The 57,671-nt window shown below is 46.5% G+C and carries 58 protein-coding genes, 4 tRNA genes and 1 pseudogene (1 of these 63 cut by a window edge); 26 read left to right on the top strand and 37 right to left on the bottom strand.

Features of this window, described 5'->3' with window-relative positions:
- The 3 genes from CGZ75_RS03450 to CGZ75_RS03440 all read left to right on the top strand — a co-directional run.
- Positions 1–369, top strand: the 3' portion of a protein-coding gene (locus CGZ75_RS03450; RefSeq protein WP_089522881.1) for a hypothetical protein. The gene continues 66 nt to the left of window position 1, outside the view; 369 of the gene's 435 nt are visible here — the last part of the coding sequence; the start codon falls outside the window, past its left edge; it ends in the stop codon at positions 367–369.
- Positions 370–479: 110 nt separating this feature from the next.
- On the top strand, positions 480–944 hold the full coding sequence (locus CGZ75_RS03445) for a hypothetical protein (RefSeq protein WP_089522880.1): 465 nt from the start codon (positions 480–482) through the stop codon (positions 942–944).
- 28 nt (positions 945–972) lie between these two features.
- Positions 973–1,443: a hypothetical protein gene (locus CGZ75_RS03440; RefSeq protein ID WP_089522879.1), complete on the top strand. Its 471-nt coding sequence runs from the start codon at positions 973–975 to the stop codon at positions 1,441–1,443.
- Positions 1,444–1,491: 48 nt separating this feature from the next.
- Here CGZ75_RS03440 and CGZ75_RS03435 read toward each other — a convergent pair whose 3' ends face one another.
- A complete protein-coding gene (locus CGZ75_RS03435) occupies positions 1,492–1,731 on the bottom strand; it encodes a hypothetical protein (RefSeq protein ID WP_089522878.1) in 240 nt (79 codons plus the stop codon).
- An 88-nt stretch (positions 1,732–1,819) separates the two neighbouring features.
- Here CGZ75_RS03435 and CGZ75_RS03430 point away from each other — a divergent pair, with 88 nt between their 5' ends.
- Both CGZ75_RS03430 and CGZ75_RS03425 read left to right on the top strand, forming a co-directional pair.
- Complete coding sequence (locus CGZ75_RS03430; protein WP_089522877.1) at positions 1,820–2,299, top strand: hypothetical protein; 480 nt, start codon at positions 1,820–1,822, stop codon at positions 2,297–2,299.
- Positions 2,300–2,372: 73 nt separating this feature from the next.
- Positions 2,373–2,891, top strand: a complete 519-nt coding sequence (locus CGZ75_RS03425) for a hypothetical protein (RefSeq protein WP_089522876.1) — start codon at positions 2,373–2,375, stop codon at positions 2,889–2,891.
- A 692-nt stretch (positions 2,892–3,583) separates the two neighbouring features.
- Here CGZ75_RS03425 and CGZ75_RS03420 read toward each other — a convergent pair.
- From CGZ75_RS03420 to CGZ75_RS03400, 4 genes and pseudogenes are all read right to left on the bottom strand, one after another.
- Complete coding sequence (locus CGZ75_RS03420) at positions 3,584–3,991, bottom strand: N-terminal phage integrase SAM-like domain-containing protein (RefSeq protein ID WP_089522875.1); 408 nt, start codon at positions 3,989–3,991, stop codon at positions 3,584–3,586.
- A gap of 420 nt (positions 3,992–4,411) precedes the next feature.
- Entirely contained in the window at positions 4,412–4,672 is a 261-nt protein-coding gene (locus CGZ75_RS03410; protein WP_089522873.1) for a WGxxGxxG family protein, read from the bottom strand.
- Positions 4,673–4,747: 75 nt separating this feature from the next.
- Positions 4,748–5,602 (bottom strand): annotated as a pseudogene (locus CGZ75_RS03405) (manganese catalase family protein).
- A 147-nt stretch (positions 5,603–5,749) separates the two neighbouring features.
- Entirely contained in the window at positions 5,750–6,262 is a 513-nt protein-coding gene (locus CGZ75_RS03400) for a DUF3231 family protein (protein ID WP_089522872.1), read from the bottom strand.
- 322 nt (positions 6,263–6,584) lie between these two features.
- Here CGZ75_RS03400 and CGZ75_RS03395 point away from each other — a divergent pair, with 322 nt between their 5' ends.
- Entirely contained in the window at positions 6,585–7,031 is a 447-nt protein-coding gene (locus tag CGZ75_RS03395; RefSeq protein ID WP_089522871.1) for a hypothetical protein, read from the top strand.
- A 590-nt stretch (positions 7,032–7,621) separates the two neighbouring features.
- Here CGZ75_RS03395 and CGZ75_RS03390 read toward each other — a convergent pair.
- Positions 7,622–7,694 (bottom strand) — tRNA-Val (locus tag CGZ75_RS03390).
- Between the two features lie 93 nt (positions 7,695–7,787).
- The gene (locus CGZ75_RS03385) at positions 7,788–9,491 is read right to left on the bottom strand and encodes a methyl-accepting chemotaxis protein (protein ID WP_245850805.1); all 1,704 of its coding nucleotides are present in this window, start codon (positions 9,489–9,491) and stop codon (positions 7,788–7,790) included.
- A 431-nt stretch (positions 9,492–9,922) separates the two neighbouring features.
- Between CGZ75_RS03385 and CGZ75_RS03380 the strand changes: the two genes are divergently transcribed.
- The 9 genes from CGZ75_RS03380 (at position 9,923) to CGZ75_RS03345 (ending at position 16,557) form a co-directional block, all read left to right on the top strand.
- The gene (locus tag CGZ75_RS03380; protein ID WP_176444662.1) at positions 9,923–10,327 is read left to right on the top strand and encodes a hypothetical protein; all 405 of its coding nucleotides are present in this window, start codon (positions 9,923–9,925) and stop codon (positions 10,325–10,327) included.
- 597 nt (positions 10,328–10,924) lie between these two features.
- Entirely contained in the window at positions 10,925–11,425 is a 501-nt protein-coding gene (locus tag CGZ75_RS03375; RefSeq protein ID WP_089522868.1) for a hypothetical protein, read from the top strand.
- Positions 11,426–11,531: 106 nt separating this feature from the next.
- Positions 11,532–12,023 (top strand): hypothetical protein, encoded by a 492-nt coding sequence (locus tag CGZ75_RS24370; RefSeq protein WP_141136653.1) that lies wholly within the window; start codon positions 11,532–11,534, stop codon positions 12,021–12,023.
- Between the two features lie 337 nt (positions 12,024–12,360).
- Entirely contained in the window at positions 12,361–13,602 is a 1,242-nt protein-coding gene (locus tag CGZ75_RS03370; RefSeq protein ID WP_089522867.1) for an ISL3 family transposase, read from the top strand.
- Between the two features lie 148 nt (positions 13,603–13,750).
- Positions 13,751–14,206, top strand: a complete 456-nt coding sequence (locus tag CGZ75_RS03365; protein ID WP_089522866.1) for a VanZ family protein — start codon at positions 13,751–13,753, stop codon at positions 14,204–14,206.
- 99 nt (positions 14,207–14,305) lie between these two features.
- Positions 14,306–14,449 carry an aspartyl-phosphate phosphatase Spo0E family protein gene (locus tag CGZ75_RS03360; RefSeq protein ID WP_089522865.1) on the top strand — a complete coding sequence of 48 codons (144 nt, stop codon included), beginning with the start codon at positions 14,306–14,308 and terminating at the stop codon, positions 14,447–14,449.
- Positions 14,450–14,633: 184 nt separating this feature from the next.
- A complete protein-coding gene (locus CGZ75_RS03355; protein WP_089522864.1) occupies positions 14,634–14,876 on the top strand; it encodes a hypothetical protein in 243 nt (80 codons plus the stop codon).
- Positions 14,877–15,097: 221 nt separating this feature from the next.
- A complete protein-coding gene (locus tag CGZ75_RS03350) occupies positions 15,098–15,436 on the top strand; it encodes a L,D-transpeptidase (RefSeq protein ID WP_089522863.1) in 339 nt (112 codons plus the stop codon).
- A gap of 122 nt (positions 15,437–15,558) precedes the next feature.
- Positions 15,559–16,557 carry an S-layer homology domain-containing protein gene (locus CGZ75_RS03345; protein WP_089522862.1) on the top strand — a complete coding sequence of 333 codons (999 nt, stop codon included), beginning with the start codon at positions 15,559–15,561 and terminating at the stop codon, positions 16,555–16,557.
- On the opposite strand, the gene CGZ75_RS03340 is transcribed toward CGZ75_RS03345, so the two are convergent.
- The gene (locus CGZ75_RS03340) at positions 16,520–17,389 is read right to left on the bottom strand and encodes an SPL family radical SAM protein (RefSeq protein ID WP_141136651.1); all 870 of its coding nucleotides are present in this window, start codon (positions 17,387–17,389) and stop codon (positions 16,520–16,522) included. The two genes, CGZ75_RS03345 and CGZ75_RS03340, sit on opposite strands and share 38 nt — an antisense overlap.
- Positions 17,386–18,177, bottom strand: a complete 792-nt coding sequence (locus CGZ75_RS03335) for a uracil-DNA glycosylase (protein WP_089522861.1) — start codon at positions 18,175–18,177, stop codon at positions 17,386–17,388. Before CGZ75_RS03335 ends, CGZ75_RS03340 begins: the two co-directional genes overlap by 4 nt.
- A gap of 139 nt (positions 18,178–18,316) precedes the next feature.
- Here CGZ75_RS03335 and CGZ75_RS03330 point away from each other — a divergent pair, with 139 nt between their 5' ends.
- Entirely contained in the window at positions 18,317–18,586 is a 270-nt protein-coding gene (locus CGZ75_RS03330) for a hypothetical protein (RefSeq protein WP_089522860.1), read from the top strand.
- A gap of 169 nt (positions 18,587–18,755) precedes the next feature.
- Positions 18,756–19,007, top strand: coding sequence for a hypothetical protein (locus tag CGZ75_RS03325; protein WP_089522859.1), 252 nt, complete (start codon positions 18,756–18,758; stop codon positions 19,005–19,007).
- A gap of 62 nt (positions 19,008–19,069) precedes the next feature.
- Here CGZ75_RS03325 and CGZ75_RS03320 read toward each other — a convergent pair.
- From CGZ75_RS03320 to CGZ75_RS03270, 12 genes are all read right to left on the bottom strand, one after another.
- Positions 19,070–19,154: transfer RNA gene (locus CGZ75_RS03320), tRNA-Leu, on the bottom strand.
- Between the two features lie 165 nt (positions 19,155–19,319).
- A tRNA-Ile gene (locus CGZ75_RS03315) sits at positions 19,320–19,396 on the bottom strand.
- A gap of 40 nt (positions 19,397–19,436) precedes the next feature.
- Positions 19,437–19,510, bottom strand: a tRNA-Met gene (locus CGZ75_RS03310).
- Between the two features lie 84 nt (positions 19,511–19,594).
- Positions 19,595–19,765, bottom strand: a complete 171-nt coding sequence (locus tag CGZ75_RS25035; protein ID WP_176444621.1) for a hypothetical protein — start codon at positions 19,763–19,765, stop codon at positions 19,595–19,597.
- A gap of 278 nt (positions 19,766–20,043) precedes the next feature.
- Positions 20,044–21,594: an ABC transporter substrate-binding protein gene (locus CGZ75_RS03305; RefSeq protein ID WP_245850684.1), complete on the bottom strand. Its 1,551-nt coding sequence runs from the start codon at positions 21,592–21,594 to the stop codon at positions 20,044–20,046.
- Positions 21,591–22,475, bottom strand: coding sequence for an ABC transporter ATP-binding protein (locus CGZ75_RS03300; protein ID WP_089522858.1), 885 nt, complete (start codon positions 22,473–22,475; stop codon positions 21,591–21,593). Before CGZ75_RS03300 ends, CGZ75_RS03305 begins: the two co-directional genes overlap by 4 nt.
- A 3-nt stretch (positions 22,476–22,478) precedes the next feature.
- Positions 22,479–25,403, bottom strand: a complete 2,925-nt coding sequence (locus CGZ75_RS03295; RefSeq protein WP_089522857.1) for an ABC transporter permease — start codon at positions 25,401–25,403, stop codon at positions 22,479–22,481.
- Positions 25,399–26,493 carry an efflux RND transporter periplasmic adaptor subunit gene (locus CGZ75_RS03290; protein WP_089522856.1) on the bottom strand — a complete coding sequence of 365 codons (1,095 nt, stop codon included), beginning with the start codon at positions 26,491–26,493 and terminating at the stop codon, positions 25,399–25,401. Before CGZ75_RS03290 ends, CGZ75_RS03295 begins: the two co-directional genes overlap by 5 nt.
- Complete coding sequence (locus tag CGZ75_RS03285; RefSeq protein ID WP_089522855.1) at positions 26,459–27,304, bottom strand: ABC transporter ATP-binding protein; 846 nt, start codon at positions 27,302–27,304, stop codon at positions 26,459–26,461. The genes CGZ75_RS03290 and CGZ75_RS03285 overlap by 35 nt, the downstream gene beginning before the upstream one ends.
- A gap of 355 nt (positions 27,305–27,659) precedes the next feature.
- Positions 27,660–28,649: a Gfo/Idh/MocA family protein gene (locus tag CGZ75_RS03280; RefSeq protein WP_089522854.1), complete on the bottom strand. Its 990-nt coding sequence runs from the start codon at positions 28,647–28,649 to the stop codon at positions 27,660–27,662.
- A 118-nt stretch (positions 28,650–28,767) separates the two neighbouring features.
- Entirely contained in the window at positions 28,768–29,262 is a 495-nt protein-coding gene (locus CGZ75_RS03275; RefSeq protein ID WP_089522853.1) for a glutathione peroxidase, read from the bottom strand.
- A 142-nt stretch (positions 29,263–29,404) separates the two neighbouring features.
- Complete coding sequence (locus CGZ75_RS03270; protein ID WP_089522852.1) at positions 29,405–30,217, bottom strand: alpha/beta hydrolase; 813 nt, start codon at positions 30,215–30,217, stop codon at positions 29,405–29,407.
- Positions 30,218–30,376: 159 nt separating this feature from the next.
- Here CGZ75_RS03270 and CGZ75_RS03265 point away from each other — a divergent pair, with 159 nt between their 5' ends.
- The 3 genes from CGZ75_RS03265 (at position 30,377) to CGZ75_RS03255 (ending at position 31,899) form a co-directional block, all read left to right on the top strand.
- A complete protein-coding gene (locus CGZ75_RS03265; protein ID WP_089522851.1) occupies positions 30,377–31,375 on the top strand; it encodes a glycosyltransferase in 999 nt (332 codons plus the stop codon).
- Between the two features lie 41 nt (positions 31,376–31,416).
- Positions 31,417–31,617: a EutP/PduV family microcompartment system protein gene (locus tag CGZ75_RS26425; RefSeq protein ID WP_089522850.1), complete on the top strand. Its 201-nt coding sequence runs from the start codon at positions 31,417–31,419 to the stop codon at positions 31,615–31,617.
- Positions 31,618–31,716: 99 nt separating this feature from the next.
- On the top strand, positions 31,717–31,899 hold the full coding sequence (locus tag CGZ75_RS03255; protein WP_089522849.1) for a hypothetical protein: 183 nt from the start codon (positions 31,717–31,719) through the stop codon (positions 31,897–31,899).
- A gap of 660 nt (positions 31,900–32,559) precedes the next feature.
- On the opposite strand, the gene CGZ75_RS26135 is transcribed toward CGZ75_RS03255, so the two are convergent.
- The gene (locus tag CGZ75_RS26135) at positions 32,560–33,354 is read right to left on the bottom strand and encodes a collagen-like protein (protein ID WP_141136650.1); all 795 of its coding nucleotides are present in this window, start codon (positions 33,352–33,354) and stop codon (positions 32,560–32,562) included.
- 198 nt (positions 33,355–33,552) lie between these two features.
- Between CGZ75_RS26135 and CGZ75_RS03245 the strand changes: the two genes are divergently transcribed.
- Entirely contained in the window at positions 33,553–34,584 is a 1,032-nt protein-coding gene (locus CGZ75_RS03245) for a YheC/YheD family endospore coat-associated protein (RefSeq protein ID WP_089522848.1), read from the top strand.
- Between the two features lie 226 nt (positions 34,585–34,810).
- On the opposite strand, the gene CGZ75_RS03240 is transcribed toward CGZ75_RS03245, so the two are convergent.
- The 6 genes from CGZ75_RS03240 to CGZ75_RS03220 all read right to left on the bottom strand — a co-directional run bounded on the left by CGZ75_RS03240 (position 34,811) and on the right by CGZ75_RS03220 (position 41,398).
- Positions 34,811–35,293 (bottom strand): NUDIX hydrolase, encoded by a 483-nt coding sequence (locus tag CGZ75_RS03240; RefSeq protein ID WP_089522847.1) that lies wholly within the window; start codon positions 35,291–35,293, stop codon positions 34,811–34,813.
- 119 nt (positions 35,294–35,412) lie between these two features.
- The gene (locus tag CGZ75_RS03235; RefSeq protein WP_176444660.1) at positions 35,413–35,820 is read right to left on the bottom strand and encodes an MFS transporter; all 408 of its coding nucleotides are present in this window, start codon (positions 35,818–35,820) and stop codon (positions 35,413–35,415) included.
- Positions 35,801–36,019: a hypothetical protein gene (locus CGZ75_RS25025; protein WP_176444659.1), complete on the bottom strand. Its 219-nt coding sequence runs from the start codon at positions 36,017–36,019 to the stop codon at positions 35,801–35,803. Before CGZ75_RS25025 ends, CGZ75_RS03235 begins: the two co-directional genes overlap by 20 nt.
- On the bottom strand, positions 36,010–36,399 hold the full coding sequence (locus tag CGZ75_RS03230) for a MerR family transcriptional regulator (protein WP_089522845.1): 390 nt from the start codon (positions 36,397–36,399) through the stop codon (positions 36,010–36,012). Before CGZ75_RS03230 ends, CGZ75_RS25025 begins: the two co-directional genes overlap by 10 nt.
- A 292-nt stretch (positions 36,400–36,691) precedes the next feature.
- Complete coding sequence (locus tag CGZ75_RS03225; protein WP_089522844.1) at positions 36,692–39,010, bottom strand: M13-type metalloendopeptidase; 2,319 nt, start codon at positions 39,008–39,010, stop codon at positions 36,692–36,694.
- A gap of 51 nt (positions 39,011–39,061) precedes the next feature.
- Positions 39,062–41,398 (bottom strand): M13-type metalloendopeptidase, encoded by a 2,337-nt coding sequence (locus tag CGZ75_RS03220; RefSeq protein ID WP_089522843.1) that lies wholly within the window; start codon positions 41,396–41,398, stop codon positions 39,062–39,064.
- A gap of 163 nt (positions 41,399–41,561) precedes the next feature.
- Between CGZ75_RS03220 and CGZ75_RS03215 the strand changes: the two genes are divergently transcribed.
- The 3 genes from CGZ75_RS03215 to CGZ75_RS03205 all read left to right on the top strand — a co-directional run bounded on the left by CGZ75_RS03215 (position 41,562) and on the right by CGZ75_RS03205 (position 45,133).
- Positions 41,562–42,293, top strand: coding sequence for a response regulator transcription factor (locus CGZ75_RS03215; protein ID WP_089524528.1), 732 nt, complete (start codon positions 41,562–41,564; stop codon positions 42,291–42,293).
- Complete coding sequence (locus CGZ75_RS03210; protein WP_089522842.1) at positions 42,293–44,032, top strand: HAMP domain-containing sensor histidine kinase; 1,740 nt, start codon at positions 42,293–42,295, stop codon at positions 44,030–44,032. The genes CGZ75_RS03215 and CGZ75_RS03210 overlap by 1 nt, the downstream gene beginning before the upstream one ends.
- A gap of 153 nt (positions 44,033–44,185) precedes the next feature.
- Positions 44,186–45,133 (top strand): hypothetical protein, encoded by a 948-nt coding sequence (locus CGZ75_RS03205; protein ID WP_089522841.1) that lies wholly within the window; start codon positions 44,186–44,188, stop codon positions 45,131–45,133.
- Between the two features lie 97 nt (positions 45,134–45,230).
- On the opposite strand, the gene CGZ75_RS03200 is transcribed toward CGZ75_RS03205, so the two are convergent.
- Positions 45,231–45,773 (bottom strand): GNAT family N-acetyltransferase, encoded by a 543-nt coding sequence (locus tag CGZ75_RS03200; protein WP_089522840.1) that lies wholly within the window; start codon positions 45,771–45,773, stop codon positions 45,231–45,233.
- A 158-nt stretch (positions 45,774–45,931) separates the two neighbouring features.
- On the bottom strand, positions 45,932–46,762 hold the full coding sequence (locus CGZ75_RS03195) for a zinc-binding dehydrogenase (protein WP_245850683.1): 831 nt from the start codon (positions 46,760–46,762) through the stop codon (positions 45,932–45,934).
- A gap of 456 nt (positions 46,763–47,218) precedes the next feature.
- Between CGZ75_RS03195 and CGZ75_RS03190 the strand changes: the two genes are divergently transcribed.
- Both CGZ75_RS03190 and CGZ75_RS03185 read left to right on the top strand, forming a co-directional pair.
- The gene (locus CGZ75_RS03190) at positions 47,219–48,550 is read left to right on the top strand and encodes a hypothetical protein (RefSeq protein ID WP_089522839.1); all 1,332 of its coding nucleotides are present in this window, start codon (positions 47,219–47,221) and stop codon (positions 48,548–48,550) included.
- 51 nt (positions 48,551–48,601) lie between these two features.
- Entirely contained in the window at positions 48,602–50,005 is a 1,404-nt protein-coding gene (locus tag CGZ75_RS03185; RefSeq protein WP_141136649.1) for a DUF455 family protein, read from the top strand.
- Between the two features lie 161 nt (positions 50,006–50,166).
- Here CGZ75_RS03185 and CGZ75_RS03180 read toward each other — a convergent pair whose 3' ends face one another.
- The 7 genes from CGZ75_RS03180 to CGZ75_RS03150 form a co-directional block, all read right to left on the bottom strand.
- Complete coding sequence (locus CGZ75_RS03180; RefSeq protein ID WP_245850682.1) at positions 50,167–51,123, bottom strand: efflux RND transporter periplasmic adaptor subunit; 957 nt, start codon at positions 51,121–51,123, stop codon at positions 50,167–50,169.
- A 245-nt stretch (positions 51,124–51,368) separates the two neighbouring features.
- Complete coding sequence (locus tag CGZ75_RS03175) at positions 51,369–52,247, bottom strand: carbohydrate ABC transporter permease (protein WP_089522836.1); 879 nt, start codon at positions 52,245–52,247, stop codon at positions 51,369–51,371.
- A 14-nt stretch (positions 52,248–52,261) separates the two neighbouring features.
- Positions 52,262–53,131 (bottom strand): carbohydrate ABC transporter permease, encoded by an 870-nt coding sequence (locus CGZ75_RS03170; RefSeq protein WP_176444658.1) that lies wholly within the window; start codon positions 53,129–53,131, stop codon positions 52,262–52,264.
- 13 nt (positions 53,132–53,144) lie between these two features.
- On the bottom strand, positions 53,145–54,491 hold the full coding sequence (locus CGZ75_RS03165) for an ABC transporter substrate-binding protein (RefSeq protein ID WP_089522834.1): 1,347 nt from the start codon (positions 54,489–54,491) through the stop codon (positions 53,145–53,147).
- 212 nt (positions 54,492–54,703) lie between these two features.
- On the bottom strand, positions 54,704–55,552 hold the full coding sequence (locus CGZ75_RS03160) for a helix-turn-helix domain-containing protein (RefSeq protein WP_089522833.1): 849 nt from the start codon (positions 55,550–55,552) through the stop codon (positions 54,704–54,706).
- Positions 55,553–55,632: 80 nt separating this feature from the next.
- Complete coding sequence (locus CGZ75_RS24365; RefSeq protein WP_245850681.1) at positions 55,633–55,896, bottom strand: DUF2785 domain-containing protein; 264 nt, start codon at positions 55,894–55,896, stop codon at positions 55,633–55,635.
- A gap of 365 nt (positions 55,897–56,261) precedes the next feature.
- Positions 56,262–57,365, bottom strand: coding sequence for an RICIN domain-containing protein (locus CGZ75_RS03150; protein ID WP_089522831.1), 1,104 nt, complete (start codon positions 57,363–57,365; stop codon positions 56,262–56,264).
- Positions 57,366–57,671 lie beyond the last annotated feature (306 nt).

Genomic DNA, 57,671 nt, shown 5'->3' with positions numbered 1-57,671 from the left:
GAAAATGATTACGATGATAACGGATCGTCTAGCATTACAGGCACTCAAACCTTCACTATTAAAAACAACACGAGTCAATACAGGCTTCGTTTTTCATCCCGCACCGGGCCCGGTAATCTCCCTGAAAACCCAAATATTTACCCCAACTCTAGTGGAGAATTCGTAGTTAGAACATCAGGTGTGAGTCCGGTCAATGTTACAGTCCGGTATAACATTTATGACTTGTCCAATATTAACGTCGGATACTTCACCTTCATAATAGAGGCATCAGACGTACTCGGATTTACCAAACTTGATCATCCTAATATCAGAACCCCTGAAGGAGTTACTGTATTTGCGTTTGCCAAAACAGTCAGTGTCACCGCTTAGCGTGAGCTAGGGCGCAATCCAGGATTTACTAATCAGGATATTTGCCGGAGACACACTTAGATGTATTTTCATATCTTGTATTCTAGGACAATATCAAGGAGGAAGTTACTATGACAGCAAAAAACGATGTTATGCCAATCCACGGCATTCAAGGCTCTAGCATCGGAATTATTTTAGTTCTGTTTATATTACTTGTTATCGTTACGAGCATGTTTAGCTTCAGTCCATATGATCCATATGAAAATGAGTCAGTCGGCATTGAATCGAATCAAACCTTCCGCGTATTTAACCAGACGACTGCCTACAAGCTCAATCTGGTCTCCTTTTCAAATATTCAAAATCCAGGAACTAGAACATTAGATCCAGGCGCATCTCAAGCTTTAGTACTCACCTCTACATCAGGTTTAGTTTATTATACGGTATTGAACAATAATAATAATGCTTATGTAGGGGCTTTTTCAGCAAATATGTCTTCAACCGCCGGGTTTTCCATAAACCAATATTCCGGCCCAATTGTGCCTGTTGTCCTTCTAGAAGACCCTTACCGTCTTGTTGTTCGATACTCTATCCCCTAATCTAGAACAATATTGAGGAGAAATTACTATGACAATGAAAAATGATATCGCGACGATTCATGGCGCCGAGGGCTCCAGCATCGGAATCGTTTTAGTTCTGTTTATTCTGCTGGTTATTATCACCAGTATGCTTGGCTGGAAGTCATACGGGGATGATTTAGATGAGGATGGGTCATCCGGCATTGAATCCGCTCAAACTTTTAGCGTTTTTAACCAGACCGTTGACTATATACTAAATCTGGTTTCATTCGCAAACGTCCAAAATCCTGGTAGTCGGATCGTCAGATCAGGCGCATCTCAATCATTAGTTCTCATAAGTGCAAATGGAAGCGTTAGTTACGATGTACTGAACAGCAGCAATCAACGGGTAGGATCATTTTCAGCAGGCATGTCCTCTACCTCAGGATTCACTATATCTGTAAATTCCGGCCCGATTATCCCTTACATCCTTCCGCAAAATCGCTTCAACCTCGTTGTTCGATCTGCACCACGAGCCTGAGCCTATCCGTTTAAAAAGCGGCATGTTCACTGGGAAGCGGAAAAAGTGCTAGTCTGTTTTGAACCGCCCGAGAAGCCCGTGCAAACCTTGCGAGGTTTGAGCGAGGTCGGTGATCATGCCGCCAATTTTGTTTATTTCTTGGCGCTGCTCGGCAGCAATAGCCTCGACGCCTTTGCCAGCCTCCTCCACATCGCGCCCAATCAGCTTAAACGCTTCATCCGTCCGATCTTCGATATCTTTAATAATTCCCGCAATATTGGAGGCATGGTGCCTAGACTGGTCAGCCATCTTGAGCTTATGTTCGGGACGGAGTACCAGGACCAGAAAGACGGGCTAGAAAACTATCTCTAAAATATTCGTAAAGAAGGGGAATACAATGATTTTCAATATGGCGCAAATCAGTCATTCTAATAATTCAAGTATAGGATTAATCTTGGTACTATTCATATTATTGTTGATCGTGACGCATTTGTTTTATAAGCCTCTAAGAGGAGGCAATGGCGAAATATTAACAGAAGGAGCATCTCGTCAATTCCATATCATTAACGCAACAGAGAATCCAGGTCTCACATTAGTATCAACGAAGTTATGGGGAGACTTCGAGTCCCCTCCTCCTCAACACGTGATTCTGCCCGGGGAAACCTATCCTTTCGAAGTAAGCACCGTTCCATTTGGAAATGTAAAAGTAGCCTATGCCATGTACAACGTAGTATTGACGAATGATGTAGTTTTAGGGAGTTTTAGAATAGATATGAAAGTAAGCACGTATATACCAAGCACTCAAATTTATTCAAAAAATGGTTCCGGTTATACCCTTAATAACGGAAATACCTACGTCTATGTTCGAAATAATTAAATTTATAACCATGTACTTTGCAAGTTAAGCCTCTATCGCGGAGCTTTCACAGAAATTTCAGGAGGAACATAGAATGAGTTTTGAAATGGCACAAATCAGTAATTATAATGGTTCAAGTCTCGGATTGATTTTAGTATTGTTTATTTTATTGGTTATCGTGACGAGTCTCTTTCGCGGTCCTCTGAGAGGAGGAAACTCTATCGAAGGAGATGGGAGAGATCTATCCATACGGGCATCTCGTAGATTTGATATTTATAACTACTCAACAGGCCCGAGATTTTCATTAGAAGCAACGAACTTATATGGAGACTTCGAATCTCCCCCTCCTCCTCTTCACACAATCCTACTTGGGCGCTCCTACTCCTTTCAGGTAAGAAGAGATCCATTTTATATTACTCAAGCCTTCGCCACTTACAACGTAGTATCAACAGCATATGGTGAAATTTTTGGATCATTTGAAATAAAAATGCAGATAGACACGAATGTTCCATCAACTCAAATTATCTCTAAAATAGGGGATCGATTTACCCTTAATAACGGTAATACCTATCTTTATGTCGAAAATAATAATTTGGGTTTTGGATCTAATTGATTTAAAGTGAACTGACCCCGAAAAGTTGGACACAGCGTCGGAACGTTGCTTCTGGAGGACGAAACCGAATTGAACTTCGACTCGATTTTAATCGCCATACAACGCCGTTTAGGTCACTACAGGTTTTCTACAGGCACGGCGTGAAAACCCGTACCTTTCTTTCAAATCCTCATACTATATTGATATACAACTTAGGAGGAATTGGTATGGATTTAGGCTTGATCTTGGTTTTGTTTATTTTATTGGTTATTGTGACAAGTGTTTTTATTGGATAGAAGCATCGGATTTTATTGCTTTCGCTTACATTCAAGGTGACAAAGGCCGCAATCTCCCTGGAGGAGTAGATGTAACTATTGCGCTTGACGGTGGCAGAACAATTATATGCTCTGAAGATTGACCGATAGCTCGTAACCCACAACACCCAATATCCCTCAAAAAAAACCAAACGAACCCCTACAAGCCCGTTTATTCATGACTCGGAAACGCAGAAATGTGTGTTCCTAAGTCCAGATGCCAAACGAGGCCATATGTGGTCGTCTGGTGAAGGATAATCGCCAATGCACCTCTACATATGGCGGCAAGGATCGAGAGGAGCTTTCACCGCACTAGAAAAGCCGAACCCTTAGGCCTTAGGGCCAGCTGGTGGTCAAGGCGTTCACGCCTCATCGGTGTCTCTCTCGATTCCTTATTCACTAACAGTTTAGCTTTTCAACTACAGCTGCCGGGCTTTTCTTAATCATGCCCCACACAAAAGCTCTTTTGATAATGTGGCACTTCCCTATGTTCTCCCATCCAAGAACTCCAACTTCATGCAGATGGTTGTAGAAGTCTTGGATATGACGTGGTGTGATATCCTTGATCCTGAGATGCCCGAGGAATGGGATGATGTGCTTAACGATAAATCGCTCGTAATTTTCTAGCGTTCTCCGTTTGAGTTTCTTTGCCCTCTTATCCTCAAGCCAATCTAAAAGAAGCTGGCTAAAGAGCATTTTCCCGGCTTCTAAATTTAATCCATCATCAAGTGCATTCAAGAGTTCGCGTTCGGCAGCTGTGGATTCTTCTTTGCATTTTTGTCCTTTATAACTGCCATTTATTTTCACCTCGCTCTCTTTTGGGTCCGGACATGATTATAGTAGGCCAGGGAGACCTTAGCAATTCTATTTTTTTGGTATTTAGGATAAAATCCGTTGGCATCCTGAAGCTTTAGGCGCTCCTGTAGAGCCTCCTCATGCATCATACAATCCATTGTGTATGAGACGTAATGGAAGCCCCTACTCAAAACGTTACGCTTACTATCGATCTGTTCACGAGTCTCGTTTATCCTCGCTGGCATAAGCTCAAGCGTTGCTACTCGCTCCATTCTTATCTGCTCATCCGAATTCGGTTTCTCAACTGGCCATTAATTTTGTATCCCCATATGATCACCTCTGGAGATTGTATACTTCGAACAGACGTTCTTAATCCATGTTATTTCAAGGGAAAAAGCCGCAACATTAGCTGCGGCTCTTCCCATTAATTCATTAATGACGTTCAGGATTGCGGTTTCTAAGTCCCGCAAGACCTACAAGACCCAAAAGACCAAGCCAACCCCAATTGGATTTCTTCTCATTGTTGTCTACAGATTGAGCATGGTAGCTATTCGCGTTCATGCTGCTTGTAGTGTTGGTATTCATGTTCTGTTCCAGATTACCGTTCATTCCTGTATTGTGTGCAAATGCAGGAGCATAACTGGAAAAGGCTAAGCCTAATGCAAGTACAAGCGTCATAACAATTTTTTTCATGAGGTAAGCCTCCTATTGGGTTTTACGTGCTCATTTAGAGTGTCCAATCCAAGGCTTATCATGACCACATCCAAATTACTGATTCAGGTCGTACAGACCAGGGCTGTGCTCATTTGGATTCTCGGGATTGTATGGCACCGGATATCCATTTGGCGGCGGAGTAACTTGAAGTTGCCCTCCATTTCGACTCGGAGACTTACCATTAAATATTTCACCCATCCGATTTTCATCCAGCCTGAAATTGAACTGGGCATTGTGAAAACCCATTTCAATATACTTTTTACATTCTGGATATTTGTAAATGTCGTAATTCGGCACAGGGAAGATATTCCCCCAGTTTACACCAAGCGTCTCAAGTGCTTTAGTGAATGCATTTTGATGCGCGTTGTCACGTACGATCAGGAAACCTAACGTTTCACTAAATGCCTTATTGTTACTCATTTCGTAGATACGGTTTTTTTGAAGAACGCCTGTCAATTCTAGAACAACGATGTTCAGAAGATCAGCCACCAAGTTTCCATGATTGTAAACGTAGCTGCCCAACCACGGATTACCAGCTGCATCGACAGGAAGCGAACCCTGGGCTCCCATAATAAAGTGGTGTGGGTTGGCGTGTTTGATTGATTCGTCAAGAGGGGCTCCGTCTACGCCCGAGTTGCCAGGCGTTTATTCACTCGTGCCCGTAAGCAATTGGTTAATGGTGTTTTGAACTAATTCAACATGAGCAATTTCTTCAAGAAATACACCGCGAATTAAGTCCTTATATTGAGTGGCCTTTCCACGAAAGTTGCTGCTCTGAAAGAAGTATTGCATCATAGTTCGCATTTCACCAAATTGCCCGCCTAATGTTTCCTGAAGTACTTTTACAGCTGCAGGATCAGGCTTATCAGGAACAATTACATTAATTAAATCCTCTTTGTAAAAGTACACCTGAAACCACCTTTATGTTTTAATTGCTTATTATTTAAAATGTCCTTAGAATCATAAGCTATTCGTGTTATGTGCAAATAACATAGGCTGGCAACCAAAACCGGAAAAAGCCGCAACAAGTTAGTTGCAGCCTAAATTAATTTTATTTTAGTTGTGATCCGGTCTTTTAATTTGCAAAGGAGGCGGAATAAGCCAGCCTTTTTCTTTATTCATTTCTAAAATCTTCAATCCATCAGAAGTCTTCGCTGTGTGATACTTCAGGAACAGTGCGCCAACATCTTCCCGAATTGACATACCCATGATTTGGCTGCAGCCTACTAAGCCAGCGGACATATCCAATGAAATTGCAGCTGCAATCTCTGGATCAGTAAACCTTGCACCAACCGGGATATCTTCAAGCGCAACTGGAGGACGTTCAGGGAGAGCTGGAGCAGGTGCAATGCCGTTTTCAGTCAGCAGAGCATCCACTTCTTTGATTTGTTTCTTCGCTTGATCAACAAGGTCACTCAGGATGTTCTTTAAATCCTTATCTCCAGCATGTGAATGGAATGCTTGGTAAGCAGAAACCATCCCTTTAACACCTGCAGAGTAGGTCCATATACTGAAAATTTCGCCGTAATGGAGTGGCTCATCCTTTGGGTTACCGCCTAAAATAGACATTTATTGATCTGCTCCTTTGACAAACAATTTTTTGACGGAATATTAGGTTGCACTCCATATTAAGTTTCTATTCACCCTCAGCCAAGCAGCCAATCTGCTCAGCAACTTGGGTAGGAGTGCGACGATTTAACGCTCGTCGCTTGCGCCCAGGAGCCAATCCTTGTCCCTTCTGGTCAAGGTTGTTCACCATTGAGCGTTGGGATAGACGCTCCACAAGATCGGCGCGTGAATAGCGAATGGGTTTCTAGCGAATGGGCGGCAGCCCGTACCTTTCTTGTAATTCCTCATACAATATTGATATACAGTATAGGAGGAATTTGATATGAAAATAGGAATGGTTCTGGTTTTGTTTATCTTACTCGTAATTTTAATCCCTATATTCTGCCCGGTAGATAACGACTTAATAACAAGTCAGGCACGTTCAATCGGGTTCAACGTTTACAATGGCATCGGAAGCTATGATTTAATAGCACAATCTCTTGGAGGAGATTTCGAACCTCCCCCACCGCCGTTGCATACTATCCCTTCACGCGAGAGCTATAACTTCGAGGTTTACGCTAATGGCAGGACCCCCACTACAGCTTTCGTAAATTACAACATCGATTTTCGCGGACAGATTGCAGGAACCGTTGCAATTAGGATGGCGGTGATATATGTGAGTGTCCTAGGAATCAGAATACCCGTTGGAAATGCGTCCGCCTCTGTAAATTCTAGTTTTGTAACTGCCTCTATTAACGGGACAAACATTGGGATCCATCGCATTTTGTAATTAGTGGGGGCCAACAGGCCGTAACCTACAGCATCCAATATCCCGCATAGTAAAAACCCACCCCAACTAGACCACGTGACACGTGAACGTTATAGCGCGGGGGCAGGCCTTGTTTTGCGCCGGGTCTCTGGCCGGATGACGCTCGAACAGCAGCGTGCCATTGTCATCATCCAGGCTCTCTCGTGCGCTATATGTGATGCAAAGCCGAATCCCTGCTTGTCACCAATATTAACTCCACAAGGCGTTATTCCGCCGAAGGTTCTCCCTTCGGCTTTATCGGTTGCCATCCGAACGAGTGGAGTAGCTAAAAATCCAGATGGCCGTCTACGAGCCGATATAAGCGTTCGCGATCCGACCCAACGAAATTTGGCGAGAAGTCTGCTCAAACGCCAAATCATGGCGGCAAGGATCGAGAGGAGCTTTCACCGCAATAGAAAAGCCGACCCCTTAGGGCCGGCTGGTGGTCAAGGCGTTCACGCCTCATCTGTGTCTCTCTCGATTCCTTATTCACTAACAGTTTAGGCTCTGAGCGCTCTGATAAAAGACCGTAAAAAAAGAAAAAACCCTGGATATACAAGGGTTTCTGGCTATGATCTGTAGTGGGCTCGAACCACTGACCCCCACCCTGTCAAGATGGTGCTCTCCCAGCTGAGCTAACAGATCAGATTATTAAGTTCTCGTGAGAACAATTAATAATATACCAGCTTGGAGAGTGGGAGTCAACAATTTTTTAAAATTAATTTTGAAATCGATATGCTAATCCGTTTTGAACCGCCCGAGCATTTCGTTTAAACCTTCCGAGGTTTCGGAGAGATTTACGATCATCCCGCCAATTTTTTCAATTTCTCTTCGCTGTTCGGAGGCCGACAAATCAACCGATTCGGAGAAGCTATAATCCCCCTCGATCCGTTTAGCCATACTTTCAAGCGTTGCCGAGATTTCTTCAATACTGGCCGTCATTTCCTCCGTCGATGCGGATATCTCCTGCGTCTGCTCCGCTACCGACTGAGCGTCCTTTTCAATCCGATGGAAGGATTGCCTAAGCGCTGAAATAGCTTCAACACCCTTGCTGGCCTCCTGAGCTCCGCGTCCGATTAATGCATACGCTTCGTCCGTCTGAGCTTCAACGTCTTTAATAATTTCTGCGATATTGGAAGCGTGATGTTTGGACTGCTCGGCCAGCTTTCGGATTTCGTCGGATACAACGGCAAACCCTTTTCCGTGCTCCCCCGAGCGGGCCGCCTCAATGGCGGCGTTCAGGGACAAAATGTTGGTTTGCGCCGCAATATTTTGCATAATGTCCGCAATTCCGGTTATCTCGCCTGTCCGCCCTTTCAGCTGAGCCATAATCTGCAGCTTTTTATTCGCAAAGTTTCGAATCAACTCTATTTGAGATGTTGCTGCCTGTACGGATTCCACCCCTTGCTCCGCCGCTTGAAGCGCCATTGCCGCGCTTGCCGCCGCTTCTTGCGTAGCGTCTGCGATTCGCTCCGCGCCGATAGCCGCCTCCTGCGAAGCCTTTGCCGCCTCGTCGCTGGCAATGCTGTTCCGTTTCGCATTCGCCCGGACGTTGCTGATCATGTCAGATACGCTAGCTGCCGAAACACTGACAGAATCGCCGCTTACCCCGATTTCCTGGGCTTTGCCGGCTGTATATGCCGCCGTCTCTTTGGAAGAGATAATGAGTGCACGCAGGTTATCCATCATAGCATTGAAAGAGCTGGCAAGCTCTTTCACCTCATGTATGCCGCGTGTTTCCATCCGCGCCGTCAAGTCACCCTCGCTGCTGGCTAGCTCTGCCATCCGGGCCGCCATATTCCGAATCGGCGCAATATTGTTGCGTATAATGAAGAGACTGATGCCAAACCATACGATTAAAATAACCATAAATACATACACCATCGCCAAGCTCAAGCTGAACGTGGCGTTTGCCGAGGTCGTGGCCGCTGCAGACAACTCGGCTGTTTTCGATTGAAACTGCTTGAAAAGCTTCGTTATTCCATCCTTCTGCTGTTCGTACTCCGCACCAAACATGAGCAATCTCGCCTTTTCCATATCGCCGGCAGCAACAGCTTCCATTGATGCTTCCTCTATTGCAATTATGTTGTCGGAACTATCCTTGGACTGCTGGATTAAAACCAGCTCTTCCGGCGGCGCGCCCAGCTCCTTAAGGCGAGCTACAACCTTGTCCCTCGTCCGGGTTTCTTTAACCTCATTCCAGTAACTGTCGTAGTGTTCTTTCTCTCCGTCGATGGTATAATGCCTGGCCTGCTCAGTTAGATAATCGGAAGCCTCCAGCAGCTCCAGGCTAAGCTGTTTATATTCGGCCTCTTGCTTCGTTGCGATTTTTACCTTCTCAAAGCTTTCATTCAGCTTATACAAGCCATACCCGGTCAAGGCTGCACAAATGATTGTTCCGTAGATAACAAGCCGAATCAATCTCCCAATGTCCATTTTCATTTTCAAGCGTTAGCCTCCCTATTCTGTCTCTTCTCATATCGGCTAAAACTTTCAAACTTATCACTGAGTAATTTCCCCAGTTTCCGGGCTTGAACCACTGACCCCCACCCTGTCAAGGTGCTAGACCTTTAAGTCTGTGTTTATCATTAGCGCTCAAATCTAGTCTGGGCGCGGGTTCTTCCAAATTAATGTTTTCTCCTAATTATCTCTTTTTCCCTATGGTTATTCCTAATCGGACACCAATTTCGGCACCAATTTTATATCGCCTTACTGCCAGCAGCAAGCTTTTCTTTCTTCGTTCTAAGTTTAATTTTGTCAATTTCTTCATTGGTTACATGGTCAACACCAATCATTCGTATTCCTTTGTTTTTCGTCTTTGTCCCCTGCTCAATCTCTTACCATTATGGTTGAGCATTTGAGTATTGGTGATCGTGACAAATGTTTTTTATAAGGAAAGTAATCCTGATGACACTGATCCACCCGTAGGAATTACAGGCACGCAAACATTTTATATTGAAAATTATGCGAGAAACTACAGACTACGCTTTTTTTCGCGTACGGGACCAGCTAATTTACCTGAAAATAGAAATCTTCCTCCTGGCACTAGCACAGAGTACGTCGTTAGAACTTCAGGGCTTTTACCTGTCTATGTTACAAACGTATATTACATTTTTGATCTTTCAGGTAACAATGTCGGATATTTCACTTTTTGGATTGATGCATCGGATTTTATTGCGTTTGCTTACTTTTATGGTGGAGAAGGTTCTAGTCTCCCTAGTGGAATACGCCTTTCAATCAGTAGTAACGGCAGAACAATTTCGTGTTATGAAGATTGATCACTAGATTGTAACCCACAGCATCTAATATCTCGCATGCAAAGAACGGTAATTTATTCATGCGCCTACCGCCAATGCGCCATCCTCGGAATGAGGCTTAATCGCCCTCGGAGTATTCTCCTCATCAGGCCTTCTCGAATGGTTTGTGCGCCGGGTCCCTGACTGAATGACGCTCGAACAGCAGCGTGCCATTGTCGTCATCCAGCTATATGGCGGCAAGAATCGAGAGGAGCTTTCACCGCAATAGAAAAGCCGACCTCATTGGGCCGGCTGGTGGTCAAGGCGTTCACGCCTCAGCGGTGTCTCTCTCGATTCTTTACACTAACAATTTACCACGGATATGAGCAAATCCATTGCTCATTATTTATCCGTTTATTCTCTTTTCCTACAGCATTTCGACATAGTTTCTACGCTTCTGTTTTTATACAAGGGTTTCTAGCAATGATCTGTTGTGGGCTCGAACCACTGGCCCTCACCCTGTCAAGATGGTGCTCACTCAACGGAACCAACAGATCAAATATTTACCGTACATAGCCCGAACTATTCTATGAATTCCTCATAAGATGTTGATATAAGCATTATAAGGAGGACTATAGAATGAATATCGAAAGGGACCAAATTAGTAGTATAAAAGGAAAAAGCTGGGGCGTTATATTAGTTTTGTTTATTTTGCTAGTGATCGTCACACGTGTCTGGGCTCCAAAATACTTGCTTGACAACAATTCTTCGGGACAAAGCTCAGATGACGATTCAGTTGGTATTACTTCAACGCAAAGCTTTACAATCGTCAATTATAGCAGTGTATCTTTGGGCTTAAACGCGCTCACAGGAGATGCAGTCCCGCCTCCATCCGGTATTCTTTCACCTTACGGAGGAGAAAACGTAATTAATCTAACTACTTTCAGCTTGAGCTCCAGTTATTCAGAGGTTATATATAGAAATTCCAGAGGACTTGGAACAGTCTCATTTAGACTTGAAAGGGTGATCGGACAAGGGCCCGCAAGAATTGTAAATATCAGTACAACAGGTCCGATTGAAGCGTATGTATCAAACATCTCTTCGTTCAGGTTAGTCATCAACGATACTATAACGCCATGAATAAAATACAGGTAGGGCTATCCTAATCCTATGGAACCACAGAACAAAGAGGAAGAACTGCGAGATGTACCAGGTAAGCAGAATAGTATAAGGAGCATGATTAAAAATGAATGGACAGTTTGAAACCATGAATGGTAAAAGAACAAGTATAGGAATTATTTTGGTTTTGTTCATCCTGCTTGTTATTGTTGCAAGTGTTTTTTGCTCACCCAAAATCCAATATCCCCCTTCAGGTCAGCCGGACGATGGTTCGTCCTCCATCACATCTTCGCAAAGATTTACCATCAATAATCTGACTTCAAACTACTGGTTTAGCCCTGTCTCGTTTACAGGCGATGGGTTTGAGAATGGACCCCCGGTCATGAGATTAATTCCTCCTGAAGGCATCTATGGCTTCGAAATATTAGTGAGTGCATCTCAAGTTTATAGCCCTTCCGTTGTTTACAATATCATTCGACGAGACGGCAGTACAGCGGGAACTTTTGAAACAACCATGTTTACGAATGGTCCTTTTTTTGTAACATTTATGAATACTAGTATTACAGGGCCATTTATCCAAAATACTGCACGTACTACATTAAGTGTAAGTTCTTCGTAACGTCTACGGACAGAAGGCCTAGGACGCAGCTTTTTCTCTTTCGCCATCACAAAAAGCAAACAAGCCAGCCTGTTAAAGCTTCTCAACAGAATGGCTTGTTTTAGATTGGATTTCTCTCAATAAGAGTCAACAATTTTGGCTCTAGCTCGAGATCAGCGGTTGACGAGGTAAATCGAGGTTGAAAATAGAAAAACATCCGTAAATCCTGTATTGTTGTNNNNTTTGGCTCTAGCTCGAGATCAGCGGTTGACGAGGTAAATCGAGGTTGAAAATAGAAAAACATCCGTAAATCCTGTATTGTTGTAAGTCCTACCCAACAACAAATGAGGATAAACAGATGCCACTCCAGTATATCAACGAAATGCTAGGATTACCAGAACTAGAGATCCATGAAATTCTATCCATAGGTGAAAACGAGGTGCACCTTCGAGCATATCCAACAGCCCGATTGCAGCCTTGTCCCATTTGCCATTCTGAACATTTCGTGAAACGAGAAGGCAAAAATACACCTCGTAAAATTAGGCATTTGTCCTTATTCGGCAAAAAGAGTTATTTACATGTGCCAGCACTCCGGTTGTCCTGTTCACGTTGTCGAATCGGCTTCGTGTGGGCCTATTATTTTGTGGGTCCTAAACAGCGCTACAGTCGACTCTTTCGTAATCAAACGGTGGAGCAAGCGCTTGGGTCCACGGCAGCGCATAGCGCAAAAATGCAAGAGACTCCAGCCAGCACGGTACAGCGGATGCATCAAGACGCTATTCCCGCAGAGAGTGAGCGACTCGTGCAACAAGCTTGGAATGAAGCCAAGCAGATGGAGGGTTTGGTGCTGGGAATCGATGATTTTGCGATCAAGAAAGGGCATACCTACAATACCGGCATTCACAATTTACGGGGCGAAACTATGCTAGATCTGCTTGCTGGCCGCAAGCTAGAAGACTTGCGTGCTTATGCTCGCCAGCACCCTGAGTTCCTTGGCCTTCAACCTAAAGCCGTTGTTATGGATTTAGCCAAGGGATATCACACGTGGATAAACGAATGCTTTCCCAAGGCTATTCGTATTGCCGACCGATTTCATGTCCATGGTTATGTCATAGAAGCTGTTCAAGCTGTGCGTAAATCGGTACAACTCCTATTGACTCCAAAAGCCAAAGAAATGCTAAAGCGACACCACAGACTACTGAATCCACAAGCGGAAACACTGCCTGAACAAGAACTCAGTATGCTTCATACGCTGCTTGGCTACTCTTCGCTTTTGCGTAGCGTCTGGGAATGGAAAGAGTCCTTCTCTCGTTGGTATGATTATTCAGCGAATGTTAGCCTTGCTCAGATTGGTTTTAATCGTTGGTGTCAGCAAGGCACTCAGATCGATCATGAGGCGGTGCGAAGCGCCTTGAAAACCATGCGTAATTGGGAAGAAGAGATCGTGAATTACCACCGTTGTCGTTGGACCAATGCGACGGTAGAAGGTCGTCATAATCGCATCAAAGCCTACCAACGACGACATTACTTTACTCGTAATCGTGATTGTTACAAAGCTGGTATATTAATCGAATGCAATCGACATAAGCTGTCTGGATAAACGGTCAACCACTGATTTTGGGTTAGAGCCACAATTTTTATAATTAATTTTAAAGTCGAATAGATTGCCTTTAATCGGTTAAACTGCAAAGCAAAAGATAGATTCAATTCGTTCGGTTAATAGAAGTCTTGAAAGGATGACAACGTAAATGGAAATGAAACATCTCAAGCTAACCGCAGTCCTGCTGTGGGCCGGGTTATTGCTTATGCTGACCGGCACCGAAAGCCTAAAGCAGCTTCTGCTGTATAAAGAGCTGGCCTTCACCTTCGACCCATCGCCGGATTTCCGAGAGTTTTTCCGATGGGCCGATATTCAGCATATCCACAGCGAATGGGTGCTCGTCAAGCTGGGACATTTCGCCGGCTTTGCCGTGCTGGACCTGCTTCTCATGTTTTGGCTGGGACGCAAGCTGCCTGCTCTCGCACTATCCTTCCTGTTCGCCTTAGGCACGGAGGTTCTTCAGCTTTTCCAAAATCGCGATGGGCGATTATACGATGTGATGATCGACACCGCAGGAGCGTTTTCCGCCGCTCTTTTATTTATTTGCCTTCATTATATACTTAGCAAAAAAAGAGTTTCATTACCTGTTTCAAACGGAAAATAGCGCTTTAATAGTAATCAACAAATCATTCCAATTTATATCTATTCCCCTAAATTACGTCGACAAGATTTTCAATCAAACTCTCAAAGGATGTGAGTGAAATTGTCGAACAAGAAAGAACTCATGAAACATATTGAAGTTTTGCGCGAGGCTCTGAACAAAGCTCCTGCAAGCTCATCTGGATACAGTTTGGAGCTTAGCCAACAGTTGGACAAGCTTATTGTTTCCTTTTACAGGGCAGGCTGAGTATCAGCTTGACGATAATTCGACAGATCCTCAAACGTGGCGAAGCTTTCCCATGGGGTCAATACCTCAGACCCGCCCCGCTCTGAATCTCGCATAAGCAGCTTCCTTCATTTTCCACTTCCATTCTCTATATCATCTATGATACACTTTGTATCGTAAAGAAAATGGTTTAGGGGTTGCTGTCATGCTGCTGCTGAAGCTGTTGAGTGAGCCAGCTCACTTTAAACAAGCCTATGAGGAAAGATGGCTCGTTGCGGTTTACAAGGATTCCTGCCTTGTCGAGGATGGATATCCCATTGAAATGTTCAATAGCAATACCGTCAAAATTGCTGGGACCTATTATTTTGTGGAGGAATGTAAGTTCGAGGGCCGCCTGGTTATCCTCCAAACCGACCATTCGACGATGGCCCAAAAAACGCTTGCTTAAAAGCTTCATCTTCAGCCCTCTCATGTCTTCACGGGTCCTATCTTCTCGTTCCCATCCCAATGTCCACGAGCAAAACCGCCCTTCCAAGGACTGCAGTCCATATCGGGAGTGACGGTTTATTTGTGCTTCATAAACTGCTCTAATTGCTGAACGAATGGACAAAAACCCATACGGGCACCCACTTGTCGGGCATAAGCTGGCTAAAAAGGGATGAAGCACATATGCCCCAATATCGTATCATCGTGGATTTATCCGATCGTGCTCTATATTTGCTCGATGGAGATCAAGTCGTCCGACAGTTCCCGATTGCCGTCGGCAAAATACTAACCAAAACACCAACAGGCGAACTCAGAATCATCAATAAACAGGAAAATCCCGACGGGCCTTTCGGAGTGCTCTGGATGGGCCTTTCCAAGCCACATTACGGCATTCATGGTACTAATGAGCCGGCCTCAATCGGCAGAGCAGTCTCTCATGGCTGCATTAGAATGTATAATGAAGATGTTCTGGCGCTGTCCGCGCTTGTTCCGATAGGAACACGGGTTACGATTCGGCCTTAACGGCCGCAACAATCGTTTGGTTCACAGCGTCTTTATAGATAAGGAAGGTTTTTCCGATATCGGCTATACTAGGATAGAAATATTCAAGAAACCTTCCCATATAGAGAGGAGATGCATGCAGGATGTTAAAAAACTTATCCGCACGAAAACTGCTCGCAGGCAGCCTTGCGGCACTCATGCTGGCAGCTGCGGCGCCGCAAGCTGCAGGAGCTTTCTCTGATGTGGGCCAGGATTCCAATGCCGTGTCCATCCGTAGCCTGGAGCAAGCTGGACTGATCAGCGGAACCGGCTCCGGCGAGTTCCAACCCAAGTCGGCCATGACCTACTCGCAGGCTGTATCATTACTCGTGAAGGCTTTCAGCCTCAAACTGGATGCCATCCAATTCATCCAAAAACCCGAGGCAAGCCATTACTTCCCGAGTATGAGCGATACGGCTTGGTATTCGGAACCTTTCCTTATTGCCGCGATTAATGGGCTCGACCTCGACAATGATGTGAAGCCATCCGCTCCAATTAGCCGTGAGCAGTTCGCCCATCTGTTGCTGCAGTCGATTTTGACAACCGGCGATTACAGCTTCAACGATCTCGGAATCGTGCTCACCGATGAGAAGCAGATAGCTGAGCCTTATCGGGGAAGCGTGCAATTGCTGCTGACGAGCAACATCGGCAAGCTCGAAGAAAGTCGACAATTCAAGCCCAAAGAGGCTGTCTCGCGTAGCGACGCGGCAGCCTGGGTAGATGGGGGAATAAAATTCATGGATAAAATCAAGCAAAATGGCAATCCAGACAAGCCCTCTTCTTCCGTAACACCTCTCCAAGGGCTTTCACTCGATACAGCGGATCAGGACGAGCATGTTCGCAAAGTAACTGTGACAGCTCAAGCGCCGAATCCCGGATACGGGCTTCGCATCAGCGGTGTCCGCTTTAGTGGCGACAAGGCATATATTTCAGTTGAAGCCATTAAGCCTGAGCCGGGTCGTATGTATCCACAGGTCATTACCGATGTCTCTGCCGTCACTTATATTGATGCATCGTACACCCCAGTATTGGAATCAACCGGCGACGAGGGCAGCAGCCAACCCTTTAAGGGAGGAATCCTCCCCGGGAAAAATGCACGTTAACGCCCGGAAAGCTCTGCAGTGTCTCATAGAACCGGTCCGCGGCGGCCGGCGCATAATCAGCCTCCAACCCGAGTGAGCGGTATTGTTCCCGCATCCCGAGCTGAGCTGAGCGCCGACCGCCGCTGCCGTCTCCACGGTGAAAGTCATCCACAACGACGCGCGATGCTTCTCTGGCCAGTCTTGCGGCAAAATCCGGCGTATGTGGAAGCAGCGGTGATACAGCGGCCTGAACGGGTACCCCGGCCTCCTGCAGCTCACGAAGCGCTCGCCATCGTGCCGCCAGCGGTGGTGCTGCCGGCGTAAAATGACGGCGCACTGCTTCATCATCCGTTTCCAGCGTAATGCTTGCCCGGATCGCATCGCCAAATGCCTTCAGCAGCTCTTTGTCTCGCACAATCAGTGCGCTTCGCGTCTGGAGCAACAGAAAAGCTGGCGGCCGCTCCAACATTAGCTCCATCAGTCGCCGGGTCGTACTATGCTCTACTTCAGACGGCTGATAAGGGTCCGTAGCCGAACCAAAAAAGAGGCTTAGCGGTCCTTTGTCCGACTCTCGCGCCCACTCCCTACGGAACGCTCTTTCATCCAGCCGCTTGACGTCTACCCAGCTCCCCCAGGGCTCAGCCCGGAACATGCCGACTGGCATTCGCCTGACATAACAGTAGCTGCAGCCGAAGCTGCAACCCGTATAAGGATTGAGCGTATGTGTAAAGCCCTCCAGATAACCACCCGCCGGATTCAACCAGCGGGTCGTCTTTCGCTTCACAGAGGCGGTTTTGCCACTGTCCTCGGCTTGTCCATCCTTTTCGCTGCGGCCGCTCCCCTCCGTATTCATGCAATTGGGGACGGGGATGCAGGTTGTGATTCCGACTCTTCAGGCTGTTTCCTCGTCGCGCCAACAGACGTTCCGGCATCGCTGCCGGCAGCTGTCTCATCCACCGCCGAAGGCTCTGCCGTGCGGCACCAGTCGATCGGCTCCATCCCATGCTTTTCTAGAAAAGCATTCGCCTTGGAAAACGGCTTGCTGCCCAAGAAGCCCCGATGAGCAGAGAACGGGCTTGGATGCGGTGTAGACAGTAGCAAATGCCGACTGCCGTCAAGGAAGGACGCCTTCTCCTGTGTATGTTTGCCCCACAGTAGAAATACCGCCGGCTGCTCCCTTTCGCCGATAAGCCTCACGATGCGGTCAGTGAATGCCTCCCAGCCGAGTCCCTGATGCGAGGCGGCCGCTCCTTTGCGTACGGTAAGCACATTGTTGAGCAGCAGCACGCCTTGACGGGCCCAGCCCCGCAAGTCCCCACTCATCGGGATCGGGCAGCCGATATCTGCATGCAACTCCTTGTAGATGTTCTGCAGCGAAGGCGGGATACGCACTCCCGGCTGCACAGAGAAGCTCAGCCCGTGCGCTTGGCCCGGCCCATGATATGGATCCTGCCCAAGAATGACGACCTTCGTGCCCCCCAGCGAGGTCAGATACAGCGCATTGAAGATGTCATGCATGTCAGGGTAAACAGCGCCGCCGCGGTATTCCTCCACCAAACGGCTACGCAGCTCCAGATAATAGGGCTGCTCCATTTCTTCTATTAGATGCTGCGCCCAATCATTGCGGAATTGTACGGTCATTTTAGCGGAAGCCTCCTCATAAAAGAACATGCGACAAGCCTGTCCGACCAGCCTATAAACAAGCCATTCATTTGACATTGACCGCCGTAGAAAGTAAGATAGATCAAGCCCATATCGAAGAAAGTTGCAGGTGATTGCAATGAGTTACCGCCCGCTCGTAACGAATAGCAGACTCGCGGAACGCAACGATGCTACCCAGCTGTTTCAGGTCGTCGTGAAGCTCAAGGACGGCGGAGAATGCCGCCTGTTCTACGGTCCGGAAGGCACGAAGATCAATCGTCTTCAGACAACGCCTTGCTCGGTGTGCCGCAGAGATTACTACTGTAACTGCATGGACAAGTTCGTTGACATGATCAGCAGCCAGGTCGACCTGGAAGAGCTGAAAGCTGCCCAACCAGCAGCAAAGTAAGAGGCCCCCGAGGCTTCTTTTTTTTGGCTAATTGGCTTAAAAGCCGTCCTTGTAGTGTAACGGATTCGCGCTTTGCTGACAAATAGAGTTCCATTTCTGGGAATTTGGATTAAGCTGGACGATTAACCTGCCGATAAAAGAATTATCTAACGGGAGGAGTGTGGACTCCATGCGCGTCACGATCATTATGGGCTGGATTATAGCTCCTTTTGTCATGCTCCCTGCCTCTTGGAATAAGCTTTCACCAGCGACCAAGACGCTGGGTGCCGTTTGGACTTCCACCATGATCTTCATGCTGGTCTTTGTCCTCTTATCTACTCCCCAGGGCAATCCGGCTCAAAAGGTGCAAGCCAAAGTCATTCCGGCCGCTGCAAGCCCGAATCCCGAAGCGGTGACGGCCAAAGAGCGTCCACATCCTTAATATTAAAAAGCTCCTCCCTGACATCCCATAAGGATGCAAGGAGGAGCTCATGAAACCAATGATGCCGAGGACCGGGCTCGAACCGGTACGGGAGTAACTCCCGACAGATTTTAAGTCTGTTGCGTCTGCCTATTCCGCCACCCCGGCATGAATCCCGCAAAGGAAAAAGATGTGAGTCGTGAACACAACGAAGTAAATCTTAGCATATATACCCAACAATCGTCAATGAAAAAGTTCTCGTTAACGATTCCACATCCAATGGAACTAAGTTGAAAATAAAAAAACCTTGCAGCGCAAGGATTGTTGAAGACTTGGTGGGCCCTGCAGGACTCGAACCTGCGACCAATCGGTTATGAGCCGACCGCTCTAACCAACTGAGCTAAGGGCCCTTTTAAAGGAATGGTTGAACTGCATAAGTACGAGAATAAGTTGCGGGGGCAGGATTTGAACCTGCGGCCTTCGGGTTATGAGCCCGACGAGCTACCGGACTGCTCCACCCCGCGTCAATTAGAAAGGTTCCGTTTGGAACACAAGGATAAATATACTATAACTTCTGCATCAAAGTCAACCTAAATCTTAAATCCGCTTCAAGGCATATATCGCACGCCATATTTCCCTCTTCTGGACTGGAAAACTTCAATCTCTCTTGGGCACTCGTAACCGTAAATCCACCAATCATTTTCCATCCGCTTCACCAGGCAGCCAGCTTGGAATTTGCTGTCATACAGCCTGCCCCAATAAATCCATCTGGACATCATCGTCATCTTTCTCTTCCCTTCCTAGAAGTGTGGCACCATTTGTCTATTTCAGTGCTACCGTCATCGTTCCCAGGATGAAAGAAATTCATTCCATAATGCGTACAAAATGGATATTTTCTATAGGCTTCCAGTATGCTGCGTATGCAAAAAAGGGCCGTTCCTAGGTCATCTAATGATGACTCTTGGGACGACCCCTTCTCGTTGTCAGGAAAGGACACGCATACTATACGTGGCGGTAGATTTCGCAAAACAGCAGCCATAGGCTGAATTTAAACTACTCAGCCCCCGCTGGCAGCCCCATCCGTCGTTCCACCACCCGTATTGCCTTGTGGGTTGGTTTTCAGCTTTTGCAGCAGGGCATTGCCCTTGACTGCCCATTCCTTTACGGCTTCTTCAGGCGTTTTCTTGCCGGTGAGCGCCTCTTGGAACGCTGCCTGGCCAATCGTGTTCACCTCATAGATACCCGGCTTTTCACGTCCAAGCTGTTCCATTGCCATGTTGGGTGGCGTTACCGGCTTGAGCGTGTAGAACGCTTTGATGTTGTACTGCATGCCGTCAATCGGCTTGATGAACTCCTGGCGGGCTGGAATTTCATAGGTGCTGCGGGACTTCAGCTTCGCCCACTCTCGGCTGTTGATGAATTTGATAAATTCCCACGCGCCCTCAGGATTTTGCGCCTTGGCGTTGATGCCCATTGGCTGGCCGAGATAAGAGCTGCCGCCAACATCCGGCTTCTCCTCGAATACCGGAACCGTCACGACATCCCAATCTACCACCTTGATGTCTTTGTTCTTCACCGCCATATCCTTGGTTCTTTTGAGCTCCGAAATAAAGTTGTAGTCCGAGACCATCATTGCTACGTTGCCAGAGCTGAAATAATCGTTGCCGCTCTGATACGGATTGAAGCTGGATTTATCCTTTTCCATCTTTTTCTGACGAGCTTCGTTCAGCTTATTAAGATCTTCCTGTGTCGCTAAGACTTTATCCTTATAAAGATCAATCATGGTTTTCCAAGCGTTAGACCAGGCCGGGCCGCTGTCCACGAGCATTTTTTCGCCCTTGTCGTCGTACATTTTCAGCTCCAGTGGTGCGATATACGTCTGAATATCACCGAACGCATCCCCGCCCCAACGATTCATCTGGAGACCGAACGTCTGTGTTTCACCTTTGCCTTTGGATACTTTGCGCGCCAGATCGAATACCTGGTTCCAAGTCATTTTATCTGTAGGTGGCTGTACACCTGCGTCGGCGAAAATTTTCTTGTTATAAAATAGAGCAGAGCTATTAAACGTCGGTGTCAGCGCGTAAATTTTGGAATCCCCAGCTGCCTTAAGACCGTCGATGACCGTCGGCACATAATCGCTGATATCAAATTTGTCCTTAGCGATCAGCGGGTCCAGCTGTTGCAGGAATCCATCCTGAGTCGTGCGCTGGAGCATAGGATAGTCAATCATGATCACGTCGATTGGATTTTTGCCCGTCATCAGCTCTTTCAGCTTGTCATACGGATCAGGCTGCTTCTCCCCTTCCTTGGGCGGCTGGTTGTAGTTCATATCGTTGTAGTTGTTGGCATAGACGATTTCGAGGGTCACATTTGGATGTGTATACTCAAACGTATCCGTAAATTGCTGGCGAATCCAGCTCTCACTGTCCGGTGATCCATACAGCATTCCGATGCGCAGCACGCTGTTCTCTGGTTGTTCGGAAGAAGAGCCGCTACAGCCTGCGATTACACCGCTGGCCATAACTAGCGACAGTCCAAGAGCGGCGCTGCGACGCGCCCGCTTACCCGTAATTCTCGTCATATTCGTTCCCCATTTAGCTGTCATTTTTGTTCCCCCTCCAAAAGCTTCGGTTTCGTAATAATAATGCGTTCTCCGTCAAACTCCATCGATGCCTTGCCGGCGATGCCCAGGGCGCTTAAATACTCCTTGGGCACTTGCAACCTGCCTGCACGATCTACTACGGCATAAGCCTCATGCACTTCTTGAAGCCCTCCCTTGCCGAAGCCCTCTGCGTCATCCAGATGTGTGTTGCGCCGCAGAAACTCCGTGCTCGTGAGGCCGTCTCGGATCGCTACAACCCGATCCACTTTACCGGCCAGCGACAAATCATGAGTAACGATGACGATTGTAAGACCAAGCTCCCGGTTGAGCGTGCGGAAAATATCCATGATCATATCGCTCGTACGGCTGTCGACAGAGCCGGTCGGCTCATCGGCGAGCAGCATCTGCGGGCGATTCGACAGCGAGATCGCAATGGCGACCCGCTGCTGCTCACCCCCAGAGAGCTGATGCAGCTTGTTGTTCATCCGCTCTTTGAGACCGACCCACTCCAGCAACTGCCGGGAGTAGGCCCGATCTACTTTGCCGCGCAGCATCATCGGCATTTCGACGTTTTCCAGAGCGGACAAATACGGTAGCAGATTGCGCGCGTTGTTCTGCCAGATGAAACCAACCGTCTCCCGTTTGTACTTGACCAACTGCTCTTCGGTGATTTTCAGCAAATCCCACGGACCAACATGTACACTCCCGGCAGAAGGATGGTCGAGGCCGCCAAGAATGTTGAGCAGCGTCGACTTGCCGCTTCCGCTGTTGCCGATTATAGCCATCAGCTCGCCGTCCTTGACGCTCAGGTTGAGCCCCTGAAGGGCGACGACTTCAAGATCGTCGGTTTTGTAAATTTTCACTAATCCTTCGCATTCAATCACAGCCTACCGCTCCTCTCCCATCTTGACAGCCTGATGCACCCGCAGCCTGCGGATATGCAACATCAGCAGCACCGCGCCAATCAGCATCATCAGTCCGACAACGACGTACAGCTGCAACGTATCCTGGCTGTTGAACACAACACGGAAAGGCGGTACATTGCCGGACAGATTGTCGGTCGTCTGCAGGAAGGGCAGGAACAGCAGGCTCGCGATCTTACCGATCATAACGCCAAGCCCGATGCTAAGCCCTGCAGTGAACAGCTGCTCCAGCAGAAGCATGCCGGTCAACTGTCGCCGCGACAAGCCCATCGCCCTCAAGACACCGAACTGCACAACACGGCCGGAAAGATTGAAGAACCAGTACAGGATGTAACCTGTCAATGTAACGATGACCGACACGAGGAAGCCAAGGCTTAGAATTCCGAACACACCGCCACGCGTCGGCAGCTTGCTTTGCGTGATCAGCTCGGTACGAACATCCTTGATGCTGGCAATCTCGATATTCTGTTTTTGCAGCTCCGTCATGAGCGGAGCGACTTTGGCGCCCGGTTTCATCTTGAGCCACACATCGTAAGGAATGAGTGGAACCTGATCATAGATATAATCCAGATTGGCGATGATGAAAGGCGACTGATCTGGATATTGGGAAGGCCAGTATGGCAAAATGCCAACGATAGAGAAATCGACCATACCGTCGCTGAGACCGATTGACACTGTATCCCCGAGCTTCAGCTGATATTTCTCCGCCATGCCAGACGGCACGAGCGCACCTGCTCCCTCGGCATAAATGCCGAGATTGTTAAGATAGTTGTTCGGATGCACGGGGAAGAGATCCTCGCGGAACCATCCGACTTTGGCAAAATCGACATTGTCGATACCCATCAGCGTACCTTGACCCACGGAGCGGCCGGAAACGACGATGCTGCCCTTGGTCTGCAGCACGCGAGCTGCAGCTTCAACGCCCTCAAGCGTGCGGAACACTTGGAAAGGCGGCTCGGAGTAGCGCATCTTGGAAGGAATTTGTTGACCGCCTCCGCCTCCCCCTCCGCCGTTGCCACCTCCACCAGCACCGCCGCCATTGCCGCCGCCTGAGCCTCCTCCGTTGTTCCCACCAGAGCCTCCCCCATTGCCACCGTTATTGCCTTGGGTTGGCTTCAGCTCGGCCGTACCGGACCAGACCGTCTGTATGACGACATCAGTACCATACTGATACAGCGTTCGTTCCGTCGAATTCAAGTCGATCGTACGAGCTGCCGAAGCATTGTAGACACCGAGGCCAAGCGTCAGGATCAACAGAATCATAAGCGGATAATAGCCTTGGGATGAGCGCGACAGCTGGGTCAGAGTCAGATATAGCGGCACCGGCAGCAGCTTGCGGCCGAGCCAGTTGAACAGACGAAGCAGCCATGGGAACAACCTTAGGAAAAACATTCCCAGCGAGAAGATCGCAAGTGCAGGAACGAAGAACAGGAATGGCTGCACATTCAGCTGATCCGTCGTCATGCCGGTTTTGATCGTCAGCAGTTGGCGTTCGTTGAACATATACCAGCCATAGCCGCTCGCTCCGAGCAGCAAAACATCCAAAAACCAGCGCTGCCAAAATGGAGCTCGATCGGAGCGAGCCAGCTGCTGCTTGTAACCGACGATGGAAGCTCTGGCATAAATGACGGCTGGAATTACCGTGGCCAGCACGGCCAGCAGCACAGCCGCGCTGCCGGCGATGATCGCATCCGTCGTGAACCCGACGGGAATCGACTTGCGGTCGACGAACTCAAGGAAGCCGTTCGCCGAGCCGATGCTCTTGGCCATGAACCAGCCGAGCAGCGGTCCGAGCACAAACGCCGCGCCGCCAAGCAGCAAGCTTTCAAGCAGGTACAGCCCGATAATCTGGCGCGTACCCGCTCCCCGGCTGCGCAGCACGGCGATATCGCTGCGCTGCTTGTCGAGTGACTGGCGGGCATTCATAGCGATGAAATAGAACACCATCGCAATCATTGGCGCCGCCAGTGTGAACAGCAGCGTCTGCAGTTGCAAGCTCGTCGTGCGGAATTCTTGCAAAATCGTTGCAAAACTAATTTCGACGCGTGTATCAGGGAGCTTCTGGTACAGCTCGATGTTCAGCCGCTCCAGCGTGCGCGTCAGCGGCGCGAGTTCGCTCGTGCGGATTTCCCGCAGATCGAAGGCATAGTACCAGCTGCCACTGTGCAACGGGATCTTTTTATCCGTCAAAATGCCGTCAGTCATCGAGGAATCGCTCGTCAGGAAGGCATTCATCAGCCCCTCCAACCCCTGGTACCAGAAGGGATCGGAAGCGTTCATCGGCTTGAATGCGCCAACGATCTTCACGCGCAGCAGCTGGTCAGAACCGCCGCCGTAAGCCGGGTAAAGGAACACGTCGCCGATATGCATATCGGCTCGGTAAAGCGCCTCTTCCAGCACAACCGCTTCGATCGTATCGCCATCTCCCTTGCCAGGGGCGAACCAGCGGCCTTGGGCGAGCTCACCTTTCTCCTCTAAACCAGAGAGCGACTGCAGCCCGAACTTGCGGCTGACGCTTGCGCTGACCTTGGTCGGATCCTCCGGCGTGATGTCCGTGCTGCGAATGGCATAGCTTCTTGTCTTCGTATCCGCCGGGAAGTCGATCAGCTTCGGCACATCTTTCTGGATATAGCTGTCTACATTTCCAAGCGAACCTAGATTGGTAGGTCCGGGGCTTGCATTGTAGCGCATGAGCAGGGAACCAGCCGGCAACCCCTCGCTCTTCTCTTGCAGCGATTGGGTGACGACCCGCTTCAGCGAGCCGTCCGCATACATCGGAATACTGACCGCGAATGCTACCGCCAAAATAAGCCCGGCTAGAGAACTGAGCGTCAGCCAGCGGGTGTTCCACATTTTGCGGAACAGGAATCGGAGGAGCAACACGTTAATTGCCCACCACTTTCATTCCGGGCTCCAGGCCCTTTAAAATTTCCACCACGGTACCTGTCTGCTCGCCAACCTCTACGTCCACCTCCCGCTTCGTCTCGCCTTCTACAACCTGCACATAGGTACGGGAACCAATGCTGCGCAGCGCCGAAGGCGGAATAACGATTGCGTTAGCCTTACTTTTCACGATGATGCTGACGGAAAGCATAGTGCCGCGAGTGACGTTTGCTGGAACTTTATCAAGCTGCACAAGCAGGAAGTCCTCCGGCCGCTCGGGCTTGTTGCTGCCGCCGTTTCCTCCGTTTCCGCCATTCCCGCCATTCCCACCGTTATTGCCTTCCTCTTCGTTCTGAGCCACCGGTAAAGCGCGGATCTTGCCCTTCACTACGCCGACACCATTAATATCAACACTTACCTTCATGCCGACCGATACCTGCTCCAATTCATCGGCATCCAGCTTAATGCCAGGCGCAAGCTGTGACGTATCGGCGATGACAGCGATGGGATCATACGCCTTGATGGCGTCGCCCTTCTGCACCGGCAGTTGCACGACTGTGCCAGAGAACGGGGCGTACAGCGTTGCATTGCTAATTTCAAGCTCCAGATCGCTGATTGCTTGGCGCTTCTCCTCGAATGCGATGACCGCAGCCTCGAAATCAACCGGCGGCATTTCATCTTTTTTGCGAAGAGTTTCTTTCATGCCAACCTCATCCTTGCGGAACTGCAATTTCTGGTCGCGCACTTGTTTCTGCAAATCCTTAACGTCCAAGGCAGCGATGGGATCGCCCGCTTTCACCTTCTGGCCGGGTTTTATGTATAATTCCTTAAGCCGTTTGCCATCAACGGTATAGTAAAGCGTCTCCTCGCGCATCGAGATCAGCTTGCCAGCAGCCTCCACGCGGGTTTCCAACGTTTGCGTCGTCACTTCGTACTCCGGTTTTTTGGAAATTTGAGGCGGAGCAATGGACGGCAGCACCTCCTCCGTCTGTTCTTCCGGCAGCAGCGAGCAGCCGCTCGACAACACCAGGGAACAGCCAAGTAGCAGGGCAGCAGCACTTTTAGATGAACGTACCGTCCACCATTTCGTAAACATGATCGGCAACCTCCAAAATCGTAGGATCGTGGGTCGTCATACAGATGGTGACACCCTCGGTTTTAATAATCGTGCGAAAAACATTCATAATCTGTGCGGACATCTGGCTGTCCAGCTCCGCTGTTGGTTCATCCGCCAGCAGTAGCTTTGGCCGATGGGCAATGGCCTTGGCGATCGCCACACGCTGCTGCTCACCGCCGGACATTTCGAACGGACGATGTTTCATCCTCCGCTCCAGCCCGACTAGCTCCAGGCAGTGCTCGACTCGCCCTTTCCACTCGCCGCGCGGCGTTCCCGCCATGCGAAGCGACAGTTCGACATTCTCCCATGCAGAGAGCAGCGGCATCAGTGCAAACGCCTGAAAAATAAAGCCCATGCGCTCACGCCTGATAATGGTGCGCTGATCATCGTTTAACTTATGGATCGGCATCCCGTCGAACCAAATCTCGCCTTTGCTCGGTGTATCCAAACCACCGATTAAATTGAGCAACGTCGTTTTGCCGGAGCCGGAGCGGCCTCTCAGCATCACAATCTGCCGCTGTGGAACGGTCATCGTGATCCCCTTGAGTACATGAATCGGCGCTCCTGATGCGGGGAAGCTGCGGTGTACACTGCTGACGCTGAGCAGCGGCTCGCCAGTTGCTTCTTCGAATGCTTCGGGAGCAAGTTCGGCAGCTGCGGCTGACTCTAACTTGGCCGCGTCATTGGCTGAAATTTCGGCTTCTTGTACATCTGCCTCAGCTCCTGATTCAGGAAGCAGTTCAGGAGGCGGCTGGGCCGATAGCTCTTTTTGCTTCTTTTTCCAGATCATGTTGAAGTTCGACCCTCACTTTTCTCATCTTTCTCATTTTTCATAATGACGGATGGGATAACTTAAAAGTTACACCTCAAATGCCTATATGTGAAAAAATTTCCTAAAAAGAGTTCCGAAGAACCAGAAATCATGGATGTCAACCAAATTTTTACATGTATTAAGTCCTGAATTTCGACATTTTTCACAGTGATACAAATACTTTGTCCCCTCCTGCTTAAGCTCCTTTACACCTCATCAATTGTGAGAATCGTTAAAATCCAGCTGGAAATAAAAGAACAAAAAAAGAGCAACTAAACCGCTACTCGCGATGTAGTTGCTCCCGTTGATTAATTTAGTTGCTCTTGTTGATTCGTTAACCACGATCGGCCGGGAACACAAGCCCGATTTGACGGCGCGCTTCGTCCATAATTTCCATGACAGCTAGCGACACTTCAAAGCTGTTGATGTCCGATTCCGTTTTGCCTTCTGCGGCCAGACGGACAAATTCCTCGATCTCGTACAGCATCGTATTGTCCGCCTGCGGCCGTGTCAGTTCCTCTTCCGGGCTTCCGTCGCGATAGCTCAGGCGCACGCTCGCCGGCTGGCTGATCCGTTCGATCAGCATAATGCCGTTTTCCCCTTGGATTTCCGCCGGCAGGTGGGAATCGGATATTTTAGAATGAGTCAGCATGGCATCCATCCCCTTGTAGCTCAGCAGCAAGCTGCCTCTACCGTCAACGCCGGATTCCAGCATCACCGCGCTTGCTTGAACCTTCTCCGGCTTACCGAACAGTGCGACGAGCGGATAGATGCAGTACGTTCCGATGTCCACCAAAGAACCGTTCGACAGTTCGGGCTTGAAGGCATTCAGCACTTCCCCCGCCTTGTAGCGATCATAACGAGAAGAATACTGACAGTAGGACGCGAAGTATTGACGAACCTCGCCCAGCTTGTGCAAGTTATCGCGGATCGCCGCAAAGTTCGGCAAAAACGTAGACTTCATCGCCTCCATCAGCAGTACCCCATGCTCCTGCGAGGCTGCGATCATCTCTCTCAGTTCGCGGCTGTTCGAAGCAATAGGCTTCTCACATAAAACATGTTTGCCCCGCTTCATAAACGCAATCGACTGCTGTGCGTGCATCGCGTTCGGGCTTGCTATATAAATCGCATCCAGCGCGTCACTCGCAGCCATCTCGTCCAAATTCGTAAAACGCAGTGGAATGCCATGCTTGTCCGCGAACTCGGCTCCCCGCTCCGCTGAGCGGGAATAATGAGCGGCGAGCTGCAGGCCCGACACCTGGCGAGCCGCATCGATGAACGTTTCCGTAATGAAGTTGGAGCCGATAATGCCCATTCTTAGCATGGTAGTTCCTCCCTATCTCGTTGTCTGTCCCCAAGTTTATCATAGATTCGCAAGCAAAAAACAGCCTGCCCCCGAAGGGACAGACTGCAATGGTCGTGTGCTGCATGACCGCTTAAGCTTAAACCTGCGCCCCGGCGTTCAACAGTTTGACGATATGACTCTCGATCTTTTCCGGTGTGTCAGTCGGCGCGAAGCGCTTCACGATTCGACCATCTTGATCGACGAGGAACTTGGTGAAATTCCACTTGATTGCCTTCGTGCCGAGGAAACCTTTGGACTTACTCGTCAAAAAATCGAACAGCGGGTGGGCATTGGCTCCGTTCACGTCCACTTTGGCATAGAGCGGGAAAGTGACACCGAAGTTAATCTTGCATGCCTCCTGAATCGAATCGTTGTCTCCCGGTTCCTGATTGGCGAATTGCCCACATGGGAAGCCCAGTACAGCAAGTCCCTTGTCCTTGTAGGTTTGATGAAGCCTTTCCAATCCGTCGAATTGCGGTGCGAGACCACACTTGGTCGCCGTGTTCACAATCAGCATCACTTTGCCCTGATAAGGCGCAAGCGAGGCTCTCTCTCCCTTGGCTGTTCCGATCTCGATATCGTAAATTGACATTCCACATCACCACTTCCAAGTTATTAACTCTATTTAAATTGTATACAATTTAAATGCTCTAGTCAACTTTCCTGCTCCATCTTTCTCCCATTAGCCAAAAAAGGCTGTTCCGCAACATCGCGAAACAGCCTTAACGATCGGGTCAGTCGGCGTCACCTAGCCAGCCCTGATCCTCCAGCCAGCTCGCCGACAGCTCGCTCCAGCCTGCGGCACGTCGGTCATCCAACGCCAGCCCGATGCCGTGTTGACCTTTTTGATAGACATGCAGGTCAAACGCAACTTCATGTTCAGCCAACGCCGCCGCAAAACGGAGACTGTTGGCGATGGGGACTGCAGCATCCTCGGCGGTATGCCAAATGAATGATGGCGGTGTATCGCGATTCACCTGCTCATCGGCGCTTAGAAGCGTCACCAGCTCCGCATCCAGCTCCTCTCCAAGGAGCAGCCTGCGCGAACCGACATGCACAACCTCATCCCTCATACTGATGACCGGGTAGCACAAAATTAGAGCGTCCGGCCGGCAGTCAAGACGGCTGATGGGATCCTCAGCGAATGGATCGCCATCGTTAAACAGCGTGCCGGCACTAGCGGCCAAATGACCTCCAGCCGAGAAGCCGAGCAGCGCAATCCGCTGCGCATCCACTCCCCACTCCTCCGCATGATGCCGCACAAGGCGGATCGCCCGCTGAGCATCCTGCAGCGCATTGGGGTACATATACGGCGCAACGCGATAATGCAGCACAAAGGCGTGAAACCCTCTAGAGCGGTACCACTGTGCCACTGGGTCCGCTTCATGCGCTGCTCGCATCGCATACCCGCCGCCCGGGCATACGATGACAGCACCACGAGGAACGCCGCTGCCTTCAGCGGGAAAGCGCAGCAGATGCGGACGGTCTTCCTCTTCGCTGCCTAGCGCCCCTGGGGCATCGTCTTGCCAAAGCTCGATTCGCTCCATGCTAATCCTCTCCTTTTACCATTCTATGGATTCATTCACCCTTACTGTATATGAATTACCCCGTCCAGACATAGCTCTAGCTGGACTCCTCCTATTTCCCCGAATGGACGGGTCGATTATAATGGCTGGAGAACAGTGAGATCATCAGGAGGAATCGTGTTGACAAAGGTCGGACTGGTCATGAGAAAAATTCAATTCGCGGAAGCGCAAGGACCACGGATTTATGCCGAGAGACTTCAGGCGCTGAGCCGCCAGCTCGGTGTTGAGATTGTGTTCATCGCTCCGGAGCGCCATGTGAGTGGATACGATCAAGCACCCGGTTACGAATACGAAAAGGGTGATCTGGTCAACTACGATCTTGTGCTGGACCAGCTTCATCAGGAACGAATCGAACATGTCATTTACACCGTGTCGGGGTTTACCTTTTTGAAGATGTTTTTTGACAAATGCGTGCTTTTCCCCCATTCCTATCCCCATCCCGATCTGACCGGATATGAGATGATGAAGCCGTTTTATTCCATTGTGGACAAAGCGGTGGTGCATACCGACTATCTCAAGGGGTTATTCCGTACCGATTACGGCGTAACGGACGTGGATGTCATTCCGATTGGATTTGAAGAAGAGCTTGCCAACAACTATTACGATCCGTCTCAGATTGTGGAGAACCGCATCCTCTGGATCGGGCGAGATGAACCGAATCGCAGGCCAGATCTGCCGCTAGAGTACGCGAGACGCAATCCGGACAAAGAAGTCATCATGGCAATGGGCGGCCTCCGCTATCGGGAAAGCATGAAACGATATGACATTCCGTCCAACGTAAAGCTGCATTTCGCCCTATCGCGCGACGAGGTATTCCAGCTGATGAACACGGCCAAAGTGTATTGGAGCTCCAGCCGCTTTGATACGTTTTCGATGCCGCTGTCGGAAGCGATGGCAATGGGCAAACTTGTCGTCAAACCGGAGCATGCCTGTTATGGCCATATTTCCTCGACGCATACTTTCGCCGGTGGGGAGAGTAACTGGTTCGAACTGCTCAACATGGCCGCCGCCCATCCTTTGCGGGTATCCGAGGCGAATCGGGATTATGCTTTTGGCCGCTTCAGCGGACGTGTTATGAAGGATGGATATGAACGATTCTACTCAGAATGGCTGAAGTAAATCTACAATTGACCTTACATGAATGAGGGGTAGGCCATCCTATGAACAAAATCCTCATCATCGGAATTGTCGCTAGCGGCAAAACAACACTCGCCAAGCGATTATCCATACAGCTCAATATTCCCTGGTATGAATTGGACTGCATCGTCCACCATCGAACTTCGGAGGCGTCTTATAAACGTACAGCGGACGAACAGGTTGAGGTTATCATGAGTATTGATGAACAAGGGACTTCGAAATGAAAAGGGAGCAGTTTGAATCCAAACTGCAACCTCATAAGCATAAATTAATTCGAATGGCTAATAGTAGATTCACATAGTGATAGGAAGGAACTGTGCTTAATGGAGGTTTTTTTATACCTTGGCTTTTATGGAATGCCGCTGCTTTGCCTCGGCTTTCTCGTCTCTCTTCTCCGAGCTGTCAAGCGGATTCAAAAAAATGAAAGATACCGCAATGAATTGTTATGGGGCTGGCTGTTTTTCAGCCTGATCTGCTGGACTTTATTTTTCGTTTCATTCACCTAATAGACTCAGATTGACCGTTCCAGTTTTATTTCAAAAACCGGGTTGGTGATGTACTCCATATAACCTGGTCTTCCTTTAAAATCCAAATAGGCTTGATATCGGATTCTTATAGCTGTAGCCATTTATAAACTTCCGTATTGGAGTAGACCCCGATTAGATCTAATACTTCAACCTCGATACCGCTCTCCTCTTTTATTTCTCTTACTAGAGCTGCAATCGAGGCGAATCGGGATTATGCTTTTGGCCGCTTCAGCGGACACGTTATGAAGGATGGGTATGAACGATTTTACTCGGAATGGCTGAAGAGGTAAGCTGACCTGGATTACGATTAAAAGGGGCTCAATGCCAGTTGGAACATTTTTCTATCAGAGAATAATGATTATTCATAAGTATCCCACTAGGCGAGCTGGATTGTACAATTAAATTGTAAATAATCATCGCTTTTATTTCGGGTAAATGAAAACATCTTCCTCATCGACGGATCGCTGTTGAAGATGTCGTATCTCAATATCAGTGCGAGAAGGCGGCGTATGCCACTTCCTCGTACTCACTATAATCCTTGCCTGTAGAAACTCCCCGTAAGCCGCAAACCCCAGTCTATCCTCTCTTTCCAGAAGAACCTTTATTCAAATTTTTTATTAGACTCTTCTCCATATCCCTCTATGCAATTTGCGAGACAACAAGATGTGCAGAGACAGGCCTTGTTCCTCCAGCGAGTGGGGTGATGGTTAAAGCCGTAGAATTTCCAGCAGGATTGCGTACGGTGAGAATTGTATTGATTACGGTCGTTTGCACCATTGCCATTCCTACGATCTGAGAAGTACCTGTTGCTCGCCCGACTACCGTATTGGCTAGGTCAACACCATTAAGAGTTAAAATTAATTGGCCTGCTTCATCCACACTCACCTGAAACAAGACCTGGTATATGCCAATCGCAGCTAAGTTAAATGAACTGGGACCCGTTCGAGTAATAGTAGTCCCACTAGTAGGTCCATCTTGCGGAAAACTCACGTCTGTACCCGGGGCAACCGTTGCTGCATTATCAGGGGGCATCAACGCAAAGAAATCTGCAAACCCTAAGACACTGCCCGCTGCACCTGTCGCACCTGTCGCACCTGTTGCTCCTGTTGCACCTGTTGCACCTGTCGCACTTGTTGCTCCTGTTGCACCTGTTGCACCTGTTGCTCCTGTTGCTCCTGTTGCTCCTGTTGCACCTGTTGCACCTGTTGCTCCTGTTGCACCTGTCGCACTTGTTGCTCCTGTTGCACCTGTTGCACCTGTTGCTCCTGTTGCTCCTGCCGCACCTGTTACACCTGTTGCACCTGTTGCACCTGCCGCACCTGTTGCTCCTGTTGCTCCCGCAAATCCTGATGCCCCTGTCGCTCCTTGAATTCCTTGAGGCCCTTCTGGACCTGGAGGTCCTGGAGGTCCTGGAGGACAATTACATCTTCCCATAATCTCATCTCCTATTACACAAAGATGATGCATCTTATTCAAATATCCAAAAAATAAAGATTATAAAAGCCTATTTGTCTAAAAAATAGGTGAAACGAACCGTGTATTCGCTTATTTTTTCACTCAGCCAAGATATTGTCCCAATCCATATGTCCACACTGGCATAAGTTAAAAAAAATATAGCGAGGAGAGATTAATTTGGGAGTTTGTCCATTAATTGCAATTCTCGTGAATAAAAACAGCAGAAAAAAGAGAATTCTGGAGCTGTATCAACGTTTCCATAATCTAGATCTGAAACTTTACGCTTTTACTCCGGCAGATATCCTTTGGAAAGAACAACGTATCATTGGGCTTAGCCTGAAGAAGGGCATCTGGAAGCAAAGTTTATTTCCGTTTCCTCATGTCGTCTATAACCGTTGTTATAACAAAAATTCAAAAACCCTTCAAAGGCTTGAAAATGTTATAGGCACTAATAAATGCTTTAATACGATCAATTTTTTTAATAAATGGGATCTCAACAATCTATTGATACAGTCAAATCTTAAATCCTATGTACCTGAGACATTCATATATAATGAAAGAAGTGTATCAGAACTATTAGAGAAATATAGACTAGTATATATTAAACCTTTTTACGGATTTCAAGGGAAGTCTGTTTATCGAGTTGAACGTACGGATAATGGAGATACTCTGATCTCTTTACACAGCTTGGCCCCAAGTCATATTTTCAGAAAAAATATGATTAACCAGGAGGAAATGGACAAACTATTCGGAATGGAGAACTTTATGATTCAGCAAGGGATTCGTACAATTCAACTTGATAATCAATTTTTTGATATTCGGGCCCTTGTTCAAAAAGATATTCTCGGTGAATGGACAGTTTCCGCTATAACATGTAGAGTGGCGTATGAAAATTACTATAATACGAGTATGTGTGAGACCATTTATGATACTGCAGACATTCTTCCACGCTTATTGTCGCCGGATAAAGTGAGTGGAATCCTGCAATCATTGTATGAAATAAGTATCATGGCTGCACAAGAAGCAGAAACTCACATGGGTTTATTGGGAGAATTGAGTGTCGACTTTGTACTAGACGAACAGAGACAGCTATGGATTATCGAACTTAACGGAAAACCTCAAAAAAATATATATAAAGATTTTAGGGATTTTAAACGCACCATTTATCGCAGACCTATGGAATATGCTTATTATCTTTCTCAATTCTAACTATGTACCCCACCCCAAAAGAATAAATTCTCTATTATTGAAAATAAATAATCCCATTTCAATTAGCTCCTTCTTCATTTTTGTCATGCAAAAAGAAACCTTTCTTTGGTGAAATGGAAGTACAATCAGCCATTTCAACAGGAAAGGTTCTTGGCATCGAAGTTAAATGATACTGGCATCAAATACTTCTGTTCAATATCTTTTTCCATTCATGATTCGTCTCGACTTAGATCGTTCGTTCCAATTTTATTTCAAAAACCGGGTTGGTGACGTACTCCATATAACCCGGTCTTTCCTTAAAATCCAAATAGGCTTGATAGCGGGTTCTTATAGCTGCAGCTGTTATTAAATCAAGCGCCCGCTCTTTTTCGATCCACCGGGTTTCTAGTGTTTCCTCGGAAGTGCATAGTTCTCCCCCCACCGATTTACACGTAAAATCAAGCATTACTTTAGTAGGAACGTCCGTTACACCATCATACCATTTATAAACTCCCGTATTGGAGTAGACACCTATTAGATCTAATACTTCAACCTCGATACCGCTCTCCTCTTTTATTTCTCTCGCTAGAGCTGTAATCAAGTTTTCGCCTGCTTCCACTTGTCCGCCAGGATATACCCAGCCGCCATGTACCGTTTTTACCAAAAGCACCTGTCCCTGTTCATTTTCGACTACACCGCCTACCGCCACAATATGAGTTGGCATTCCCATGCTTAATGACCTCCTTAAACTTTTCCATGAAGTTCTTCATGCGAGTTAAAGTTCCTTTATTTTTATGATTTTCTTGGAAAATTACAAGATCAAAAAAAGCTGCGAATACGCAGCCTCACTTAAAAATATAATGCCTGCCGCCATCTCTCAGCGGAAGGCTTTTTGTCCCGACTTATCATGCCGGCTACCAAGACAACAAGCATTAAGAGCAGAAACACGATGGAATAGCGGAATATTCCGGCATAACCGAACAGCTGCACCACGCCTCCGAGCAGAACCGAACCAAGAGCGATCCCTCCATCCATTCCGATAAAGAAGGCGCTGTTGGCGGCTCCGCTCCGGTCTGGCAAAGCCCTTCCGACCGTCCATGCCATAATGGAAGGTTGGACCGATCCGAACGAGAGACCGTACAGGACGGCCGCAGCGCCAAACCATGCCCAATTATCCGCAGTGGAGAGAACAGCTAGCGCGGCAATTCCAGCTATTACTCCCGGAACTATCGCCCAGCTAGGTCCGGTCGAGCGCATAACCCGCGAACGGCCGCACAGCGACTGCAGCAAGCGTAATAAGACCGACGAGCAACCCAGCGGATGCTCCGTCCACATTGTCCTTTAGATAAACGGGCAAGATTGGCAGCAACATTTGAAACGATATGAAAAGCAGCAGATTGCAAGTGCAGACCAGAAAGAAGGTTCTTGATCGATAGTTTGCATATGCTAAAGCCATTTGTCCTGATGCTCCTTCATGATCTTAATCTGCTTTTCCAACCGCTTCTGAACTTCATCCATTGTTTTCTTTTGCTCAATTACCTCAATTAATTTAGCTTCATAGTGTAACAGCAGTTCTTCGCAGTATTCATCCTTTTTCCCATTCTGCTCGGATTCGGCCATCTCAGGATGCTCGCAATACAAAATGGTTTTGATCTGCTCCGTTGTTAAACCTAATCCCAGGTACATCTGAATCGTATTGATTAATTCCACAATTGAATCGTCGAAATCGCGGTAGTTATTGTCTTGACGAGAAGCAGTAAGCAATCCTTTCTTTTCGTAGTAACGGACGGATCTGGCGCTGGTTCCAGTCAATTTTGCTATTTGGCTTATTTTCAAATGACTGCCGCTCCCTTCTGAACGTTGCTTAGCTTCATCATAAGGTATGACACTAGTGATAAGGTCAAGATCTTTTTTATAGTTCCTCGAAATCCTTCGATTTTACCGGAATAAGGCTTCTCAGTTCCGTTACGCATTAAGGTGCATTAAACCGTTATGGCAGATAAACGAAGACAGGAGGAAGCTGAGCTTGGCTCAGTCTCCTCCTGTCTTGCTGATGCTACTTTATTTCGTGTACATTTTAGGGCTTTTAGGACGGAACCCGTTGTTGCACTATTATATCGCTTCGTTTTTACCAAATACTAACTCTGTCCTCCGGGGCAATGTACATCGCATCACCTTTTTTGACACCAAATGTGGAGTAGAACTCGTCGGTGTTGGCAATAACGGTATTTACTCTGATCTTATGCGGTGAATGTCGAGAAGTTACAAGAAACACTTGTTCAAATTCAGGACTAGTTTTTCGTCTCCACATGGAAGCCCAGGATTGATAGAACTCTTGCAGATTGGCATCCGGCAGCTGTTTTACCGCTTCGAGAGCGCCCGTTAGTCCGCCAATGTCTCCTATATTTTCGGATACGGTCATTTTACCATTGATTTTTTGGCCGAAATACTCCACTCCATTGTATTGGTCAATAACAGTCTGCGCGACTTCTTCGAAATTCTTGTAGTCCTTTTCCGTCCACCATCTTCTCAAATTTCCAACCTCGTCATACTTGGCTCCATTTGTATCAAATCCGTGAATAATTTCATGCCCGATAATAGCGCCTATAGCACCATAATTCCGGCTTGCGCTTTGGTTTTTATCATAAATTGGCGCCTGTAGAAACGCTGCGGGAATCGTCGCCGTGTTCGTCAACGCCAGATAGGATGCGTTCACTGTATTTGGCGACAAGAACGTCCAATCATTCCGGTCAACGAGCTGATCTATTTTTGCGAAGTTGTTTTTCATAATCATCGTTTGCATGAATCGATCGTTCTCATATAACGTCTTCGTTGCATCCACCTTCAGCAACGAATAAATGTCTGCGAGCTTGTCTGGATAACCAACGAGCATATTCATATTATCCAGTTTTTTGATCGCTTCCTTCTTCGTTTGCTCCGACATCCAATTATTTTTCAACAGCTTGTTTTTGTAAACTCCAAGCATGTTTTCAATCATATTCGTAACATCCTGCTTTGCTTCCGCGCCAAGGTATTTCTTCCCATAATAGTATCCGGCAACATATTGGAAGGGTGAATTCACAATATTATAAATCGTTTCTTCCATTTTCTCTTGACCCAACAGCGCTTTTTTCAATTGAGCCGATGCCTGTACAAACTCATCGGATAACAAAGGCGCGGATCTTAATACAAAGGTCGCGTACGTCCAACTTTTCATTTTGTCCCAATTGTTTTCATTGATAACCTTGTCCAAGTTCTCAAAATACTTTACTTGTGCGATAGAAATATGCTCTGGAGCTTTGCCGACAACATCCACCAGGAATTTTTCCAAGTCCATATTATTACTGTATGCTTTTAACTCCGTGATCGTTTTCGGGTTATAAATCAATTCGAAATTGGCAAGTTCTGCCGAGCTTAGAGAGTATTGCATATAATCTTTTTCGAAAGCCACCGCTTCACCGGAAATTCGATCTGCTTCTTGTTTCGGTTCCCCGACCATTACCAATAGTTCTGACAGCATTTTTTTGTATAACCCTAAAAAGGTTTCGCTCTGAGGGTTTTCTGGCGAGTAGAAGCTCTTATCCGGCAGCGCGGGTACAGGAACATCGATATATAGAGCGTTTTTTTTCGCATTTTTCATATCAGGCAAAGGGAACATAGCAAATGGTAGGCCAAATCCTCTAAAATAAAGATCCTTTTGATTTCCTTCAAATTCTTCCAAGCTATTTATCGATTTAATTGCTGCGATGTCCGCCTTAATGGCTTCATATCCCTGTTTGTTTAAGGTTTCTCTGTCGGCGGCAAGCTTGTAAAATTTAACCATGTTGCCGATCTCATCATCGGTTTTATCACGTCCTTCAGCCGCCATTTTGGTCAGATCCGCGGATAACAGCTCCCTTACATCCGTACCGAGTTCTTCAAAGTAGCCTGTAGTCTTTTTACCTGCTGGCAATTTTGTAGACGCAAGCCATTCCGCATTTACAGCGTTATAAAAGTCGTCTTGCAGTCGAACTTTTTTATCGGTGGACTTGGAAGAAAGATTAATCCGGCGCGACGATGGGTCCCAAGCAACTTTATAACCCGCAGCCCCGGCCACAAAACGAAGCGGCGCATAAGTCACATTCCGAATTTGCTTAGGCGCCGTATTAACCTTGACTGATTTTCCATTTGCAGTAGCGTTTGTGCTGCCAATTTGCATAGATAAAGAGAAGTTTTCTTTTGTACCGCTGATCGTACGGGTCGATTCAACCCAATTCACTTTCATACCGAGCTTCTCCAAAAGCGGGCGTATTGGAACGAGTGTCACCCCTTTTTCGATGATCGGTTTATTGAACTGGATTTGCTTGCCGTTTATCCATATGGTTGAGGCATCATCGGATGCATGTACAGAAGAGACTCCAGTCGCAAGCAGGCTTAAGGATAGTAGGACGGCACTGAATTTTTTCATACATACACTCCTTCTCTTAAAATTACTAAGCAGTAACTATTCCATGAACTTTTACCAAACACTAACTCTGTCCTCTGGGGCAATGTACATCGCATCGCCTTTTTTGACACCAAATGTGGAGTAGAACTCGTCTGTGTTGGCAATAACGGTATTTACCCTTACTTTATTTGGCGAATGTCGAGAGATTATAGAAAACAATTGCTCATACTCAGGACGAGCCTTTTGTCTCCATGCAGTCGCCCAGGATTGATAGAACTCTTGCAGATTGGCATCTGGCAACTGTTTTGCCGCTTCAAGAGCACCCATTAGTCCGCCAATGTCTCCTATATTTTCGGATACGGTCATTTGTCCATTAATTTTTCGGCCCAAGTACTCTACTCCATTGTATTGCTCAATAATAGCCTTGGATTTTTTTTCAAAGTTCTTGTAATCCTCTTCCGTCCACCATCTTCTTAAATTTCCAACCTCGTCATACTTGGCTCCATTTGTATCAAAGCCATGAGAAATTTCATGCCCAATAATAGCGCCTATACTGCCATAATTCTGACTTGCGCTTTGATTTTTATCGTAAATTGGCGCCCGGAGAAACGCAGCAGGAATCGTCACCGTGTTTGTCAGCGCTAGATAGGAGGCATTCACTGTATTTGGTGACATCATCCACTCATTACGATTAACGGATTGATCTATTTTGGCAAAGCTGCTTTTCAGAATCATCGTTTGAATGACAAGATTATTCTCATATAACGTTTTATTTTCATCCACCTTTAACAACGGATAAATGTCATCTAACTTGTCTGGATAGCCAACGAGCATGTTCATATTGTCCAGTTTTTTGATCGCTTCTTTTTTGGTTTTGTCCGACATCCAATCATTTTTAAGCAACTTGTTTTTGTAAACTCCAATCAGGTTTTTAACCATATCCGTAACATCTTGCTTGGCTTCTGCTCCAAGGTATGTCTTGCCATAATAATTTCCAGCAACATACTGGAAGGGTGAATTTACGATATTGTAAACCGTCTCTTGCGTTGTTTCTATTTTTTTATGACCTAATAGTGCTCTCTTTAATTGAGATGATGCCTGTACAAAATCGTCGGATAACAAAGGAGCAGATTTTAATATAAAGGTTGCGTACGTCCAGCTTTTCATCTTCCCCCAATTCTGCTCATTGATAATCTTATCCAAGTTTTCAAAATACTTTATAGGCGCGACAGAAATATGCTTCGGGGCTTTTCCAACAACATCTACCAAAAATTTTTCCAGATCAATATTGTTGCTGTATGCTTTTAACTCAGTGATCGTTTTCGGGTTATAAAGCGACTCGAGATTGCTAAGTTCTTGTGAGCTTAATTTATATTGTATGAACTCTTTTTCGAAAGTTACCGCTTCACTAGCAATTCGATCGGCTTCTTGTTGCGTTTCCCCGACCATTACCAATAGCTCCGACAGCATTTTTTTGTATAATCCTAAAAATACTTCGCTTTGAGGATTTTTAGATTCATAGTAGCTCTTATCCAGCAACGCAGGTTCAGGCACATCGAGATATAGAGCCGTTTTTGTCGCATTTTTCATATCAGCCATATAATACAAACCAAATGGTAAGGCAAGTCCTCTAAAATAGAGATCCTTTTGGTTTTTTGCAAAGTCTGCCAAACTGTTTATCGATTTAATTGTTGCGATATCCGCCTTAATGGCTTCATATCCCTGTTCCTTCAGCTTTTCTCTGTCAGCAGCAAGCTTGTAAAATTTAATCATATTACCGATCTCGTCATCGGTTTTGTCGCGTCCTTCAGCTGCCATCTTGGCCATATCCGCGGACAACAGCTCTTTTACCTCCGTACCGAGGTCTTCTAAGACACCTGCACTCATTTTATCCGCTGGCAATTCCGTGGACGCAAGCCATTTCGCATTTACAGCTTCATAAAAGTCGTCTTGCAGTCGGCCTTTTGCCGCTTCATCGGTCGACTTTGAGGTAAGGTTAACCTGGCGCTGCGATGGGTCCCAATCAACTTTATATCCCGCAGCCCCAGCGACAAAACGGAGCGGCGCATAAGTTACATTCTGAATTTGCTTAGGCGCAGCATTGACCTTAACTAATTTCCCATTTACAGTTGCATCCGTGCTGCCAACTTGCATAGATAAAGAAAAGTTTTCTTTCGTGCCGCTGATCGTACGGGTCGATTCAACCCATTCCATTTTCATACCGAGCTTCTCCAAAAGCGGACTTATTGGAACTAACGTCACCCCATTCTCGATGATCGGATCTAATTTATTGAACTGGATTGACTCGCCATTTATCCGGACGGTTGAGGTTTTATCTGATGCATGTACAGAAGCGACGCCACTAGTAAGCAGACTTAACGAAAGTAATAGAGCACCGATTTTTTTCATACCTACACTCCTTCTATTGAAAGTAACTAAATAGCAACTATTTCCTATCCTACAAGCGTCAATGAAACAGAACCTAAACGAATAGATGAACAGAAGCTTAACTTCCCCCCCGCTGTTTAGGTTGTGTTAATGTGCGTATTCTACGATGAGATAGGGTGAAATGATGATAAATCTAGTCGATGTTAAAATCGCAATTGTTGACGACGAGCCTTCGATTGTCACAATGCTGCAAATGGTGCTTCGCAGGGAAGGTTTTCGGCAGCTATACGTGGCTTCAACCTGCGCGGAAGCGCTTGACTTAGCGGCGCGCGCTGCCCCCGATATCATTCTGCTCGACATTATGCTTCCCGACGGCAGCGGACTGGAGCTCTGCTCCAAACTCCGTGAATACGGAAATCCTCATATATTGTTTTTGACGGCTAAAGCTTCCGATCTCGATGTCCTGCGAGGCTTTGCCATGGGAGGGGATGATTATATAACGAAGCCCTTCAATCCCCTGGAGGTAGCAGCAAGAATTCAAGCGCGCATACGTCGTCTAGAGCCGGAAGCTCCTACAACCGATTCCGCGATACGACCCGATATGGGAGTTTACCGATCCCACCGCTTCACCGTCAATGAGGCAGAGGGCGAGCTGATCGTGGATGGGAATCCGGTTTCTTGTCCAGCCCAGGTCTTTCAGCTGTTGGTGCATTTCTGCAAGCATCCCGGGATCGTATTTTCCAAAACACAGCTCTACGACAAGGTTTGGGGCATTAACGGCCATGGGGACGACTCGACGGTAATCGTACATATCCGGCGCATACGAGAGCGGATCGAGATCGATCCCGGCAATCCGCAGCTGCTGCTTACCATACGCGGGATCGGCTACAAGCTAGTGAAGGAGTCGCAGGAGTGATGAAGATAAGGCAGCGTATGGCCTTCCACTTCACGTATCAATTAATCTTTTTTTCCTTGCTAATTGTGGTTGTTACTTTGGCTGCGCTCTTGATGTTTTTACAGAACATGACAAATAATGAGCTGCGCCGGGGCTTTCCAATCGGTGCCCTGCAAACAATTGCTCTAGAGGCTAAATACAAGGATGGAACGATTCGGATTCCCTCTAAATGGGGCGAGCTCTTCGAGGAAAAAGGAATGTGGCTACAGATTGTCAATGCCAAAGGGGAAGTGATCTTCGGCGTCAATACAACTACTCAGCCAGCGCTACCGGCTGTCTACTCCAGCGCTCAACTGCTCGATATTCAAAAGACACGGACATCAGGGAAATATACGGTTCACACTGAGCTGAATTTTACTTATAACGAGCCGCTCTTATACATACTGGGCTACCCTAATCCTGACCTTGACCAGCTCGTGGCTTGGTTTGATGATTACGAACAGCAGGGAATGGTGCAGAGCAAATCGCTTCTCCTTCTGGATCAGCAACTGCGTGAAAATGATAGCTATCTGCAAGTAATCAACCCCTCGGGTCATATCGTACAAGACATCGGCGATGAAAAATTTATGCAGAAGGCATATCGTCCGCTAGACATTCTGGCCATCCAGCAATCGCCCGGCAACTACGACACAAATATTGTCGCGCACCGGGACAAGCTCAGCGGGATGACCTGGGTGCTCTATACGACCAATGCAACGGGAAAACTTCTGAAACATCCTGCGCTGGATATGGCAACTCGCAACCTCTTCTGGTTTTCAGGTCTGATCCTGCTTTTGGCCTTACCTATCTCCATCTGGCATGGCTACCGCTACAGTCAACCACTGATTCTGTTTACAGGCTGGTTCGAACGTATGGGCCGCGGACAGTACGATCAAGTGCTGACCACCAAGGACAAACGCAAAATATTCCGCCGAGACGGCAAGATGCGAATCCGCTACAGACTCTATAAGGAGGTGGTTGAATCCTTCTATCAGATGACCCATAAATTGGCCCAAATGGAGAAGGAGCGCGAGAGGCTGGAAAAAGCGCAAGAGGATTGGATGTCAGGGATATCTCACGATCTGCGCACACCTCTGTCCACCATTCAAGGTTATGGTTATATGCTGGAGAGCTTGCCGGAGCAATGGAGTTCAGAGGAGATGCGGATTATGGGATCGACAATCCGTGAAAAGGGAGATTATATGCTTGAGCTGATCTCCGACTTCTCTATGATTCATCAGCTTAAACAGGGTGATTCGATCATGGAGCTGCGGGAGATGGATTTGGATGAGCTAGTACGTAATTCCGTACTAAAGTACATCAACGACAGTACCTTGTCGGAGTATCATTTCCGCTACATTGGGAATGAGCGTCCTCTGCTGATAACGGCCGATGAAACCTGGCTGCATCGTCTGATGGACAATCTGCTGTCCAACGCTGTGAAGCATAATTCGCGGGGCGTAGTTATCACCGTCTCTATCGGCAGGGTGAACAACCAGGCATTCATTCGAGTCATCGATAATGGCAAAGGGATGGATGAGGAAACGCTGCATCATTTGTTTAATCGTTATTACCGCGGAACCAATACGGATGAGTCAACGGTCGGCTCAGGACTCGGAATGAGCATCGCCAAAACGATCGTTGAAGCACATGAAGGTAAAATTCAAGTACAATCCAAGCTGCGTCAAGGCACTAAAATTGAGATCTTGCTGCCCTGTTGAGCTTGTGGCTGGGGAGCTCGTAACATCCGGGGTCAAGGGGCGTTTTGTCGCTTGTCCCGGGACAAACGACATGTTTTCCTTGCAACATTCCCGTGTAAGTACCGTCTGAAAGGGTACTTTGCACCGCCATTTTACAAAACAGGAGGATTTTAGATGATAAAAAAAGGGTTGAAGCATACCGCCGCCTCGCTGCTGGTTCTTTCGGTAGTCGCAGGCGGAGGAGGTTCTGTATTTGCGCAAGAGGGGCAGCCGGCTCCGCCTCACGACCAGGCGTCGATTACCGCGGTCCCCGCATCGCCCGCCGTTCAAAAAATAAATCAGGATTATTTGAAGCTGCTCGCTTCGGGCAAGCTGGCGCAAGCATTGACTTATTTAAACAATCATATCGCCAAAGTTGACACCTGGACCGGCTCCTTGATGGTGCTTCGTTTCGAAAACGCCCAGAAAGCCGCAAAGCTTCATGCGCGATTCAACGTCGACAAAACGCAGAAGGAAATCGATAGAGTCTTGCGCAAAAGCGGCGGGGACAGGACGTACGCATCGATGCTGAAATATGTGAAGGACGGGACGACGCGCAAGCTGCTTACTGATGCGCGGGATCAAGGCTTTCTCGTTACATCTGCGGAAGTGTTGTATTACCCGGTCATTAACTATACGCTGTATGAAAAATGGAAAGTCAGCGTCGGAGCGGACATCAAGCTGTACATCGAGATGATGGCCGTTGATACCCAGAAGCCTAGACAGCTGGATTGGGCGCTCGCCATCCCGTGGAGCGAACTGCTGAAGCGCAATCTGGATCAGGAGAAGTTTATCCTCAGTTATGGCGGCTCCAACCGCATCAAACAAGTGAAACAACAGTATGAGTGGACCAGGGAAATCGTTTTTTACGGCGACATCAAAACACTGTTCGACTACGAGACGAAAAAGATTGATCCCGAAGCGCTTGCCGCGTATAAAAAAGCGGTCGCTGCCGGTGATACGTCGCGTAGCCCGCTGCTGTTGAAGCTGTCGAACTTCCTCAAAGCGCTGGAGCGAAACGACGGGAAGCTGACGAAGGACTTGGAAAAATGGCTGGCGCAGCAGGTTCCGAAAGCGAACTAGAAAATATGGGATAAATTGAGATTTTTTTTCAACTATCTGAAAAAAGAGCCGAGTTCATGTCAGGAGGTATCCTGAATGAGCTCGACTCCATTAAACGCTAAATCTCCTCAGATGGATTAATAATCGCCAGAACCTGATGATCCTCCCACTTTTCGTTGATCTTCACGTTGCTGCGAGAAATGCCCTCTTTGTGGAAACCAGCCTTTTCAAGCACACGGATAGATCCGGCATTGTGAGGAGAGGCTTCCCCCGTAATTCGGTGGAACTTGAGCTCGTCGAAGGCGTATCGAACGACCTGCTGCACCGCTTCTGTCATATAACCCTTGCCGTTATGAGCCTGGTCCAGGTTGTACCCAATCATACAACTCTGCAGCGCTCCTCTCGCCACAAAAGACAGATCAATGCTCCCTATGATCCGCTCGTTCTCCTTCTGACAGATGACGAAGGAATATCTGCGATCCTCAGCCATGTCGATCTTGCTATTCCTGATCCTCTCGAGCTGACGCTCCTCCGTATAGAATTCCTCAGCACTGCGTGGCGAAAATTGCTCAAAAAACTCCCGATTGCTCCGATACATCGCTATCAATTGCGCGGCGTCACCCTCTTCGGGGAAGCGAACGAAAACTCGTGGCTCCGACATTTGTACCCGCCTTTCCAACTTGGATAGTTGTCCTCTTACATTTGTTTTAGATCAACAATGATTTTCCCACTGACGTGGCGTTGTGAGAACTCTACCAATTTTGCAGGAATATCCGTAAACGTAATGGTTTCTGTGATCATAGGGTCAATCTCTCCTCGCTAAACCATGTCCAACATATCTTCTCCGATTTCTACGATGACTTCTTCCGATTTCCGATCATTTTGATGATGAATCGCATTAAGCGCAATCTCATGGGAAGAGATAACCTGTGTGAACGGTTTTACTTTTGACATATCAGGCGCCCCTGCAATATGCGCAATATGGCCATTGTAGGCGATGACATCGAGCGATAACGTTGCATTTTCAGAACCGACGGCATCCAGTACAACATCTACCCCATGACCGTTCGTAATTTCCATAATCCGCTCGACCCAGTTTTCCTCCTTATAATCAAAAGCGTAGTGGGCACCTAACGAGCGAACAAGATCATGATTGTGCCGAGACGCGGTTGTGTAAACCGTCTTTCCGAGACGTTTTGCCAATTGAATGGCGAAGCCGCCGACACCGCATGCACCAGCATGAACCAAAATGGATTCAACAGCGTGCATAGGGATTTTTTGATGAAGGGCCTGATAAGCTGTAAAACCTGCAGTTGGGAGAGCTACAGCCTCCGCAAAAGAAACCTCATCCGGTATTGGGACTACCATATGAACCTTGGCAAGCGTGAATTGTGCAAAAGCTCCCCACTCGCGCCAATCGCTATGATAAACAACACGATCACTAACCTTGACCTGCGAGACGTTTGGACCAACCTCCGCAATAATTCCTGCTACATCGAGGCCGAGGACATGCGGATACGTCCAACCAGGGACTCCACTTGTACCCGTTTTGTAATCGACAGGGTTCAGGGAAGCGGTATACCCTTCGATAAGTACCTGGCCTTCACGAGGAACTGGCCTAGCTGCATCCTCTATTTGCATTCTTTCCATGTATTTTTTTCTCTTAATAACATTGCTTTCATAGTAGATCCACTCCTCTGTAAGTTTTGAGAACAATCAGTTCAGAAATATGAAAAAAATCTGTATTACTCTAGGAGCTCCAATGCCCCGTCAATGTTACGCTTCACTTGATTGGGAGCCATCTCGTTTGGACTTATTGTGAGCTATAAAAGAGTATTCAAAAATCTCGTTTATCCACTAAGTGAGCAAACTTACTAATAATAATTCCGATATTTTCTAAACCAAGTTCTAGATGACTACAAACCATTTGAAAAGGCATGTAGATCCCATTGATTCTGTTAGAAGTACCTCCGCAAGCAAGCCCTCGGAAATCAGTGGCCTCTATCGAATTTATGAAAAATAGAATTAATCAAGTTTACATAGTATAGATTATCTATAGCTTCGTCAAAAGATTGTGTGCAAAAATAACTCTGGGGGAGTACAGCAATGAGTGAAAAAGATGGTTCTGTATTTAAGAAAATTCTAATGGCTAATGCAGTTTTTATAAACAGTTGTTTATCTCTTATTTCAGATGATCATCCTCGAGTTAAATTATATCGATTTCTAATTAATTCAACTTATATAATTATCCCTTCATTTTTATTTGGACTTGTATTCTACATCTCTATTATAGTTATATTTAATTTCATTAACGAAAGAATATCAGTAAGTATATCCTCACTTTACTCGATGATCTTGTTTGTTTTTTCGTTTTTATTCAGCATTCTTTCCCTGAATTATCACAATAAAAAGTTCAACCTACCTAGAGAACTATTTATCTTAGTTACAATCTTAAAGAAATCCAAACTTATTTTGCGAACCTTTAAAGCTATGGGCTTTATTATCTTTATAAGTTTATTATTCTCATTTCTATGGATGGTTCCCATATACCAATATAAAGAAATCACTACTGATATAACCGGGATTTTAATCATTGTTATATTCATTAGTTTTTTCCTCACTTTTTCTATTTTTAGTTACTCGACTTTAAACGATGACGAACGTACTTTTAGACAACTTGTGCTTTGGTCAGTAATCCTATTGATAATGTTCGTATTCACTATATTTCAAATTAAATTATATTTAAATAGTACTATTAATGAGCAGATTGTCATTGCATTTGTTTTTACTATAATTGGATTTATATTTAGTCTTATTTCAGTTCTTGATAAGGCAGTGAGTTTGATAAGAAGTGAGTCTCAAAAGTACGAAGATTACTTTTCTGAATATATAGAGTTAGTAAGCGATAACTATATAACAATTACAAGTTTAAATAAAAAGAAGCAAGAATTAATTCTATTAATACAAAGGCAACATGAGCTATGGAACACAGGCCGTAAAATGATTGTAATAAATGCTTACCTTTATTCCGCAGTAGTATCTGTTTCTCTATTCTTTTTTTATAATTTTTTGACAGACGGAAAATTCGAAGAATTATTTCATTATCTTGTTGAATACATTATGCGGTTTACTGGTATTCCTAGTGAATCTTTTAAACGTATGGCTATACCAACATTAGCTGTTGGGTTTTGCATCTGGGTTCTAATTAAGTTGACTAAAGACTTCCAAACAGTACAGTTTATAGAGAAACTCGAACGAATTGCTATGTTCATTTCAACATTCTCCGTTTTAATAATGATATTCGCAAATCTTACAACAGTTTTCAAACATCTTGTAGAACCAATGATGCTTTTAAATGGATGGCTCGTAGGAGGTATTATATTTTCCATTATGCTCATAAAATCGGTAGTTTGGGTTTATAAAAAAGTTCATTCGTAATTGAGGCTTACTAGCTACAAAAAAATAATTTGATTATATAATCCATCATCTATGACATCCATTCCATTTCCGCACGATGTTATTGGCGGTATATTTATCTCCGAAACAGGTAAGCAAGGCAGCATCAACGCTCAAACACCTTACCTTTGGAGGGAAAATATTATGCCTGACCAATTATCAAATCGTACCGAATTAAAACTCAGGGACGTAGAATCCGCAAGTAAAATGATGCGCAGATATTACCGAACGGTAAAGGAAACGATGCGGGCAATGGCCGGTTATCTGCCTGCAATGCGTTGGTGGCCGGGCAAAAAATTGCTGGCTCGCCACATTTGGCTGGATTCGTTACACGCCGATATGCTTAGGTTAAGAACATTAGATTTGCGGTATCCACGAGTGGATGTCGAAGATAATGCTGACGTGAGTTTGCTTTTTGTATTGGAAAAGATACCGACGGCCCCCTCCGATGAGCTGTTTCTACACTGTGTTTATGATGTTATCAAGCCGGCGATGCTGGAGGCGCTTGAGGAATATTTACAAGTTTCCGATCCCCTCGACGATGCGCCAAGTCATCTCTACCTAAAGAGAATTATTGATGAACTCAATATGCAGCTTCATGAATATGAAGGGATTATGCGAGAATCATCCCGTGCCGCCGACGAAGCCAAGAACAGTGACTGGTTAAGCGCAGTTAGCGGCGCTCTTTCATCCTGTGGCGGATTTCACGGCCCAGACGCGCAAATTGATCCACGCTCGACAGCTGTTCTCGAAGGTCTCGTTTATGAGCTGCCGATGGAAGGCGGCAGAGATCTCTCTTGGGAGCCAGCCGTTACGCAGGTATCCCCAAGACCTGCAAGGAATTTTACCGAAGAACAAATTGCTGTTGCAGTTGATCATGCCAACGAAGTATGGGCGTCCGAAACTCCAGCGGCTCTAATTTGGGAATACAAAAATATGCCTTGGGAGCTCTACCTTGGCGCTGCAAGATGGTGTTATGACGAAATTCGTCACGCAACGATGGGAGTGGAAAGGCTTGCTGCATTAGGGCTTGAAGTTGGCGTTGATTACCCGATGGTGCCGGATCATTGGCGGGCGTTTCGAGCTAGAGGCGTGAGGTATTTATTGCTGTTACTCCATCGGCTGGAGCAAGGCGGGCCGCGGCATAAATCGAACTTAAAAACGAAATTTATTGAAAAGAATGACCTTGCCGCTGCTCAGGATTGCGACTACGACTGGGCGGACGAGTCCGGACATATCTCCTACGGGGTTGCCTGGTTGAAGGCTGTATTTCCGGAATGGAGCAAACAACAAACGATTGAAGAAGGAAATAAAATATCGAGCGAGTGGAGCCATTGGATAGGCAACCATCATAAAAACGGAACCCACGGGTATGAAGGTTTTCTGGAGCGGATGGATAAAAAGCTTACAGCTTCCGGTCATTCCACGGACATCTAAATACAGAAGCGGACTCCAACGATTTAAGGAGCCCGATTGTGGAGAAGTTTTCAAAGCGATTACATGCTTTTAAGGAATTTATACAAAAAGAAATGCCCGCATCGCTCGTCACACGCGGGCATTTCTTTGTCAGTACAGCCGGTTGCCTGCAAATGGGTCGATTACTGCAATCGGACCCGCTCACCCTCTTGCAGCGGTACGCTGCTCTCGACTATGACTTGATCGTACTCATACAATCCTTCGATAACAGCTGTTTCTTGATCATTGGAATCTGCGACAGTTACGTTCATTCTCTGAATGTAGAAAGCATTGCCAAGCGGGCCTTTTCTTTCTTCAAGCGTATAGACATACTTTCCGGTAATGTCCTCGTGAATGGCTTTGCTGGACACCAATACGGTTTCGCCTACCGTCTGTTTGGATAACTGCACTTGAACCCGTTCACCGCCCTTCAGCTCCTCCTCCTGCACCGCGACAAGAACGCGCTTAACCCTTTCTTTTTCTCCGCCTTCACGTCCAGCGGGCAAATTACCTTCATTAATGGGGTCCTCATTGTGAATTTCCGTGATTTTCCCTTTAATTTGTGCAGCCTTAATTTCGCTTCCCATCACTTGAACATCAAGCGTTTCACCTATTTCCAGCAAAGCAGCTATACTAGCAGGCACTTGCATTTCAAACTGCAATCCCCGGATTCGGTTGTAGATTCCCACATCAGGTCCCCCTGATGTGGAAGAAACCCCCTCCGTCGCACCAACTTTCGTGACGATGCCGTCAAACGGAGCGACGAGTTCCCGATTATTTTCCAGCACATCCTGAAGACTTTGAATTTTTCGTTGCTGAATGCCAAGATCGATTTCAGCACTCTGTATTTCTCGCTTAGCTCTCCGAATGCTGATCTCGTCTCCGCTTTGCGAAGCCTCGATATAGCTACTATGTAGCCCTTCCATTGAAATGATAAGCTTCTGAAGACTTGCTTGTTCATCCTTAATTTGCCTTTCCGCCCCTTTGCTGTCATAAGACACCAGCTTCTGGTCTTTCTTGACCGAGTCCCCTTCCTTGACATACACCTTCTTGGCTTTCCAATTTGCCTCACTTTTTAACTCCAATACTTCCCGCGGCATCAATAGTCCACTGCCTAGGTACGATTGTACAAACTCCCCCTTTTTCGGATCTTCCGTTATTACCTTTGGCAAAGTTAGGGAAAGTATTGTATTGCTAAGCAGTGTAAATGTGATTAGGATACTGATAAACAAGCCGAAAAAGAGGCGAATCTTTCGTTTACGGCTTGTGTCCGCTTGTTCGGCTCTTTGGGATTCCATTGTAATCACCTCAAATCTTTCCGAAGGAACTTGAATCTACGCGAAAACTATCCTTTAATTCCCGATAGTTGAACCCCTTCAATAAAGTAAGACTCCGCATAGATAAACAAAAACACCATCGGCGCCATGTATATCACAGATGCAGCAAAACTGACACCCCGCGCCCCTTCATTAATTCGTGACAAATAAAGTGACAACGGCTGCTTGGACGCATCTTCAAGAAAAATAAGCGGCTGCTCCACCATATTCCAATAATCGACAAATAACAAAACAACCAATGCCGCAAGCCCAGGTTGTATGAGCGGGACGATAACCTGTATGAAAATTCTCAAATGCCCCGCTCCGTCAATTTTGCCCGCTTCGATATAGGAATACGGGATATGTAACATGAACTGCCTAAGCATAAATACGCCAAAAGCACCAAAAATCCCCGGTAGTATGATCGAAGCTGTACTGTTTATCAGTCCAAGCTTCTCTAAAATAATGTAGTTGGGAACCAATGTGACTTGAAACGGCATGAGCATCGTCATGATGTAAATAACAAACAACTTATCTCGCCCGCGAAAACGGAATTTGGCAAAAGCGTATGCCGCAAGCGATGCGATAAACACTTGTCCTGCAATAATCGGCACAACCATCGCTACGGAGTTCCAAAACATCTTCATATACGTCGTATTCTCCAGCAACACTTTCATATATTGCTGTAACGTCAACCAGTCCGGAATTAGCTTCAAGTTGATGTATTCATCCTTCTCACCCGCTTCGATATTCGTCATTTTGCCGATGAGACCATAATTATGTCCGATCTCCAACTCCGTCATCAGCGAGTTCGTAAATGTGACTACGATCGGAAATAACATCATCGCGGCAATCATCATCATGATAAACGTCAGTATATATCTATGGAACAAAGCTGATTTTTTCACCCGTCTCACCACACTTAATCCATAAATTGCCGAAACCGGCGTTCTACCGAAAACATTACGGTCACGATGATAAGAATACAGCCTACCATTAGCGTGGCTGCGGCCGTCAGCTTCTGGATATCCAGCGATAGAAACATATTGTTCATATAATGTTGCAGCATATAAATACGGTCATGCGGATAATCACCTGCGATCATATAGGTTTCACGAAACACTTTGAACGAATTAATAATCGACATTAACATGACAAAGAACATCGTCGGCGTTAAATAAACAAGCGTAATATGAGTCAATTTATGAAGTCTCCCTGCACCTTCGACTTCCGCAGTTTCGTAATAGTCCTTCGGTATACTTTGCAGCCCGGCCAAAAATAAAATAATGTTGTACCCGATGTTTTTCCAAATATAGACTATGGTGAGCACCGCAATAGACCACTTGGATTTCATCCAATCAATCCGTTCTAAATTCATATGCTGCATCCAAACATTCAGCGTACCGTTCCAATCGAATAAGATTTGCCAGACCATGACGATAGAGGCGACCGGTACGACGAGCGGCAATACATAAGCGGTTCTCAGCAAATTTCGAATATATATATTTTGATTCAGCAAAAGCGCCAGCAATAGGGACAGAATAAGGATGAGTGGGACACTTACTCCAGTAAAAAGAAAAGTGTTCACCGCCGCTTTGCGAAAGGAGCCGCTCGCGAGCAGCTCCTCATAGTTAGCGAGACCAACAAAAGAACCATCAGTTGTACGATCCAAGAAAGAATAGAAAGTTCCCATAACAAACGGGATAAGATAAAAAATCGAAAAACCGATCGCGCTTGGCGCCAAGAAAAGGAGTGCCACCGGCCAATCTTTTTGCACCCGTCGAAACTTCATATGCTGAATCACCTTATTCATTCAAGTAAGTCGTAACCCGATTTTGAATCAGCTTGCCTACTTCCTCCGTAGATTTCTGTCCGCTAAAGTAAGCTTCGGACTCTTTGGATATCATCTCTTTGATTACGGGATCATTGTTCGCTAGGAGGTTACTCGCTCCGGTAACAAACTGTTTGAGCGCTTGAACATCTGCATCTTTTATTTCGACAATCTTGCCTTTACCGGGTCCATATTGGACCTCAACCTTTCCTTCGCCTACCAGTTGTTTCAATTGTTTTTCATAGGTCCCTTTATTAATTGGAAAGCCGCCTCTATCGCTCGGTATATCCTGCATCTCCTCAGACAAAAGAAATTTGACGAAATCCCATGCTTCCGCTTTGACGGAAGATTTGTCATTAATGCCGAGGGTCGAATTGGTATAGAAATAACCCCCTGGATGCTGTCCGCTTATACTTGGCTTTTGATACACTTTCCCTTTGGCATAATCCACTTTGGTAAGGCTGAAATATTCCTTCGGAGAGTTTACGAAGACAGGGGAAAAATATGCTTTTCCTGAACCTCCAGGTTTTTCAGTGACAATTTTTTCATCGTACATCGCTTTAACTTGCTGGAGCAAACGGGTAAATGATTCAGACTCGAACTTTGCCTTTCGGTTCGACACATCCACAAACTCGGCGTAATTATCGGTAACCATCTCGGCTAACATGCTTTCGGGAGGAAAGTTAGCAAACGCATATTTGTAATCTCCTTGCTTCACCAGTTGTTTGGCTGCCTCGGTTAACTGACTCCAGGTCCAAGTCTTGTCGTCGAAGCTTACACCAGCTTTCCCAATTGCTTCTTCGTCTCCGAGCAGGGTACTCAGGCCGAAACCCAAGGGTATGCTGTAGATGCCATCGCCCACCTTGACATTGTCTAAAATATTATCGAAATATTCATCCTTCTGAAACGTCGGATCCTGTTCCATCATTACACTCATATTCGCGAGCACTTTATTATTCACATATTTACCTAAAGGCAATGGATCCATAAAGATCACATCAGCCCCTTTGCCGGCCAACAGTTCCGTATTCGTCGTTTTTATGTATTTTTCTAAGTCCTCCGCTCCCCATTTATCGGCCGTTTGCAAATACTTGAGCTCAATCTTGACATTTGGATATTTGGCTTCATACTTTTGCTTCGCTTCCTTAAAAAAGTCATTTACAAACAACATCGAGACAATAACGGTCTTATTGCCGCCTTTCGTTTGAACTTCTTCGGTCTTGTTCTCACCCCTAGTTCCCCCATTGCCGTCGTTGCTTGCACAAGCAGAAACAGAAATCATGAGCATACAACTAAGTAGGATTAACAACATTTTTTTCATTTTTTACACTCCTCCAGCTTCTATGATTTTGAGTCATGACCACTATGTAGGTAGATTAACAGGAAGAGATGTAGATGAGATGCAGATGAGATGCAGATCAGTTCAATAATCGTTTAAAGAATGACAAAAAAAGTGCAGAACTGAAGTTCTACACTTTTTCATTAAAGTGGAAAATGAATCATGCACATGTTTCATTTTCCAAGACAAAGTCACTAGATGCTTTCACGGAATTTTCTCGCTGACATTCCGGTGTATTTTTTAAATAGGCGTGAAAAGTAGTAAACATCCGTGTATTGGAGCGACAGCGCAATTTCTTTTATACTGGTCGGCGTATTAACGATTAGTTTTTTAGCCTCATTTATTTTCAAACGGTGGATATATTCGTTTAATGGAAAACCCGAATGCTCCTTAACGATCCGGCGCAGGGTTGAAACCGAAATATTATGTCTGCGGGCAATGACACCGGCATCAATTGGATTATAAACATAGTGAGCAAGATCTTCGATTACTTCAAGGTTTTTGTTTGATTTAGAAGGACTTCCATCTGTCATTAAAGAGAATTCAAACAAAAGAGATTCCAGCTGAAGTGCAGCACGATCCGCATTGGCGGGAATTCCGCTTTCCAAAAGTGAAGCCAAAGTTCTCAGCTTTCTGACCCAAGCAGGGTCGGCGCCGACCTGCAGCACCTTGCCTTTGTGGACTAAACCTCTTTTTTCAAACTCGCTTACACGACTCCCGATCATATCGATATAATATTCTTCCCACGAGCCCCCCTCCACAGGTCCATAGTTGAACTTGCTGCCGGGATAAACAAAAAAAAAGCTTCCTTTCTCTACGTTCTGAACCAGTCCGCCATCCACTTGGTAAGTCCCGTTCCCGTCTGCAATATAGGCCAGCGCAACGTTGTTGAAAAATGCGTTCCTCCTGCGGGAAATTCTCACCGGAATATGGCCAACTCTCAAGATGACGAGATTTTGCAAGTTCAATTTGGAGGGATCAACTAACAACTCAACCAATCGGATGGGCATTAGACTGACCCTACCATCTATTATCTTCGTCATCTTCTCTAATGCCTCCCTAGTAACTGCATAGACAAATTCAACTATTGGATCAATGCTGATTTCATTATTTTATAAAATTTTTACATAAATTTATTTAACCCATTCTCTGTTTTATGAACAATTTCTAGTAAACCTGAATACTCATCTGGGGAGCACTTTATTCTGAAATATAGACTTCTGAGAAAATGTTTTACATTCACACGTGTGTAAGTTCCGTTAAATAACACCTTTTGAATTGCTGATAGAACTTCCTTATGAATTTCAGCAGTGCATTCCTCACATTGAACAATCTCATCCAACGCATCAGCACCATGAGCTGCACCGTGAGCCCAATCATTACCCAATATTTTCTCCTTGATCAAGTTCATATTGTTTTTGTTGGATTCTTCTTAAGTTCAATAATGTCTTTGGATGATCCGTAGAGACCTGTCATCGGGATCGACTGTTTCAAGCGAATTTCAAATTGAGGTGAATCTTTGGAGGGGAATCCGGCTTCATCTTGCTTAAACCGCCTTTGCCCTCTTGCCCCTATACCAAAAAACATTAACAAGTATGTATTCTATTACATTTCTTCAAGCCTAGTTCTCCTCATCGAACCAAACCTATTTCTTCAACCCTATCCATTATTCCTTTTCACTTCGTATTGGTCCACAAAAAAGAGCAGAACCGACCACGGCAATCTGCTCCTGTCTTACTTGAATCCTTTCGATTATGGCGTAATAACAGTGAAACTCCAATTTTGATTGGCCGTACCTGATACCGTCCACTGAATACTATCCCCGCCCTCCGCAGTTGTGCCATTGTTCATACAAAGCACTTTCCCGCTATTACGATTTTTGACGATAAAGTAGCCACCTCCGAAATCAATCAGCTGCCATTGCTGACTTATGCTCGTACTGCTAGTCGATTGGACAACTTGTGCGCCATCTGCAATAGATGCGCCGGATACGTCCATAAACTTGCCGCTGTTCACATTTTTAACTTTGTAATAACCGGCTGAATCATAAATAATCTGCCAGGCTTGGCTTGACGATGCGCCATATGTGTTCTGAACAACCGTTGTGGCATTATTCGCAATGCCCAGCGATTTACCGCTATTCCGATTCGTAAGCGTATACGACTTTGTTAAATCGAGTGGTGCGACTTCCGAGAAGCTCCAGTTCTGATTCAAGGAACCTGTTTCTGACCATTGAATACTTAATGCGCCATCCGCTGTGGAGCCGGCATTCATAGCCAGCATTTTACCGCTATTGCGATTCTTGATTTTATAATAGCCAGACCCTGCATCCACTAACTGCCATTGCTGATTTAAACCATTCGTTTCGGTCCACAAAATATTATTCGCACTATCCGATGTGGAAGCTCCTGCAATATCCATGAATTTGCCGCTATTGACGTTTTTAATTTTCAAATAACCTGCCCCTGCATCAATGAACTTCCAATCTTGACTTGCGGCTCCTGTATAGTTCCGCTGTTCAATGCTGGTGCCATCTGCCGTGGAATTATTGACTGTACCGAGAGACTTACCGCTATTGCGATTGGTTAGAGCATAGATTTTGGTTGTATCTACCGCTGTTGGAGGAAGTGTACGGCTTAGTTCAAAGCTCCACTCCTGACTTGCGCCCGCTATTTGCAGCCATTGAACAAGAGGTGTTCCAGCAAGCTGAGACTGATTTTGCACGTCCAAATAACTTTTGGTCTTTCGATTGATTAAGGTGTACGTTCCGTTTTCAGACTTATTAATTTGCCATTGTTGATTATATTGATTGGACAGAGCTGACTGTATAATCAGGACACCATTATCTAAAGACACTCCGTTTAAGGTTAACCTAAATTACGAAAGCCTATAGAATCAGTCGTTGGAGAAAAACGGACTTGGGTATCTCATCCAGTTATGGAGGCGATACTTGCGATTCAATCCAGAATGGATGAAATAAGCCGTCACCTTCCCCCTCCCCAAATGAAGGGGCAACGGGATTTCCAAGACTTATTTTGGAATTACTCGTTCATTCCAATAAAATACTTTTTTGTTCCATCCGCCGCCAGACCCTCTGGTTTTGAAATGATGCAGACAGCTTTAAGGTCATTTGACGAGCGTGACTTACAAACGCGCCTGCAC

The sequence above is a fragment of the Paenibacillus herberti genome, assembly GCF_002233675.1.
Lineage (GTDB): Bacteria > Bacillota > Bacilli > Paenibacillales > Paenibacillaceae > Paenibacillus_O > Paenibacillus_O herberti.
Note: the sequence above shows the minus strand (reverse complement) of the source record. Positions and strands in the feature narration are given on the sequence as shown.

Coding starts and splice junctions, on each gene's coding strand:
- CGZ75_RS03385 (WP_245850805.1), bottom strand. CDS start 9,491: ATGAAAATGGACATTGGGAGATTGATTCGGCTTGTTATCTACGGAACA.
- CGZ75_RS03185 (WP_141136649.1), top strand. CDS start 48,602: ATGACATCCATTCCATTTCCGCACGATGTTATTGGCGGTATATTTATC.
- CGZ75_RS03355 (WP_089522864.1), top strand. CDS start 14,634: ATGCTGCTGCTGAAGCTGTTGAGTGAGCCAGCTCACTTTAAACAAGCC.
- CGZ75_RS03435 (WP_089522878.1), bottom strand. CDS start 1,731: ATGGCTGACCAGTCTAGGCACCATGCCTCCAATATTGCGGGAATTATT.
- CGZ75_RS03165 (WP_089522834.1), bottom strand. CDS start 54,491: ATGAAAAAAATGTTGTTAATCCTACTTAGTTGTATGCTCATGATTTCT.
- CGZ75_RS03425 (WP_089522876.1), top strand. CDS start 2,373: ATGAGTTTTGAAATGGCACAAATCAGTAATTATAATGGTTCAAGTCTC.
- CGZ75_RS03200 (WP_089522840.1), bottom strand. CDS start 45,773: ATGTCGGAGCCACGAGTTTTCGTTCGCTTCCCCGAAGAGGGTGACGCC.
- CGZ75_RS26425 (WP_089522850.1), top strand. CDS start 31,417: ATGAACAAAATCCTCATCATCGGAATTGTCGCTAGCGGCAAAACAACA.
- CGZ75_RS03275 (WP_089522853.1), bottom strand. CDS start 29,262: ATGTCAATTTACGATATCGAGATCGGAACAGCCAAGGGAGAGAGAGCC.
- CGZ75_RS03195 (WP_245850683.1), bottom strand. CDS start 46,762: ATGGAAAGAATGCAAATAGAGGATGCAGCTAGGCCAGTTCCTCGTGAA.
- CGZ75_RS03370 (WP_089522867.1), top strand. CDS start 12,361: ATGCCACTCCAGTATATCAACGAAATGCTAGGATTACCAGAACTAGAG.
- CGZ75_RS03160 (WP_089522833.1), bottom strand. CDS start 55,552: ATGACGAAGATAATAGATGGTAGGGTCAGTCTAATGCCCATCCGATTG.
- CGZ75_RS03270 (WP_089522852.1), bottom strand. CDS start 30,217: ATGGAGCGAATCGAGCTTTGGCAAGACGATGCCCCAGGGGCGCTAGGC.
- CGZ75_RS25025 (WP_176444659.1), bottom strand. CDS start 36,019: ATGGCTTTAGCATATGCAAACTATCGATCAAGAACCTTCTTTCTGGTC.
- CGZ75_RS03255 (WP_089522849.1), top strand. CDS start 31,717: ATGGAGGTTTTTTTATACCTTGGCTTTTATGGAATGCCGCTGCTTTGC.
- CGZ75_RS03325 (WP_089522859.1), top strand. CDS start 18,756: ATGCGCGTCACGATCATTATGGGCTGGATTATAGCTCCTTTTGTCATG.
- CGZ75_RS03335 (WP_089522861.1), bottom strand. CDS start 18,177: ATGACCGTACAATTCCGCAATGATTGGGCGCAGCATCTAATAGAAGAA.
- CGZ75_RS25035 (WP_176444621.1), bottom strand. CDS start 19,765: ATGATGTCCAGATGGATTTATTGGGGCAGGCTGTATGACAGCAAATTC.
- CGZ75_RS03240 (WP_089522847.1), bottom strand. CDS start 35,293: ATGGGAATGCCAACTCATATTGTGGCGGTAGGCGGTGTAGTCGAAAAT.
- CGZ75_RS03190 (WP_089522839.1), top strand. CDS start 47,219: ATGAGTGAAAAAGATGGTTCTGTATTTAAGAAAATTCTAATGGCTAAT.
- CGZ75_RS03225 (WP_089522844.1), bottom strand. CDS start 39,010: ATGAAAAAATTCAGTGCCGTCCTACTATCCTTAAGCCTGCTTGCGACT.
- CGZ75_RS03350 (WP_089522863.1), top strand. CDS start 15,098: ATGCCCCAATATCGTATCATCGTGGATTTATCCGATCGTGCTCTATAT.
- CGZ75_RS03290 (WP_089522856.1), bottom strand. CDS start 26,493: ATGTTTACGAAATGGTGGACGGTACGTTCATCTAAAAGTGCTGCTGCC.
- CGZ75_RS03345 (WP_089522862.1), top strand. CDS start 15,559: ATGTTAAAAAACTTATCCGCACGAAAACTGCTCGCAGGCAGCCTTGCG.
- CGZ75_RS03235 (WP_176444660.1), bottom strand. CDS start 35,820: ATGCGCTCGACCGGACCTAGCTGGGCGATAGTTCCGGGAGTAATAGCT.
- CGZ75_RS03440 (WP_089522879.1), top strand. CDS start 973: ATGACAATGAAAAATGATATCGCGACGATTCATGGCGCCGAGGGCTCC.
- CGZ75_RS03400 (WP_089522872.1), bottom strand. CDS start 6,262: ATGTCTATTTTAGGCGGTAACCCAAAGGATGAGCCACTCCATTACGGC.
- CGZ75_RS03430 (WP_089522877.1), top strand. CDS start 1,820: ATGATTTTCAATATGGCGCAAATCAGTCATTCTAATAATTCAAGTATA.
- CGZ75_RS24370 (WP_141136653.1), top strand. CDS start 11,532: ATGAATGGACAGTTTGAAACCATGAATGGTAAAAGAACAAGTATAGGA.
- CGZ75_RS03285 (WP_089522855.1), bottom strand. CDS start 27,304: ATGATCTGGAAAAAGAAGCAAAAAGAGCTATCGGCCCAGCCGCCTCCT.
- CGZ75_RS03375 (WP_089522868.1), top strand. CDS start 10,925: ATGAATATCGAAAGGGACCAAATTAGTAGTATAAAAGGAAAAAGCTGG.
- CGZ75_RS03395 (WP_089522871.1), top strand. CDS start 6,585: ATGAAAATAGGAATGGTTCTGGTTTTGTTTATCTTACTCGTAATTTTA.
- CGZ75_RS03330 (WP_089522860.1), top strand. CDS start 18,317: ATGAGTTACCGCCCGCTCGTAACGAATAGCAGACTCGCGGAACGCAAC.
- CGZ75_RS03445 (WP_089522880.1), top strand. CDS start 480: ATGACAGCAAAAAACGATGTTATGCCAATCCACGGCATTCAAGGCTCT.
- CGZ75_RS03170 (WP_176444658.1), bottom strand. CDS start 53,131: ATGAAGTTTCGACGGGTGCAAAAAGATTGGCCGGTGGCACTCCTTTTC.
- CGZ75_RS03215 (WP_089524528.1), top strand. CDS start 41,562: ATGATAAATCTAGTCGATGTTAAAATCGCAATTGTTGACGACGAGCCT.
- CGZ75_RS03205 (WP_089522841.1), top strand. CDS start 44,186: ATGATAAAAAAAGGGTTGAAGCATACCGCCGCCTCGCTGCTGGTTCTT.
- CGZ75_RS03180 (WP_245850682.1), bottom strand. CDS start 51,123: ATGCCGCGGGAAGTATTGGAGTTAAAAAGTGAGGCAAATTGGAAAGCC.
- CGZ75_RS03305 (WP_245850684.1), bottom strand. CDS start 21,594: ATGACAGCTAAATGGGGAACGAATATGACGAGAATTACGGGTAAGCGG.
- CGZ75_RS26135 (WP_141136650.1), bottom strand. CDS start 33,354: ATGGGAAGATGTAATTGTCCTCCAGGACCTCCAGGACCTCCAGGTCCA.
- CGZ75_RS03340 (WP_141136651.1), bottom strand. CDS start 17,389: ATGAATACGGAGGGGAGCGGCCGCAGCGAAAAGGATGGACAAGCCGAG.
- CGZ75_RS03410 (WP_089522873.1), bottom strand. CDS start 4,672: ATGAAAAAAATTGTTATGACGCTTGTACTTGCATTAGGCTTAGCCTTT.
- CGZ75_RS03220 (WP_089522843.1), bottom strand. CDS start 41,398: ATGAAAAAAATCGGTGCTCTATTACTTTCGTTAAGTCTGCTTACTAGT.
- CGZ75_RS03365 (WP_089522866.1), top strand. CDS start 13,751: ATGGAAATGAAACATCTCAAGCTAACCGCAGTCCTGCTGTGGGCCGGG.
- CGZ75_RS03280 (WP_089522854.1), bottom strand. CDS start 28,649: ATGCTAAGAATGGGCATTATCGGCTCCAACTTCATTACGGAAACGTTC.
- CGZ75_RS03210 (WP_089522842.1), top strand. CDS start 42,293: ATGAAGATAAGGCAGCGTATGGCCTTCCACTTCACGTATCAATTAATC.